The organism is Altererythrobacter sp., assembly GCF_050299635.1.
Classification (GTDB): Bacteria; Pseudomonadota; Alphaproteobacteria; order Sphingomonadales; family Sphingomonadaceae; genus Erythrobacter.
On the sequence record NZ_JBNKWF010000018.1, the window covers coordinates 1 to 55573 of the forward strand.

Below are 55573 nucleotides of genomic sequence, written 5' to 3' on the forward strand. Positions count from 1 at the left end.
CGTCAGCGGGTCTTCGTTGAGCGAACCCAGCGGGAAGCTGGCCGTCGGCGTCGTCGGCGCCAGGATCGCGTCGCACTCACTCCAGGCCAGCTCGAAATCGCGCGCCACCAGCGTGCGGATCTTCTGTGCCTGGTTGTAATAGGCATCGTAGAAGCCGGCCGAGAGCACATAGGTTCCGATCAGGATACGGCGCTTCACCTCGTCGCCGAAACCGGCGGCACGGGTTGCGGCATACATGTCCTGAAGACCGGCGCCATCGGGCAATTCGCGCAGGCCGTAACGCACGCCATCATAGCGGGCGAGATTGCTCGAGGCTTCGGCGGGCGCGATGATGTAATAGGCAGGCAGCGCATATTTGGTGTGCGGCAGGCTGACATCGACGATCTCTGCCCCCGCATCGCGCAGCCATTCCTTGCCCTGTTCCCAGCACTTGAGGATCTGCTCGTCAGTTCCATCCATGCGGTATTCGCGCGGAATGCCTATTCTTTTGCCCTTGAGATCGGCGGAAAGCCCCGCTTCCCATGCGGGCACGTCCATTTGCAGGCTGGTCGAATCCTTGGGGTCGAAACCGGCCATCGCCTCCAGCATGATCGCGCAGTCTTCAACGCTGCGCGCCATCGGCCCAGCCTGGTCGAGCGAGCTGGCGAAGGCGACGATGCCCCAGCGGCTGCAACGGCCATAGGTCGGCTTGATGCCGGTAATGCCGGCGAAAGCCGCAGGCTGGCGGATCGAACCGCCAGTGTCGGTGCCGGTCGCCGCGGGCGCGATCCGCGCGGAAACCGCCGCCGAACTGCCACCCGACGAGCCGCCCGGGCTCATCGCGGCATTGCTGCCCTGTTTGCGCCAGGGCGAGTTGACGTTGCCGAAATAGCTGGTTTCGTTGGAAGAACCCATCGCGAACTGGTCGAGATTGAGCTTGCCCAACATGCCCGCACCCGCATCCCACAGGTTCTGCGAAACGGTGGACTCATACTGCGGGTTGAAGCCTTCGAGGATGTGGCTTGCGGCAGTGGTCTGGACGCCGCGCGTCGCGAACAGGTCCTTCATCCCGATCGGCACGCCGCCCATCTTCCCCAGCGATTCGCCCGCGGCGCGCTTGGCATCGGCCGCATCGGCGGCAGCAAGTGCATGATCGGGCGTGGTGACGATGAAGGCGTTGAGCGCCGCAGCCTCGGCCACGGCAGCATTGAAGGCTTCGGCCACTTCGCGCGCAGTGAATTGACCGCCGGCGACCCCGTCGCGGATATCCTTGACGCCAAGCTGTGTCAGGTCGCTCATTATTCGATCACCTTCGGCACGCCGAAAAATCCATGTTCGGCTGCTGGCGCATTGGCCAGCACATCGTCACGCCGCCCGCCGCCGGTCTTTGGGTCGGCATCGACCACATCGTCGCGAAGGCGCAGGGTGTTCGGGATGACTGCGGTCATCGGCTCGACTTCGGAGGTATCGACCTCGCCCAGCTGCTCGACCCAGTCGAGAATGTTCGAAAGCTCGGGCGCCATGCGCTCAAGCTCCTCGTCGCTCATTTTAATACGTGCCAGCGAGGCGATCTTCGCCACGGTGGCCTTATCGACGGACATAGGAAGTGCCCTTCGTCTGAGAGTTTGTAACAGGCCAGCGCGCTAGCAGTGCGGCCCGCTGGCTTCAAGCGAGTGGTGCGGTGCCTATTGGCCCGGTGCCGGCGGCGGAGCGCCCGCGGCATTGCCTTCCTGTTGCATCATCTGTTGCAGCAGGCCGACGCGGCGCTGGAAATCCTCGCGGCTCATGAAGTCCACCAGCTCAACCTCGAACTCAAGATCGGCGTTGGGCGGGATGGGAGCGCCGGGAGGCGGGTTCGCGCCATAGCCCTTCTCGGAGGGAATATGCAGCGTGTACTTGCCACCCTTCTGCATCTTCAGCGCGCCTTCGCGGAAGCCCGGTACCATCTGGTCGAGCGGCAGCGGATTACCTTCGGGGAAAATGCCGGGAACGGGCAGCGGGATGTCCTGCGACTTGTCGAACTCGGTCCCGTCGGCCAGCTTTCCGGTATATTTCACGAACACCACATCCTCGGGCCCTGGATTGGGACCGGTCCCGGCCGTGATCGTATCCAGTTCGACGCCCTTGGGGATTGCGGCCCAGGCAATGCCCGCTCCGATCAGCAAGGCAATGATTATTCCCAGCCAGAGCTTGGTGAGCGAACCCTTGGCAATGGGCTGGAGCGGTACGCGGGTAACTTCGGCCATATGTGATCCCGAATAGAGTATGTGAGGCAACCGGCGCCCGAAAAGCAAAAGGGCGCGGAATCATGCCGCGCCCTGATGGCTTATCGTGAGTGTGCGTTCAAGCGGAATTACCGCCTGACAGACGGCTTACTTAACGCCGTCGCGCTCCATCCGCTTACGCTCGAGCTTGCGTGCGCGGCGCACGGCTGCGGCCTTTTCACGGGCGCGCTTCTCGCTCGGCTTTTCGTAGTGGCGGCGCAGCTTCATTTCGCGATACACCCCCTCGCGCTGCAGCTTCTTCTTGAGCGCGCGGAGAGCCTGGTCGACATTGTTATCGCGAACGATGATCTGCATAAAATCCAACACCTCACTACAAAGACGTAGAGCCCGCGAACAGCGCGGGTTGCGCCCGTATCTAATCAACGAAAATTGCGCCGAATCCGTTCCGGATCGGCTCGAACTGGGGCGCACATAGTCAAATCGCCCGCCAATGGCAAGGAAAAGCACGGCTTTGGCGCTTTCCACTTTGTCACTGTCGAGCTAAGGCGCGCGCATGTCTGCGCTCTCTCCCTTCAATGCTTCGCTCAATGTCGCCCTCGGGGGCGCGGTTGGCGCAGTGCTCCGTTACCAGCTGGGCCGCGCCATGACCCATTGGCTTGGCCCGAACGTGGTCACCGCATTTCCCTGGGCGACACTGGCAGCAAATGTCATCGGCAGTTTCGCGATGGGCGTGCTGGCGGGCTGGCTTGCGCGCCACGGCAGCGAAGCGAGCGGGCAGATCAGGCTGCTGCTCGGCGTCGGGATGCTGGGCGGATTCACCACATTCTCTTCCTTCAGCCTCGAGATGATGCTCCTGCTCGAACGCGGCCAGACCGGCACGGCCGTGACCTATGGCGCAGTTTCGGTGATCGCGGGGCTGGTCGGGCTTTATCTCGGTCTGATCCTGATGCGGATTTCAGGATGAAACCCGGCCCAGACGACAAGGTCCGGCAATTTACCGTCCAGCCAGACGATGACGGAATCCGGCTGGATCGCTGGTTCAAGCGCAATCTGCCCCAGATCGGCTTCGGAATGGTGTCGAAATGGGCGCGCACAGGGCAGATCCGCGTCGATGGCAAGCGCGTGAAACCTGACGACCGGCTCGCTGCCGGGCAGATCGTGCGAGTTCCGCCCGGCGGGGAGCAGACCGGCCGCAAGCCCAAGCCTCGCCGTGAACTGAGCGAAGCCGAGATTGCGGAAGCGCGGGCGATGGTCATCAAGCAGACCAAATCCGCCATAGTGCTCAACAAGCCGCCCGGACTCGCGACGCAGGGCGGCAGCAAGACACACCACCATGTCGACGGCCTGCTCGATGCCTTTGTCGAAGGCGAGGGAGAGGGCGCCGGGCCACGCCCGCGCCTGGTCCACCGGCTCGACAAGGACACGTCGGGCGTGCTGCTGGTGGCGCGCACGCCGGGCAGCGCGGCAAGCTATTCAAAGCGTTTTTCAGGCCGCAGCGCGCGCAAGATCTACTGGGCGCTGGTGGTGGGCGTGCCGGAAGTCGCCGAAGGCACGATCGACGCTCCGCTGGCCAAGCAGCCGGGTACGGGCGGCGAGAAGATGCATATCGACGAGGAAGGCGGACAGCGCGCCGTCACGCGTTATCGCGTCGTCGACAAGGCAGGCAATCGCGCCGCATGGGTCGAGCTGGAGCCGCTAACCGGGCGCACGCACCAGTTGCGCGTACATTTGGCGGCAATCGGTCATCCAATTGTGGGTGACGGCAAATATGGCGGGAAGGATGCCTTCCTCACCGGCCAGATCAGCCGCAAGATGCATCTCCACGCACGGCGACTGATTATTGCTCAACCAGACGGCGGCAAGCTCGACGTCACCGCCGAACTGCCCGAACATTTCGCTGCGAGCATGGAATCGATCGGCTTCGACGAAGGCCTGAGCGATGCCTCGCCCTTGCGCGGGGACGATGCGCCCGAACGCAGCAAGGCGGAGAAGAAGCAGGCCGCCCGCGCCCATGCCAAGCAGTACCGCAAGGCCCGCCGGGGCGAGCGCAGAACGCGCAGCACTCCCACGAAGAAATCGAAACCGACTGCCAAGCCGGGGAGCAGGAAGCGCTGATGCATCCCAACCCTGTTTTCCGTCACGATGACCCTGCGCTTCACCAGGCGCTGGTCAACCAGATCGGCTTCGGGATGATCTTCTGCCAGACGCCGGGCGGGCCGCGCGTCGCGCATACGCCGCTGCTCCTGGGCGAGGACGGCATGGTCCGGTTCCATCTTTCGGGAGGCAATGCGCTGGCAATGCATCTCGATGGTAGCGAAGCACTGGCGGTTCTGAATGGGCCGGAGGGTTATGTCTCCCCGCGCTGGTACGCCGATCAGGGACAGGTCCCGACCTGGAACTATGTCGCGCTGGAGCTGGAAGGCACGGTGCAACGAATGGACCGGGAAGGACTTGTCGCGCTGCTTGATGCGCTCTCGGCGCGGGAAGAAGCGCGGATTGAAGGCAAGCCCTGGACCCGCGACAAGATGAACCCGGTGAAGTTCGAGAAGATGCTCGGCGCGATCATCGGTTTCGAAATGGACGTGCGCGAGTGGCGACCGACCTTCAAGCTGTCGCAGAACAAGAATGAGGCGGAGCGCGCGCGCGTGATCGAAGGGCTGGAAGCGCGGGGCGCGGGCAAACTGGCTGCAATGATGTGGAGCGCTTCAAGATGACCCGCCTCGCCATCTTCGACTGCGACGGCACGCTGGTGGATGGCCAGGCAGATGTCTGCGACACGATGGAACAGGCCTTCATCCAGGCCGGATTACCCAACCCGAACCGCAATGAAGTACGCCGGACCGTGGGGTTGAGCCTTCCTGTTGCAATCAAGCGGCTCACGCCCGGAATCGGGGATGAACAGGCCGCTGAGGTCGTCGCATGCTACAAGCAGCTCTATTTCGCGCGGCGGAGCGAGGGACTGCTCTACCAGCCACTCTATGACGGGATTCGCGACCTGCTCGAGAATCTGCGCACGGCCGGCTGGCTGCTGGCAGTCGCGACCGGCAAGTCCGACCGCGGGCTCAATGCCTGCCTCGAAGAACACGGCATCAGCGACATGTTCGTCTCGCTTCAGACAGCCGATAGGCACCCATCGAAGCCGCATCCCGCCATGCTGGAGGCCGCTTTGTTCGAAGCCGGAGTTCAGCCCGGCCAGGCGGTGATGATCGGCGACACAAGCTTCGATATCCTGATGGCGCGCGATGCCGCCGTGCGCGCGCTCGGTGTTGCCTGGGGCTATCACACGCCCGAGGAATTGCACGAAGCCGGGGCCGATGCCGTCGCTGAGCACCCCGCCCATCTGGAGGAACTGTTGTGAGCGGGCCGAGTGACGACGCCGAAGCGCTGGCAAGAGGGCGCTACATGATGCTCAACCTCGTCCGCTTCGCATCGCTCGCCGCGGTACTTACGGGTATCGCGATTTCGCAACAGGCGATCGACTTGCCCGTGCCGCTCGGCATTGTTCTGGCCGTGCTTGGCCTGTTGGGGTTCTTCTTCCTGCCCAATCGTATTGCTCGGCGCTGGAGGAGCGACGCGGAGTGAAGCGCTTCTACAAGAACGTCGAAATCGTGGAGTCCGACGGCGGCTGGCAGGTCCAATTGGACGGGCGCGGCGTCAAGACCGTGAAGCACGCGCCGCAAATCGCGCCCACGCGCGCGCTGGCTGACGAATTGGCCGAGGAATGGTCTCGGCAGGGCGAGGAAATCGATCCGGCGAGCTTCCGCTTCCGCGATCCGACCGACTACGCGATCGACATCGTTGCGCCCGATCCCGGCGAAACCATCGCCAAGCTGCTCGGCTTCGCAGAGACCGATACGCTGTGTTATCGCGCCGATCCCGAGGACGCGCTGTTCGTTCGCCAGCAGGAGATTTGGGAGCCACTGGTGCAAGCCGTGGAGGCGCGCGAAAAGATCACGCTCCACCGGATCAGCGGAATCATGCACAAGCCGCAACCCGAAGCGTCACTCGCGCGGCTGAAGGCGCGGCTGGAAGCCTTCGATCCCTTTACGCTTGCAGGCCTGTTCACGCTCGCCTCGCTTTCGGCGTCGCTCTGCATTGCGCTTGAAGCGCTGGAGGATGGCGCCGACCCAATTGCCCTGTGGCGCGCCGCAAGCCTGGAAGAGGAATGGCAGGCCGATTTGTGGGGGCGTGATCATCTGGCGGAGGAACGTCGCGCCAGACGCGGCGACGAGTTCCGCCATGCGCTCGAATGGTTGCGGCTCGTGCGAAGTTGAGACGGGCAAGCGATCTCGAACGCGCCCGCCCCGCCGCGTTCAGGCTCCGCCGATCCAGTCCGCCACTTGCCGCGCGACTTCGTTCGAAGCGCGATTGAGCGCGGCACCAACGGGTGCTGGTTTGGCCAGCACGCCTTCTTCGACCACTTCGAATCGCTGCGTTTCGACTGCGCCAGAAGCGCCCTGGCGGATCGCGTCGAAACGCACGATCACGGCCGAGCGCGAGGCGTCATAGCCGAACTCACGCAGCGTCCCGCGCAGATGCGATTCGGCAAACAGGCTTGGATCGTCGCTGTCGATCACGAGGCGACTGGTGCGCATGCGCAGGGTCTCTGCCAACATGCGACGGAACAGGCGCGCGGGCTTGTCGACCCACACCGCGTCCTTGAGATAGGCCAGTTCGGTATCGCTGACCCGCACAGGCACACGCAGAACGTCGATCTCCGCCGGGACCTGCGGTTCCTCAACTGCCAGTGCATTTTCGCGTGTGCCGCTCGTTTCCGAACCGACCGGCGCGCGCGCCTCGGCCGTCAGATTGAGCAGGCTTGCAGGCGGTTCGGCCCCCAGGCTCAGACATCCGGCAAGCGCCAGCGCAGGAAACAGTGCGGCCAGCCCTCTGGCAATTCTGGCGTTCATCGCGAGCCCTCTCATGGCTTGTAATCCGGCAGCGACTGGCCCTGGATCAGCGGCCCGACGCCCTGGTTCTCGAGTTTCTCAGTGACATTGCGCAAGGCCTTGCTGGTGGCGCGCAAGTCACGCAGCGTAGCCTGCGCAGCCGGCAGCGTATTGTCGCTGAGTTCGCGCGCGGCGGGGCGCGTATCTTCCAGCGTGGAAGAAAGCGATTTGGCCGCCAGATTGGCCGATTTCAGCGTCTCGCGCAGTTCCACGGCAAGCGATTGCCCTTCCTTGTTCATGAGCTGGTCGGTCGAGCCCATGACCTTCTCGAACGAGTCCAACGCTTCTCCCGCCTCCTTCAGCGTGATCTGCAGTTCCGCGAGCGTGCCTTCGATCTGCGGCGAAGCCTTGGCGAGATTTTCCGTCAGCCTGTTGGTATTGCTCAGAATTCCGGCAATCTGTTCCTGATTGTCCTCGGACAGCACCTGGTTGAGATTTTCTGTCAGCGTCGCCAGCCGTTCAAGCAGCAGCGGTGCGTTGGCAAGAATCTCGTTGAAGCCGCCGCGCGCCGGGGGGATCAACGGCCGTCCATCGGGGCATGCGGTCGTTTCGCACGTAATGGCGGGAGCATCCTTGCGCGCACCGTCGAGCATGATGGTGGACACGCCGGTAAAGCTAGCCTGGATCGTCGCAGTGGTGCCTACCAGCACCGGGACATCGTCCTTAACCTTGACCGTGACCCGCACATATTCCGGGTCCTGGCGCCACAATTCGATCTTGCTGACCTGGCCCACCGGCACACCCGCAAAGGATACTTGCGATCCATTGGCAAGGCCGGAGACCGATTGCTGGAACAGGATGTCGTATTCGTTCTGCTGCCCCTGGCCCAGACGCGCCAGCCACACGATGAAGCCTGCCATGAGCGCCAGCAGAGCCAGCGTGACAGCACCCACCCAGATATGATTGGCCCGTGTTTCCATTGCCTTGTCTCGTCGCCTCGCTTGCCTCTATGCCCCGCCCGGCGCGGGATTGTCCAACGCTTTGCTGCGTTGCTGGCTGGCCTGTGCCGCGCGCCCACGCGGCCCGTTGAAATATTCGTGGATCCAGGGATGGTCGGTTTCGAGCAATTCGGGGATTGTTCCCACTGCAATGACCTTCTTGTCCGCGATCACCGCCACACGGTCGCAAATCTCGTAAAGCGTATCGAGGTCATGCGTAATCAGAAAAACCGTAAGGCCAAGAGTTTCCTGAAGATTCTTGGTCAATCGGTCGAATTTGGCTGCACCGATCGGGTCCAGCCCGGCGGTCGGCTCGTCGAGGAACAGCAGCTCCGGATCGAGCGCCAGCGCGCGCGCCAGGCCTGCACGCTTCTTCATGCCCCCTGACAGCTCCGCCGGATATTTGCTCGTCGCATCCTCCGGCAGGCCGGAGAGCATGACCTTGTAGCGGGCAATCTCGTGCCTCAGCTCAGGCTCGATATCGGGATAGAACTGCGTCAGCGGCACTTCGACATTCTCGCCCACAGTCAGCGTCGAAAACAGCGCCCCGCCCTGGAACAGCACGCCCCAGCGGCTACGCACGCCGATATCCTTGTCCGGTTCGGAACCCGTGATCGAACGACCGAAAACCTCGATTTCGCCTGCGGCGGCCTGCTGCAATCCGATGATCGCCCGCATCAGCACCGATTTGCCGGTGCCCGATCCGCCAACCACGCCCAGGATCTCGCCCCGGTTCACCGATAGCGAAAGATCTTCATGCACCACATGTTCGCCGAACTGCGTCTTGAGCCCTTCGACCACGATAGGATGCTCGCCGCGAAAACGGGCGAGATGGCGCGATTCGATGTCGATCTCTTCGCTCATCCCCAACCGATCTCCGTGAAGAACACCGCGAAAAATGCGTCGAGCACGATCACTGCGAAGATCGCGGAGACCACCGCCATGGTCGTCCTGAGGCCAACCTCTTCGGAGTTCCCGCGTACCTTCATCCCGTGATAGCAACCCGCCAGCCCGACGATCAGGCCGAAGACCGGCGCCTTGATCAACCCAACCCACAAATCATAGGTCGGCACCACATCCTTGATCCGTTCGAGGAAGTTCCAGAACGGGATGCCCAACAGCAGGTCCCCCACCACCGCGCCACCGATGATCGCGACGACCGAGGAATAGAAACCCAGCAGGATCATCATGAAAGTGCAGGCGAGAACGCGCGGAATCACCAGCGCTTCCACCGGCGAAATGCCGATCGTGCGCATGGCATCAACCTCTTCGGTCAGCTTCATCGTCCCGATCTGCGCTGCAAAGGCAGAGCCTGAGCGGCCCGCAACCATGATCGCTGTCATCAGCACGCCCAGCTCGCGCAGGGTAATCCTTCCGACGAGGTTCACTGTCAGCGATTCCGCACCGAACTGGGCAAGCTGAACGGCACCCTGTTGCGCGATGACGATGCCGATCAGGAAGCTCATCAAGCCGATGATCGGCAAGGCGTCGACACCCACCAGCTCCGCCTGCCGCACCAGCGCCCGGCCGCGGAACCGCCGCGGGTGCCGTAGCAGGCTGAAGCTGGCAATCAGGATCTGGCCGAGAAATCCGACCACACCGACAAGGCTTTGTGCCCCATCCTGCACCCACAGCCCCATGCGTTCGGATGCACGCTCCCACAAGGGCAATCGCGGCGGCCTGATTTCGGCTTCGCTGCTTGAAGCGCCAACCGCATCTATCAACCTTTGCGCACGCTCGCTCGCACCCACAACCTGCGCCGAGTGTTGCCTCGACAGGCGGCAAATCACCCAGGCGCCAACCGTGTCGATTTCGCTGACCTGCGAAAGGTCGATTGCAGAAATCGAATCCCCGATCGCATCGAGATTCTGGTCAATCTCGCCAATCGTGGAAATGAGATAGGGCCCGGACAGGCGCAGACGCGCGCTTCCCTCCGCTTCGGATTCGAGTGAGAATTCGGCCCCGCCTTCCATGGCTTCAAGCTATGCGGGGAAATGCCGCTCATCACAAGGTGTTGCTTCACGGCTCGTCTTGCCCGTTGCTTCGCAGGCGCAGCACTGGCAAAGGCCGCCCCAAGATGAATAAACAACTCGACACAACTTTCGACCCCGCCCAGATCGAGGCGCGCTGGTACGCGCATTGGGAAGAGAACGGCTGCTTCAGGCCTGACCGCCCCGATGCGGAGCCCTTCACCATCGTGAATCCGCCGCCCAACGTCACGGGTTCGCTCCATATCGGCCATGCGCTCGACAACACGCTGCAAGACATCGTGATCCGTTACGAGCGGCTGCGCGGCAAGGACGCACTGTGGGTGGTCGGCACCGACCATGCGGGCATCGCCACGCAGATGGTTGTCGAACGGCAGCTAGAGGAGCGGCAGGACAAGCGCACCAACTACACCCGCGAGGAATTCGTGCAGAAGGTGTGGGATTGGAAGGAAGAATCGGGCGGCACCATCACCCGCCAGCTGCGCCGTCTGGGCTGTTCGATGGACTGGAGCCGCGAACAGTTCACCATGGACGAGCACTTCACCAAGGCGGTGCTCAAGGTCTTCGTCGATCTCTACAATGACGGATTGATCTATCGCGACAAGCGGCTGGTGAACTGGGACCCCAAGCTGCGCACCGCGATTTCGGACCTGGAGGTCGAGCAGCAGACCATTCCCGGTGGCTTCTGGCACTTCAAATACCCGCTTGCCGATGATGTGACGCTCGATAGCGGACAGGACTACATCGAAGTCGCAACCACGCGGCCCGAGACCATGCTGGCCGATATGGCGGTGGCGGTTCACCCCGATGACGAGCGCTACAAGAGCGTCGTCGGCAAGCATGTCGTGCTGCCGATCACAGGGCGGCGCGTGCCGGTGGTGGCTGACGAACATGCCGATCCAGAGCTTGGTTCGGGCGCGGTGAAAATCACGCCGGGCCATGATTTCAACGACTTCGAAGTGGGCAAGCGCGCCGGGATCACGCCTGGCGAGATGCTCAACATGCTCGATGGCGATGCCAATGTCTGCCAGACGGCGGACGGGTTGGTTCCCGAAGAGTATATCGGCCTGCACCGCTTCAGGCGAGACGGCGTTGACGGCGCGCGCGAACTGGTCGTGCGGCGCTTGAAGGAACAGGGCTTCCTGATCCCGCATGTCACCACGAACAAAGCTGGCGAAGAGATCGAGCACGATGCGGAACCGCGCCAGATCGCGACGCCCTTCGGCGACCGCGGCGGCGTGGTGATCGAGCCCTGGCTAACCGACCAGTGGTATGTGAATGCCGAGGAGCTGGCGAAGAAGCCGATCGAAGCGGTCAAGAGCGGCGCGATCGAAATCGTCCCGAAGTCTTGGGAAAAGACCTTCTTCAACTGGATGGAGAACATCCAGCCCTGGTGTGTTTCACGCCAGCTTTGGTGGGGGCATCGGATTCCGGCGTGGTATAACGAAGAAGGCGACGTCTTCGTCGCCATGACCGAGGAAGAGGCGCAGGCCCAGGCCGGTGGAGGCGTCAGCCTGACCCGCGACTCCGATGTCCTCGACACCTGGTTTTCCTCCGCGCTCTGGCCTTTCGCCACGCTCGGTTGGCCCGCAGATACTTACCAACCCGTTCGCCCTGAGCCTGTCGAAGGGCCGCACTCCACTTCGGATGCGGCGCAGGAAGAAAAGAACGGTGCTTCGACAAGCTCAGCACGAACGGAATTAGGGGCGTGGGGTGAAAATCCAAACCTCCTGTCCAAGCACTATCCCAACGATCTGCTGATCAGCGGCTTCGACATATTGTTCTTCTGGGATGCCCGCATGATGATGGCGGGCTATTACAACACCGGCGAAGCGCCCTGGCCGCGCCTCTACCTGCACGGGCTGGTGCGCGCGGCGGACGGTGCCAAGATGTCCAAGTCCAAGGGCAATGTGGTCGATCCGCTTGGCCTGATCGAGCAATATGGCGCGGACGCACTGCGCTTCTTCATGGCGGCGATGGAAAGCCAGGGTCGCGACATCAAGATGGATGAGAAGCGGGTCGAGGGCTATCGCAATTTCGCGACAAAGCTCTGGAATGCCACGCGTTTCTGCCAGTCCAACGGCATTGGTGCTTCCTCCACGATCAAGGCACCTGAGGCAAAACTCGCCGCCAACCAGTGGATCATCGGCGAAGTCCAGCAGACGCAGGAAGCGCTCGACAAGGCGATGGCCGAGCTGCGCTTCGATGCCGCCGCCAACACGATCTACCACTTCACCTGGAGCCGTTTCTGCGACTGGTATCTCGAGCTGATCAAGCCAGTCTTCGCAGGCGAGGCAGACAGCCCCGCCGCTGTCGAAACCCGTGAAGTCGCCGGATGGGCGCTCGACCAGATCCTGGTCATGCTGCACCCCTTCATGCCTTTCATCACCGAAGAGCTATGGCACTCTCAAGGCGAGCGTGCGTATGAGCTGATCCAGGCCAAATGGCCCAACCCGCGCGCGCATGTTTCGAAAGAGGCGACCGATGCGATCGACTGGGTGATCGAACTGACCACCGTCACCCGCAGCGCAAAGAACGAACTCGGCATTCCGCCGGGCGCCAAGCTGGCCGCCTGGTGCCCTGCCCCGTCCGATTTGGCGCAGCGCGTGGTCGAGCGCAGCAGCGCAGCGATCGAGCGGCTTGCGCGCCTCACGCCTGTGACGCTCGGTGAAGCGCCGTCAGGCCCGGCCATGCAGATAACGGCGGGTGCGGACGTGTTCGTAATTCCGCTTGAAGGCGTGATTGACATCGATGCCGAAAAGGCGCGCCTCGAAAAGGCGCTGGCTGCGTCAGAGAAGGAAGCCAGATCGCTCGAAGGGCGGCTCGGCAATGCCAGTTTCGTCGAGCGCGCCAAGCCCGAAGCGGTCGAAAAGGCACGCGCCGATCACGCGCATCACAGCGCCGAAGTCGAGCGGATCAAGGCGGCACTGACGCGGTTGGGATGATCCTTCCCTATCGGGGGAGGATTTTCCTACACGCGCAAGATGTGACAAATTACCCTTTGTATTCATCATCTTCCCGTTCATTTTCAGGGGAAGGGATTTTGTCGCTATAACCGTGTTCCATGTGTTCCATCCTGTAGGAATTGCTGACACAGACCATGCCGTTAGTCCTTGCAACGCAATCTCCGGGCGAACCGGAGGTTTTCGCCTCTCTGCAAGGCGAAGGGCCGAGCGCGGGCATTCCGGTGGCCTTCCTGCGGCTGAGCCGTTGCAATCTCGCCTGCACATGGTGCGACACCGCCTACACCTGGCATTTTGAAGGCGATAACCGGCCGCACCGCAGCGGCGAGACTTTCGAGCGCAAGGTCAATCAGGTGACGCTGGAAGTCGCCGAAGTGGCCGGGCGGATCCTTGCGCTAGGGCAGAAACGGCTCGTCATTACCGGCGGCGAGCCCTTGCTGCAGGCGGGTGCGCTCGCGGAACTTCTCGAACTGCTGCCCGATCACGAAGTCGAGATCGAAACAAACGGCACGGTTGCGGCACCCGTTCGGCTCGATATCCGGGTCGACCAGTACAATGTCAGCCCCAAGCTGGCACATTCGGGCAATGAAGCAGAACTGGCGCTGATCCCCGAGCGGCTAGACGGTTACGCCACCGATCCGCGCGCCTTCTTCAAATTCGTGATCGCAGAACCGTCCGATGTCGAGGAGGTGCTGGCGCTGCACCGCCGCTATCGTTTCCGCCCCGGCCATGTCTACCTGATGCCCGAAGGCACCGACAGCGCAACCTTGCGCGAACGCGAGGAATGGCTCGCGCCGCTATGCCTCGAACACGGTTTTCGTATGAGCGACCGACTGCATATCCACCTTTACGGGGATACGCGCGGGACCTAGCCCTGGCTTCTCCAGCGGCGCACGACGCGCTCGACCGTATCTTCCTCGCCGCCGCCGTGGCTCCACAGTTCGACGAAGCTCGGATCTTCCGATGCCGGGCGTTTGTTTTCTTCGAGATTGTCGAAAGCCACGCGGATCGGGATCGCGACACCTTCGCCGCAGATGATGCATTCGCGGTTGCGCAATGCCGGGATCGAATCGAGGAAACCGCGCGCACCTTCGGGCATGGCAGCCTTCACGAATGCCTGGTCGCGGTCGTTGTTGAGGCGCATCGAGATGATCGTGCCGCATTGCGACAACACGCCTTCGGCAAGGTCGGATGGGCGCTGCGTGATGAGACCCAGCGAGATGCCGTATTTACGGCCTTCCTTGGCGATGCGGCTGAGGATGCGTCCAACTGAAGATCCGTCTTCATTGGCGCTGTTGGGCACGTAGCGGTGCGCCTCTTCGCAGACGAGCAGGATCGGGCGAGTTTTTTCTTCACGGCCCCAGATCGCGAAGTCGAACACCAGCCGACTGAGCACCGCCACCACGGTCGATGTAATGTCTGACGGCACGCCCGACACGTCGATGATGGAGATTGGCTTGCCTTGGCCCGGCATACGGAACACGCGGCCGATGAACTCGGCCATGGTGTCGCCCACCAGCATTCCCGAGAACATGAACTGATAGCGCGGATCGCCCTTGATCTCTTCGAGCTTGTTCTTGATCCGCATATAGGGCGCTGACGAGGTGGCCTTGTCGAGCTTGCCCATCTCGTCCTGGATCGCGTTCGACAGATCAGACAGGAGGTAGGGGATCGGCGAATCGACCGTGATCTTGCCCATATGCTCTGCCAGGCGGTTCTTCTGGCGCGACCTCAGCAGACATTTGGCGAGAATGTCTGCGTCAACCTGGCGCTCGTTGCCGTCGCTGGTCAGCAGCACTTCGCAATGCTCTTCGAAATTCATCAGCCAGTAGGGCATCTGCAGGTTCGAAACGTCGAGAATCATGCCCGTCTGGCGGAACGCAGCGGAGTATTCACCGTGCGGGTCGATCATGACCACATGGCCTTCCGGCGCGGACTGGCAAATGCGGTGCAGGATCAGTGCGGCGCTGGTCGACTTACCGGTACCTGTTGAACCGAGCAGTGCAAAGTGCTTGCCCAGCATGGCATCGACATAAAGACCTGCCCGGATATCTTTGGTCGGATAGACCGTGCCGATCTCGATATTCGCGCGGCCGTCGCTGGCATAGACTTGCTTGAGGTCGGGCGTGGTCGCCGGATAGATCAGCGCGCCGGGAACCGGATAGCGCGTCACACCACGACGGAAACCGTGCAGTCTGCCGGTGAGTTTCTCCTCGACGCCTTCGCCGAGGAAATCGATATCGGCCAGAATGCCGCCATTCGCGCGGCGATCCTTGCGCTGATTGCGAACGCTGGCGAGCAACCAAGTGTTGCCGACCCGAATCTTGACCTGGCTACCAACCTGACCGGCCAGAGCGATCGAGGGATCGGCGTCCTCCATACATTCGTTGAGACGCTGAAGGTCGAATGCGACCTGCGAGCCCGAACCGGCGACTTCGAGCACGACGCCGATCGGTTGCTGCGCGTTGTCAGCCGGAACCTCGCTGGCCGGCTTGGCTGCGGCCGCCGCGGCAGGCTGCGGGGCAGCTTGCGGCGATGCCTCACCTGCAGGTTGCGCATGTTTGAAGCGATCGAAATCCTGATTGCCCATGTCGGTCATTCTGGCCCTAAACCCCGTTAAATTGACGGTGCGGGCGATAGCCGAAAGGCGGTTAAGATCACGTCAACGAAGGCAATGGGGCTTGCTTTGCCCTGCCTTGGGAAAGAATTCAGCTATTGGCGAAGAAGCGCCCTGCAGCCCAACCCATCCCGACCGACAGGAGTACGGCAAACAGGCCGTAAACCAAGGACCAGGATTGCGAAGCGAGCTCGACAAAACGTTCGAATCCCACCTTTTTCACTTCAACATCGGCAATGGCCGATGCGATCACTCGCCCATTGGTGATGGCGAAGGTTTCCGCAGTGTATTTTCCGGTAACCACGTTGGAAGGGAGCGAAATGCGCGCCTGATAGAGCACCTGTTCGCTGATCCGGACTCCGTCCATGTCTTCTTTATAGAGTCCCAGGCGCCTGCGTTGATCGACCAGTCCGGCGGCAAAGCGCGCCTGTTCCTCCGGTTCGATCTGGCCCGATGGCGAAAGCTGGATGAATTCCGTGCCAAGTTCGTAGATCGCGGCGGTCCGCTCATCGACGATTTCCTTGACCGGTCGCGAGGAAGCCACGGCGAAGAACGACGGCGCTGAACGGAAATCGCTGCTCTCCGCATTCATCCAGATGCCCAGAATGCGTTCCTTTTCGCGCATCCGTATCGGTTCGGTCGGCCCCTTGAGCACTACAACGATATCATATTGCGCCCCACCCCTGCGCCCGGCGGGATCAAGGATTGCACCGTACAACAGCAGCTCAGTCCCGGTGAATCCCTGACGCACTTCGACCTCGCTTTGCGAAACTTCGGGCACCAGGATCGCATCGCGCTGCCCCATCAGCATCAAGGCGACGAAGATGAGAAAACCGAACCGCTTCATAGCGGCGCGACCGTATAGATCTCGTCCGGCCTCACGCCGAGGCCGAACAGCATTCGCAATGCCACTGCCAGCACGATCGCCGCCAGCACCAGCCGGAGGACCTCAGGACGGGCCTTGAGCGCGATCTGCGTCCCGAACTGAGCGCCCAGGACGGAACCCAGCAACAGGAGCCCGGCCAGCACGATATCGACAGCCTTGGTCGTCAGCGAATGCATCATGGTCGCTGACATGGTGACGAACAGAATCTGGAACAGCGAAGTCCCGACCACCACATTGCCGCTCATCCCGAGGATGTAGAGCATCGCCGGAACCAGGATGAAGCCGCCGCCCACACCCATCAGCATGGTGAGTATACCGACGATGACGCCCAGCAAGAGTGGCCCCAAGGGCGAGATGTAGAGTCCCGAACGATAGAACCGCCAGCGCATGGGAAGCGCTGCGATTATGGGATGGTGGCGGCGCTTGCGCACGTTCTGCACCTGCCCTTCGCGCGGGCGAAGCTTTTCCAGCGCTTCGCGCATCATCAGCGAACCGATCGTCCCCAGCATCAGCACATAGAGGATGCTGATGACCACATCGATCTGGCCCAGCGACTGAAGTATGCGGAACAACAGGGCCCCGATCATCGCCCCGAAGATGCCGCCGGCCACCATGACCGACCCCATACGGAAATCGACGCCGCCCCTGCGACTATGCGCCAGCATTCCCGATACGCTGGCCCCGGTCACCTGAGTCGAAGCCGATGCGGCAGCGACCGTCGGGGGAATGCCATAGAACATCAGCAACGGTGTGGTGAGAAAGCCACCGCCCACGCCGAACAGACCCGACAACACGCCTGTGAGCATGCCCAGGGCAACGATCCAGAGGCCGTTGACCGACAAATTCGCGATGGGCAGGTAGACGTCCATTCTCTTCGCCTACTCCACCCGACAAGCGGTTTAAAGACAACGATGAGTTGATTGGGAAATATTGCCTGCGCGGTGCGGCGCGAATGCGTCAATCAGGACCGATTGGCGCTAGAAGCGAGTTGAAAGCGTCACGGAGACACCAGAACGCGGCTCGGCATTGCCCGCCACACGCTCGCGCCAGTCAACCGAAACGCGAGCGGGTGTCTCGCCCAGTTGCACATCGACGCGCATGCTAGGGCCGAGATCGATCCGCCGAGCGCCTTCCTGCGCGCCGCCCCAGGCTCCGCCGCCCACGCTGACCTTGCCCAGATCGAACTGATGCACATCGCGCAGTAGATGGACCTGCCCATCGGCAAACGCCGTGGCCTGCTTTCCGCCGACATAACCGCCTTGCAGATATGCCTCGCCGCGGAAGCCTGCCGGCAAGCGCGCAACCGGCAGTTCACTCGTCGCAAAGACCGCAGGGCGGATTTCGGTCCCGCCGGTGAAGCGGGTTGCACGCATCTCGGCATGAGCGCGCAACGGCAGCTTAGCGAGCGGTCTTGCCGAGAACCCGGCTGCCACTTCGCTCTCACCGCCAGTGATCAGCGCCTTGTAAACCCTGAGATAGGCACGCGGATCGCGCGCATTTTGCGGAGCCAGGCGATAGCGCAACACGGCGCCAAGCTGGCTGGCGCCATAGATTGGCTGGCGTCCCTGCGGGTTCAGGCCATTGGTCGATCCATCGCGCCAGAAAGCCCAGCCATCGAGCGACCAGCGATCCGTATCTGGAGTTTTCGCAGCCAAAGCCTTGCCCGGCCCTGCTGCCGAGGTTGCGCGCTCCCCTATCACGTCGGGCATGGGAAGCTGCGACATCGCGGCCAGCCACATCAGCTGGTGGGCGGCAGCAGTTCGAACAGTGGGCGGCGGCAAAGGCTGGCCAAGCGGCGGCTCGATTGGTCGTTCAAATTCCTGCGGCCAGACCGGCGGTTCGAGCGGAGCTTCGATGCCGTACACGTTATCAGGGGGGAGCACATAGCCTGACGGTTCGTCCGCTTGCCCGGCTCCATGACCGGCACGCTCAGGTTCGGACGCCCCCGGAGAGCTGGCAGCCAGGAGCTGTGGCCCCAGTTCCGCCAGGGAACGCGAAATGGGGAACGGAGATTCCCACAGCATGATGCGCACCGTCACCCACAGGCCGAGCAGCAGGAATAGCACCGCCAATGGCCGGCCGCGCATCCGACTTACGCTTGAAGCACTCATGCAGGAAGCGCCTCTGGCTGTGCCCGGGCCGGATGGATGAAGTGCGGGGTCTTGTCCCACACCGGCGCATGCCCCGCCAGGCTTCGAACATAGGCGAACAGCGCACGGCGCCCCGCCATGATCGCGATGATGTTGGCCACGGGAATCCGCAAGATGGCACGCACACCTTCGAGTATCCCGTATTCGCGCGCGGCAAATCCGAAACGGAACATTGCGCGCCACACGAAGGAGAAGAAATTGGCCGCCAGCAACAGCTTGAGCGCCAGAGTCATCTCCATCGGCTGGCCATAGCCCATCAAGGATGCGGCCCATCCCAGAGCCGACAATGCCAGCAGCATATAGGCCAACAGAAGGACCAGCGCCGTCAACGGGCCGCGCCTGTCGCGCAGCCGCATCCATATTTCGGCCGGTCGTGCTGTCCAGCCCAGCCGGTCCCATCCCTGCAAAGCGATGCCGTGTACCCAGCGCGTTTTCTGCCGCACGACATGATCGAGCCGTGAAGGAAAGAATGCGCGCGTGGCAATGAGCTCTCCATCTTCGCGGCGGGCACGAACGAAGCGGCAACGACCGCCATTGGCGGCAACGGCAAGGCCGAGTTCGTAGTCCTCCGTCAGCGAATCCGAAGCGAACGGCATACGGGATTCATGGGTGGCGGCCAGACGCGCCAGCGCCATCCGGTCGACCGCGCATCCAACACCCGCTGCCGGGATGGCCGCGCCCAGCGCTCCGCGAACCACCAGCGACTTGCCATGCGCCTCGGCAAACTCTTCGCAATAATGGCTGCCGATCCAGCGGCTCTTCGCCTGCGGCAGCGGCAATACGGGAAGCTGGACAAACTCGGCCCGGTCCATGGTCAGGTCGATCAGACCCAGGGCCGCAGGATCGACCATGTCTTCGGCATCGTGGAATACCACCATGCGTGCCTTCGCGCCCACCCGCTGTTCATCGGTGCAAAGCGCGCGGTAGAGCCGGTTGAGGCAGTCTGCCTTGGTGCTCGGACCTTCCCGCTCGTGGATCACCAGCCGCAAGCGCGGATCGCGCGGTGCGGCACGCATCACGGCGGCAACGGTCTCCGGATCGTTGCTGTAGCACCCGACATAGAGGCGCATATTGTTTTGCGGCCAGGCCTTCAGCGCATGGGCAATCGTATCGCCGATGACATCGGCTTCCTGCCATGCGGGGATGAAGACGGCCGCGAGTCCGGCGAGCGGTTTGGTGGCCAAGTGCTGGCCATTGAATTGCGGCGTATTGGCCCGTCCATTGAGACGCAGCCAGATCCACAACAGGTCGATCGAAAAATCGTCAATTGCACCGATCAGGAAAAAGACGCCGGCAAACAGAAGCATCTCGTGCTGAAACAGCACAAACCATTGCCAGAACGTAAGATCCCAGATTGCCAAGGCGACCCACCCCCTTTGCATTTTTTACGTTACCGCCAACATTCCACCCTTGCAACCGATGTAAGTTTTCTAAAGAGCATGCGTCAGACATGAACGACAATCGCAATCCACTCCGCTCCGTCTTTGCTCCCGTTCGCTCGCTCTTTGTAAGCGACGCATCGGCGGGCATCCTTCTCATCCTGGTCGCAGCCGCCGCCATGCTGGCGGCCAATTCGCCGCTCTCGGGCGAATATCGCGAGCTGTTCTACGGAGAGTTGAGCTGGACGCCCATCGCGAAGCTCCATGATCTGCATTTGTGGATCAATGATGCGCTGATGGCGATCTTCTTCTTTGTCGTCGGGCTGGAGGTGAAGCGCGAGATTGTAGCCGGACAATTGTCCGACGCGCGCCAGAGGCGGCTACCCATGTTTGCCGCAGGCGCTGGCATGGCCGTGCCCGCAGCTATCTACATGCTGGTTTCCGGCGGCGGCGAATACAGCAATGGCTGGGCCATCCCCGCCGCGACCGACATTGCCTTTGCCATGGGCGTACTCGGCCTGCTGGGCAGCCGTGTGCCTGCTTCGCTGCGACTGTTCCTGCTGACGGTCGCGATCGTCGACGATATCGGGGCGGTGCTGGTCATTGCGGTGTTCTACACACCAACGATAAAGATGGTGTGGCTCGTTGGATCGATTGTGGTGTTCGGCCTGATGATGGGGCTGAACCGGATGAAGGTGAGCGCCTTCACCCCCTATATCCTGCTGGCCGTGGTGCTTTGGTTCTGTGTCCTCAACACCGGCGTGCATGCAACGATCGCCGGCGTGGTCGCAGCGCTGACAATTCCCATGAAGCGCAGAGACGGCAATTCAATGCTCGAACGGCTCGAGCATGGCCTCGCGCCCTGGAATGCATATCTGGTCGTGCCGGTCTTCGGCTTTGCCAATGCGGGCGTGGCACTCGATGGGCTTGGGGTGGAAGCTTTGCTCGATCCCTTGCCTTATGCCATCGCCACCGGCCTGTTCCTCGGCAAGCAGATCGGAATCTTTCTGACAATCCTCCTGGCCGACAAGACCGGGTTCGCCCCGCGGCCGGAGAACGCCAGCTGGCCGGAGATCTGGGGGGTCTCCATCCTGTGCGGAATCGGTTTCACCATGTCGCTGTTTATTGGCGGGCTGGCTTTTCCGGGCAACGAACTGCTGATCGAGGAAGGCAAGATCGGTATCCTGTCGGGCTCGCTGATATCAGCAGTGGCGGGCTATATCGTCCTGCGCCTCACCACCACACACCCGGAGGAAGAGTGCAACGATCGGGGCAACGAACCAGAGGCGAGCTGACTGTCACAAGGCACGCGGGCACAGCGCGCGCGCCGTTCACCAGCTTCCGGTGTTCTCCATGCTCGCCCAGGGCTCCTGCGGCGGCAGGCTGCCTTCCTGCAGCAGCTCGACCGAAATGCCATCCGGTGACCTGACGAATGCCATGTGGCCGTCACGCGGCGGCCGGTTGATCGTCACCCCGGCATCCATCAGCCGCTGGCAGGTCTCGTAGATGTTCTCCACTCGATAGGCGAGATGGCCGAAGTTGCGGCCGCCCTCATATTGTTCTGGCGCGCTGCCATCTTCCGCCGGCCAGTTGTAGGTCAGTTCAACCTCCGCCACGTCGCCCTGGCCTGGCGCGGCCATGAAGATCAGCGTGAACCGGCCCGCCTCGACATCGAAGCGGCGAGTCTCCTCCAGCCCGATCAGCTTGAAGAAATCCACCGTCGCATCGGGATCTGTGACGCGGATCATGGTGTGGAGATATTTGACCATCGCTTGGCTGCCTCATTCAAAAACGGTTCATCGATGATTTTGCACAACTCATCGCATCAATCGAACTCACTGGAGGATAGGATGAGCACGCAAACGGTGCCAGATACAAATGGCGAAAAGCATGGTTTTCTTGCGGACGGCAATACCTTGCGATGGTTCGGCACAGCCTTGATCGTGGCACTCGGCCTCATTCTGGGCGGCTATCTGCTCGGCGGCGGGCTGTTGCGCGCGAAAGAAGCCGACAGGGCGGTCACGGTTCGCGGGCTGGCGGAACGCGACGTTACTGCCGATCTTGCTACCTGGACGATCTCCTATTCCTCGACCTCGACCGATCTGGCCGCTGCACAGGCCAAGGTTCGTGCCGATACCAAGGCGATCGAGGAATTCTTCAAGGGGTTGGGATTCCCTGAAAGCGCGCTGCAGCCGACCGGCGCGAACGTCTCAAGCTACAATACGCCCAACGGATCGATCCGCTACACAGTGCGGCAGCGCCTTGCCTTGCGCACCAACGATATCAAGCTGGCGCAAAAGGCAGTCGCACAGCAATTCGATCTGGTGAGCCGCGGCGTGTTCCTCGAGGAAGGCTCCGGGATGAGCTACACTTTCACCGGGCTCAACGACATCAAGCCGGAAATGGTGGCGGAGGCGACCCGCGATGCTCGCGCGGCAGCCCAACAGTTTGCCAATGATAGCGGCGCCGAGGTGGGCGCAATCCGCGATGCGACGCAGGGGTACTTCTCGATCGAGGCCCGCGATGGCGATGGCGGCGGCTGGGGCGTCAGCGATACGCCCTACAAGAAGGTCCGCGTAGTCACGACAGTGAACTTCTCACTCGTCTGACAAAGAGGGGGCGCACACGCTTGCCGCGTATGCGCCCCGTTCCTCCTGATTATATCAGTTCAGGATTATAGCTCAGAACGACGCCGAAAGCGTTGCAACCAAGGTATCATCCGTGAAGCCGTCAATCGACGGGCCTTCGACACCGATGTAGGAAACGCTGACCGAAAGCGGGCCGAACAGCGAAGCCGATGCACCGATCGACCAGTCGAGACCGGTATCGTCGAGCGCGCCCGCCAGCAGCGGCGGAGCAAGCACACCGTCGGTATAACCGAGGTGACCGCTCAGCGTCAGCGGAGTGTCGGGAATGCCGAACTCGAGGTCGGTGTAGAGATAGAGGTTATCTTCGTCACCGAGCGACGACTGATCCCACGCATAGGCAACGCCGACCGTGGCCGATGCCGGGCCGATCGAGAAACCGAGCGAAGCATAGGGTTCCCAATAGTTGACGTTGTAGTCGTTCAACACAGCGTCGCCATCGGTCGGATACATGTAATAGAGCAGGCCGATATCGAAGCTGACGCCTTCGGCGAGGTCGCCGCTCCAGCCGCCATAGATATCGAGCTCCATTTCGCCGTATGAGCCGCCGCCTTCGATCGAAGACGCCCAGGTGCCGACATACAGGCCCGAACTATGCGAGATATCGAAGCCGCCCTGGATCGCCATGTCGCCCGCAGAGAGCGAGACACCGCGGAAGCGATAGTCTGTGGTCAAGGCGACATTCGCGCTGGCCGTGAACCCGCTTTCGCCATCCATGTGGCTGGCATCTTCGGCGTTGATGGTTTCGATAGCGCGATCGAGATCGATATCGGCAAGAGCTACCGAGGTATCGACCGAACCTGCTTCTACAGTGAAATCGGAATCGGAAACCGCAACGGTTTCCGCGAAAGCCGGCGCTGCGGAGAGAGCAAGGCCGGTAACAAGAGTCGCAGCGGTAAGGCCGCGGATGGACGTGAGCATGACAATTTCCTTTGTCGTATTGTGCCTCGTCCCACCTGCGAATCCGGTGGTCACCTCTTTTTGACGGGTGATCTCGACCAGATGCGCATTAATCGTGCACAGGTCTGCTGCATTGCACAAGATTAAAATCAAAACTCGGCGCGTTCACGCAAGAGTGTTGAATTATTGCATCACCATGACAGATCGACCCCGCAAGCTGCAGGCTGTTCAGCTTGTGCCCTGACAATGTGGAACAATGTCGATCAGTTGCCGACCGGGCGACAAACGCCTAAGTCGCGGCGCAGACCGGCCAGCATTGAATCATGATTCTTGAATCCATCCGTAAAAAGTTTCGCTCCTCCATTGCGAAACCCGCCAAACCGCGGGTGCCGGATGGTGAACGCTACTATATCGTGGGCGATATCCACGGGCGGTGCGACCTGTTCGAGGCACTGATCAAGGCCATTGAAGCCGACGACCGGAGCGGCGCGCCGGCGGACACCACGATCGTATTGCTGGGTGATCTGGTCGATCGCGGTTCCGACAGCGCCGGCGTCTTGCGACGCGCCCGCCAGTGGCAACAGCAGCGCCGTGTTCGCATCCTGACCGGCAATCACGAAGAAATGTTCACCGAATCACTGGCCGACAAGGAAGTGCTGCGCCACTTCCTGAAACATGGCGGGCGTGAAACGATCCTGAGCTACGGCATTCCATCGCGAGAGTTCAACGAACTGACAATCGACGAATTGTTCGAGCGGCTACCTTCGCTGATCGCCAATGAGGACCTCGATTTTATCGCGACCTTCGAAGAAAGGATCGTCTGCGGCGATTACCTGTTCGTCCACGCGGGAATCGATCCGCTGGTCCCGATCGAGGACCAGAAGCGGCGCGACATGCTGTGGATTCGTGACCGGTTCCTGCGCCACAAGGGGCCGCTGGAGAAGATCGTCGTGCACGGCCACACGATCTATGACGAAGTGGAGGATTGCGGTAACCGGATCGGTATAGATACCGGCGCTTTCCGCACCGGCCTGCTCACTGCGCTCGTCCTCGAAGAGGACCGGCGGCGCACGATCCAGGCAGCCAATGATGGCGAAACAATCGAGATTATTTCCGGAGAACTTGCTTCATGAAGATTGCGATGGTGGGATCGGGCTATGTCGGCTTGGTGTCGGGTGCCTGCTTTGCCGATTTCGGACATGACGTCGTGTGCATCGACAAGGACCAGTCGAAGATCGACCGCCTCCATGAAGGCGTGATGCCGATCTACGAGCCTGGTCTCGATGCTCTGGTCGAAAGCAACGTCAAGGCAGGTCGCCTCAGCTTCACCACGGACCTTGCCGAAGGTATCAAGGATGCGAAGGCGATCTTCATCGCCGTTGGCACGCCCAGCCGTCGTGGCGACGGGCACGCAGACCTTTCCTTTGTCTATGCGGTCGCGCGCGAAGTGGGCGAAAGCCTTACGAATGACGCGGTGATTGTGACCAAATCCACCGTCCCCGTTGGGACGGGCGACGAGGTCGAGCGTATCCTGCAGGCCAGCGGCACCCCGCACAAGGCCTCGGTCGTGTCCAATCCCGAGTTCCTGCGCGAAGGTGCGGCGATCGGCGATTTCAAGCGGCCTGACCGGATCGTGATCGGTGCCGAGGACGATTTCGGGCGCGAGGTCATGCAGGAGGTCTATCGCCCGCTGTTCCTCAACGAATCCCCGATCCTGTTCGTCAATCGCCGCTCGAGCGAACTGATCAAATATGCGGCGAATGCCTTCCTCGCGACGAAGATCACCTTCATCAACGAGATGGCCGATCTGTGCGAAAAGGTCGGAGCCAATGTGCAGGATGTCAGCCGCGGGATCGGCATGGACAACCGTATCGGTGCGAAATTCCTTCACGCAGGGCCGGGCTATGGCGGCTCGTGCTTCCCCAAGGATACGCTGGCACTGCTCAAGACTGCTGAAGATTTCGAGAGCCCGGTGCGGATCGTCGAAGCTGTTGTGAAGGTCAATGACAGCCGCAAGCGAGCGATGGGCCGCAAGGTGATCGACGCGCTGGGCGGGCAGGACGCGGCGCGCGGCAAGAAGGTTGCGCTGCTGGGTCTGACCTTCAAGCCCAATACGGACGACATGCGCGATTCCCCCGCCATCGCCGTTGCGCAGACGCTGGCCGATGCCGGGGTTTCGGTCGCGGCCTATGACCCTGAAGGCATGGAACTGGCGCGCCCGCTGATGCCTGAAGTGACCATGTGCGAAGATCCATATGCAGCGATCGAAGGCGCCGATGCAGTCGCGATCGTAACCGAATGGGACGCCTTCCGCGCACTCGATCTCGAGCGGGTGAAATCCATCGCCAAGGCGCCGGTTCTGGTCGACCTCAGGAACATCTATAATCCGGAGGACGTACGCGAAAAAGGCTTCGAATATGCGAGCGTCGGGCGAGGCTAAGCCCCGCCCGATCTCAAGCTGCCTTCTGGCTGCCAGCCCCAGCTCACCTTGTCAGGATGCGCGCTAGTCGGCGCCTTACTCGGCCGGAGCAGGTTTCACCGTAACTGGATCGCCCGAATCCGGCGTAGCAGTGAATGAACCGTCTTCGGCCGGGGCCGTTTCTGTGAAGCACATGGGCTCCACGCCTTCGGTGGTCGGGGTGAAGCAGGTCTTGCCGTCGGTCACCGCCCAGCTTCCTTCGGCGATCACATTCCCTTCGGCATCCGTATCCGAATAGGTTCCGTCGGCACCGATGACGGTGGTCGTCACTGTGCCATCAGCTGCCGTTGCAAGATAGGTTCCAGGGCCCGAGCCATTTGCGACGGTGGGCGCTTCCATGGCCGGTTCGGCTGCGGCATCATCCGCAGGTGCTTGTTCGGCTGGCTCGCTCGAACAGGCCGCCAGGGCCACAGGAGCAAGGATCAAGGCAATTTTACGCATGGGTATCCCCTTCAGCAGAGGCGACCCGGCGCGCACATACCATGTGGCATGATCCTACAGAAGCGGATTCGCCCAATGGGGCAACCCAATGGCCTAGGGTTCAAAGTGTCAGGAGGCCGATAAGCCGGGTTCTGTCCTGCAACCGGTATCCCTTGGGACCAGCGCCGCAGGGGCAGCCATTCATCTAGGCCATGAGTTGCCTCATGGCTCAAGCAGCCAACCCGGGCCTCTCGGGGCGAAACGCCCCTACCCTTGCCCCGAAAGGCTCAGGCGCGAGGCCCCTATTCGGCCTTGCTCCGGGTGGGGTTTGCCATGCGGAACCCGTTGCCGGATCCCCGGTGCGCTCTTGCCGCACCCTTTCACCCTTGCCTGTGCCCTTTAGGGGCCATCGGCGGTATACTCTCTGTGGCACTTTCCCTCGGCTTCCCTCCGCCTGAGCGGCTGGTCGCCGGGCGGGCGTTACCCGCCACCCTCGTTTCGTGGAGCCCGGACTTTCCTCGAACGCTAATGCGCTCGCGGCTGCCTGGCCTCCTGACAGAGCGCATATAGGGGCGAGACCGGGATTAGGGAAGCCGATCCCGCCCAATATCAGCCGTGTGTCACTCGCCGCCGATATCCTGCAGCGATTCCTCCGGCCCCAGCAGATAGCGCCAGACGAAGGCCCCAAGGCCGGCACCAATCAGCGGAGCGAGCCAGAACAGCCACAGCTGCCCGACCGCCGCCGTGTCCGCATAGAAGGCTACGCCGGTCGAACGCGCCGGGTTGACCGATGTGTTGGTGACCGGGATCGAGATCAGGTGGATCAGGGTCAGCGCCAGGCCGATCGCGATCGGTGCGAAGCCGCCCGGAACCTTGGGCGAAGTCGAGCCCAGGATCACGATCAGGAAACCCGCCGTCAGGACTATTTCAATCAGCAGCGCGGCCTGCATCGAGTATCCTCCGGGCGAGAGATCGCCAAAGCCGTTCGAGGCAAAACCGCCTGGCTCAAAACCGGGCGCACCCGATGCGATCACGAACAGCATGCCGGAAGCGCAGAAAGCGCCAACCAACTGCGCCGCCCAATAGGGGATCAGTTCACCCCATGAAAAGCGATTGGCGAGCGCCAGACCGAAAGACACCGCCGGATTGAAATGGCCACCCGAAATGCCGCCGACGGCATAGGCCATCGTCAAGACTGTCAGGCCGAATGCGAGCGCAACGCCCGCGAAGCCGATCCCCAGTTCCGGATAGCCTGCAGCGAGAACCGCAGAACCGCATCCGCCAAACACAAGCCAGAATGTTCCGAAGAACTCCGCAAAGAGCTTTCTCAACATGACTACAACTCCTCTCCCACTCGCAACATGTGCGAACTGTCGGAAAGGATAGCCGAATTTCCGTTCAATCACCGAATCCGGCTGGGGATATCTCGCCGCGCTTGCGGAGAACGAACGCCGCTCTAGCCCGCCGCCTGATCGCTATATTGGTCGTAGGCCTCCAGTGCCTGCGCCGCGTACATCGCGCTTGGCCCCGCGCCCATGTAGATCGCCAAACCAAGTGTTTCGGCAATCTCCTCACGCGTTGCACCATGCTTGCGTGCGCCCTCGACGTGATAGGTCACGCAAGGGTCGCAGCGCACCGCCACCGAGATGGCGACTGCCAGAAGCTCTTTCGTCTTGGCATCGAGCGCCCCGCCTTCATGCGCGGCGGCACCCATCTCGCGAAAAGCCTTCATCACGCCGGGCGTACCCTTGTGCAGTTCCTTGATCGCGGGAAGCAAATTGGCGGCCATGGCGGGCCAATCCTTGAACTCGGTATGTGCCATTGTGGGGGACTCCTCGTGTTTGTCCAAAGCTGAATGTCGCGCCAATTCAGGCAACGAACATTGATCTATCTCAATTTTTGGGATGTGCCCCTTGGCGTCAGCGCGCCGCGCCCCGATCACGGTCGAGCAGAAGCTGGAACAGGATCGCGCGCACCTGCCCGTCGATCTCGCCATCGATCCTGTGCGGACGCCAGCGGCGCTGAAAGGCTTCGACCGCCTTGTGACCATCGGTGATGTCGTAACCGAACCGTTCCAGTGCGAGATAGAACGCGCCGTCATTGTCGAACGGATCGCCCAGCTCCAGCTTTTCAGGCCGCCTGAGACACAATCCGTATTCGGCCAGCCGCTCCCACGGGAACAGCTCGCCCGGATCGATCTTGCGCGCGGGGGCGACATCGGAATGGCCCACCACATTGGCGCGCGGGATGTCATAGTCCTTCACGATCCGCGCCAGCAGCGGAACCAGGGCCTGGAACTGTGGTTCGGAAAACTCGCGATAGCCCAATTCGTGGCCGGGATGGTCGAGCTCAATCCCGATGCTGGCCGAGTTCACATCCTTGTGACCGCGCCAATAGGAGGCGCCTGCATGCCATGCGCGCATCTCTTCCGGGACAAGCCGGGTAACGATCCCCTCTTCGGAAATCAGGTAGTGTGCGCTGACGCCAGCTTCGGGATCGCACAACCGATCGAGCGCAGTCTCGACCGGTTTCATCTCGGTGTAGTGGAGCACGACCATGCTGATCGGCAGCGTTCGCTCATTGAAATTGGGCGAGAGCCGCTCAGCGTGGACGAGCTCGTCGCTCATGCGATGTTCCGATCCCGCGGCACTTGTCGAAACACCGACATCTTATCCAATCATGCCCGACGGTTGAGGTAGTACCGCACCGAGGACCAGCGCGTTCTCCGTCTTCTTGTACTGCAAGCCCCCACCGGTTTCTTCGGCCAGCAAGGCTATCATATGCGCTGCCGCAGTCCGGCTTGAAAGCTCGGATGCAGGCATGTCGCCTTCCAGCGCGCGCCCGATATTGTCGTCAAATGCAATGCGATCACCCTGTGCCCGCACGACGATCTCGGCCGAGCCGTCACGCAGTTCCGCCCCGATATCGAGCGTGCCGCCCCGAATCAAAGCGTCGAGCGCGATATGTGCGAAATTGAGCATCACCTTGACCGCCGGCTTGGGCAGGTTCGCGCAGTCGATCGACCAATTGACCGTGACACGCTTGGCATCGGACACCAGCGCATCGATAACCGCCTTCGATTCCTCGACCGGCACCGCATCTCCGAAGCCGCCCGCTGCACCAAAGGCCAGCCGGAAGAATTTGAGCTTGTCGGTGCTGATCTTGGCGCTCTGTTCCAGCAGCTCGAAGCAGCGCTTGCGCATCTCGGGATCTTTTTCCTCGGCCAGCAATTCGATCCCGTTGGACAGCGCTCCCACAGGCGAAAGCATGTCATGGCACAGCCGGGAACACAGCAAGGCGGCGAGGTCGGTAGCGGAAGTTTGGGTCATTCTTGGCTGACAATTTCCAACAGGATGGAACACATGGAACACAGTTCATAAGAACAAAAGCCGCCCCCCGCCACCCGCCTTGTCAAAAGCTGTTGGTGAAGATGGGCCAAGCCGGTGCATACATCCGTTCTAGGGATCGACGATCTGGTAGGAAAGCGGGGTGAACCCGCCTTCCTCGCTACGCCAGAACGTCACGCCTCCGTTCGCCGCGATCGCCCACACTGCTCCATCGCCCGCCGCCAGTTCCGCATCGGTTGCGGAAGGTTCAGCCGCGCCGTTGGGGTGCGAATGATAATAGCCCAGCACCTGCGGCCCACCCTCTCGCGCTGCGCGATGCGCTTCGATCAGCGCCTGCGGATCGATCTCGAAATGCGTTTCGGGATCTGGATGGACATTAAGCGCGGGCTGGACCGTGGTGATGCGATAACCCTCGCCCAAAAGGATTCCACAGCATTCGAGCGGATGGGCGGAACGAGCCTCTTCGAACAATTGTGTGTGCAGCGTGCGAGAAACCAAGACTTCCGTTCGCCCTGAGCTTGTCGAAGGGCCGCTTTTGCTTCTGGCAAGGCGCGCAATTGCTTCCCAGTCACCACGTATCAGAGCAAGCTTCTTCTTGCGCGACCAACCCTTGATCTGCCTCTCCGCTTCCAGCGCTTCATCACGTGCCGAGAATTCCTGGGACCAGACAAGTTCGACCGGCAAATATTTCGATGTAAAGCCTGGGACCGAACAGCTCTGATGTTGCGCCACGCGCAATTCCAGATCATCTGTATGGCCGGTATAGAAAACGCCGCCACGGCAATGCAGTATATAGGCCCAGAAGGTCATGCCCAATTGCTAAGTGAAGGGCGACCCTTCGACAAGCTCAGGGCGAACGGGAAGGCATATTGGGCCAAGGAATTACCATCACTGGCGAAGTTACCCAGTCCGCCCGCCTCGACAAGGCTCTGGCGGAAGCGAGCGAGTTTTCGCGCGAGCGGATCAAGGCGCTGATTGCCAAGGGCCATGTCGAGATCGATGGCAAGATCGCCACAAGCCCGAGCGCCAAGGTGCTCGAAGGTGCAAGCTTCCGGATCGCAGTCCCCCCTGCCGCCGAGCCCGAAGCACAGCCACAGGATATTCCGCTCGACGTGGTCTATGAGGACGAACACCTCATCGTGGTCAACAAGCCCGCTGGCATGGTGGTGCACCCAGCGGCAGGCAATCCGGACGGAACGCTGGTCAATGCTCTGCTCCATCACTGCCACGGGCGGCTTTCCGGAATTGGCGGCGTCGCCCGCCCTGGTATCGTGCACCGAATCGACAAGGACACATCCGGCCTGCTGGTAGTGGCCAAGAGCGACAAGGCGCATGAAGGCCTGGCGCGCCAATTCAAGGATCATTCGATCCACCGGCGTTATCTGGCGGTTTGCGCAGGCCATCCAAGCCCGCCCGAAGGCACAATCGAAGGCAGGATCGGTCGCAGCGATTCCAACCGCAAGAAAATGACGTTGCTCGAAAAGAATTCCTCGCGCGGGAAACATGCGATAACGCACTTCAAGACACTGAAAAACTTGGATTCTTCCGCACTTATCGAGTGCAGGCTGGAGACCGGGCGTACCCACCAGGTGCGCGTTCACTGTGCGTCAATCGGACATGCGCTATTGGGGGATCCAACATATGGACGGACACCAGCAAAATTGCGGCCTGTTCTCAAGCACTTGGAGTTCGCAAGACAGGCTCTGCACGCACAAAGTCTGGGATTCGAACACCCTGTGAGCGGCCAATGGATCGAGTTTTCTTCGGAACCTCCCGCCGATATGCGGGAACTGATCGACGAACTTGGTCGTTAAAATCGACGAAAGTCACTGCAAATCGCGGCAAATCCATCTATATGTAACCACGTGGCCCGCACAGACGGATGCCCATCAGGGGTCCGGCGCCGTGAGGTCGACGCAAGAAAGGTTAGGGAAGTAGTGAGCAAATCCAAGAATCTGGCGGTCCCCGCGCTGAGCGGTGAGCAGAGCCTCAACCGCTATCTCTCAGAAATCAAGAAGTACCCTGTACTGACTGCCGAGCAGGAATACATGCTCGCCAAGCGGTATGAGGAGCATGAAGATCCCGAAGCTGCCGCGCAGCTGGTGACGAGCCACCTGCGCCTCGTGGCGAAGATCGCCATGGGCTATCGCGGCTATGGCCTGCCGGTCAGCGACCTCATTTCAGAGGGCAATGTGGGCCTGATGCAGGGCGTGAAGAAGTTCGAGCCCGAACGCGGCTTCCGCCTGGCCACCTACGCCATGTGGTGGATCAAGGCATCGATCCAGGAATATATCCTGCGCAGCTGGTCGCTCGTGAAGATGGGCACGACCGCCGCGCAGAAGAAGCTGTTCTTCAACCTTCGCCGGATGAAGAAGAACCTCGACGCCTATGAAGACACCGACCTGCACCCCGATGACGTGACGAAGATCGCCACCGATCTGGGCGTGCCGGAACAGGAAGTCGTCAACATGAACAGGCGCATGATGATGGGCGGCGACGGCTCGCTCAATGTGCCGATGCGCGGCGGCGAGGAAGGGTCCGGCGAATGGCAGGACTGGCTGACCGACGATCGCCCGCTGCAGGACGAGACAGTCGCCGACGCCGAAGAGGCGCAGGTTCGCCACGAGATGCTTGAGGAAGCGATGGACGCGCTTAACGAGCGCGAAAAGCACATCCTTACCGAACGGCGCCTGACGGATAATCCGCAGACGCTGGAGGAGCTTTCGCAGGTTTACGACGTCAGTCGCGAACGTATCCGCCAGATCGAAGTGCGTGCCTTCGAAAAGCTGCAGAAAGCGATGCAGCGGATCGCCGGCGAAAGGCTTCTGCCCGGCGCGGCTTGACTGGTTTTGCCTTAGTCGCCGGCGGGGCCATCCGGCCCCTTAGGCTTTCGCGCCAGTAGGCGTGGCGGGCGGTCGCCCTTTGGCTGCCGCGACCAAGATCACCACGACCCTCTTCGCTGCAAGGTGGAGAGGGTCTTTCGTACCTGCCATCCTACTCCGCCGTGGTCGGGTCGATCGTCGCGCGAATCTGTGAAACTGAATTCGCCGGAAAGCCCGCGGTCTCGGCATGTGTGCGGATCAGCCGGTCGTCTGGCGCGCGATAGATGCAATAGATCTTGTTATCGGTGACGTATGAATGGACCCATTGGATCTCGGGCCCAAGATCGCGCAGCACCTTGCAGGATTGCAGCGATGCTTCCTTCAGTTCCTGCGGCGACAGCGAGCCGGCGCCCGGCATTTCCCGTTCGATTACGAATTGCGGCATGGCATGTTCTCCCCGCGACCCGGCGGACTGCATAGCCGATCCAGCCAAAGAGCGATTGTATTTCTGCGACTGCGCGCTAACCGAAACATATGGTCCGTGCAGTCGTCCGTTTCATTGCCAAGGCCGTCCTGTGGTTCATCGGCATCAGCCTGGCGCTGGTGCTGCTGTTCAAATGGGTGCCGGTGCCGATCACCGCGACCATGATGATAGACGGAAACGGCATCACCAAGGATTGGGAATCGCTCTCCAATATCGACCGCAACATGGTGCGCGCCGTAATTGCGGGGGAGGACAGCAAGTTCTGCACGCACAACGGCTTCGACGCGGAAGCGATCGCCAAGGCAGCGGCGCGCAATGCGCAGGGCGGGCGCATCCGCGGCGGCTCAACCATTACGCAACAGACCGCCAAGAACGTGTTCCTGTGGCAAGGCGGCGGCTATTTCCGCAAGGGGCTTGAGGCCTGGTTCGCATTCCTGATCGAGAAGGTCTGGGGCAAGCGCCGGATCATGGAAGTCTATCTCAACGTCGCGGAGACGGGGATTGGCACCTATGGCGCGGAGGCAGGGGCCCAGCGCTATTTCCAGCACTCGGCCGCGCGGCTGACACCGAGCGAGGCGGCGCGCATGGCGGCCGCCCTGCCCCTTCCCAAAAAGCGCGCGGTTGTGAGCCCTTCGGGCTGGCTTGCGCGGCATGGCAATACGATCCGCCGCCGGATGGGCGTGGTGCAGAGGGAAGGCCTCGACGCCTGCGTTTACGAATAGGGCCAGGCAGGTTTGCGCCGTCGCATGATGCTCGCGCTGCGCCGCAGCACAGGCGACCCGCCCGGCAATCCCGCAAGATTTGCCGCGGATAATCAAGGCCTTGAATCATGCCCAGATTAATGTAATGTTATCTCATAATATTTTGTGATACGCTATATCATACTGATTTTGCGGTATTTTTCTTGCCAAGCCCAGGATTGAACGCAATATCGAGCGAGATTCCGGCTCAACTCACGGGCCAAGCGGGGACAACAGCGAGCGGGGTAGGGATTGGGCCACGCACACAATCACAACCACGGCCATTCCCACGGCAATGGGCATGGCCACTGCCACGCACCGGCCGATTTCGGGCGCGCCTTTGCAATCGGGGTGGTCCTCAACACCTTCTTCGTAGTGGTCGAGGCCGTGTTCGGATATATTTCCGGCTCGATGGCGCTGGTCGCCGATGCCGGACACAATCTGTCCGACGTGCTCAGCCTGATGATCGCCTGGGGCGCTTCGGTCGCGGCCAAGAGACCCCCGACTTCACGCTTCACCTATGGCCTCAAGAGCTCGACCATCCTGGCGGCGCTGGCCAATGCCATGCTGCTGCTGATCGCCATCGGTGCGATCCTGTTCGAAACGATCCAGCGGCTGATCGAACCCGCTCCGGTTGCGGGATGGACCATGGTCGTGGTCGCCGGGGTCGGCATCGTCATCAACACATTGACCGCCCTGCTCTTCATCAGTGGGCGCAAGCAGGATCTCAACATTCGCGGCGCCTTCCTGCACATGGTGGCCGATGCGCTGGTATCGGTCGGCGTGGTCGTGGCGGGTGTTGTCATTCTCATGACCGGGCAGGTCTGGATCGATCCCGTCACGAGTCTGTTGATCGTGGCGGTGATCGCCTGGGGAACCTGGGGCCTGGCCAAGGATAGCGTCAAGATGGGCCTGCACGCGGTTCCCGACGGGATCGACGAGAACGCAGTCCGCAGCTTTCTGTCGGGCCTCGACAATGTCTCTGCGGTGCACGATCTGCACATCTGGCCCATGAGCACGACGGAGACCGCCCTCACCGCGCATCTGGTCATGCCAACAGGCCATCCCGGCGATGCCTTCCTGCAAGAGGTTGCCCACCGTCTTGAGCACGACCATGGGATCGGCCATACGACGCTGCAGATTGAAACGGCGCGGGAAAGCTGCGGACTTGGCCACGCTGCGCATGATTGAAAGGGAACGGGCACTATGAGCACGATCGTGCGCGAAGGCGGCTGCGGTTGCGGCCATGTGCGGTACCGCGTCACCGGCGAGCCGATCTTCGTCAACAATTGCCATTGCACCCAGTGTCAGCACCAGACCGGGTCGACCAGCGTGGTCAACGCCTTCTTCGAGACCGAGAATATTGCCGTGCTCGAGGGGGAACTGTCTGAGAGCACCGTCACTGCAGGCAGCGGCGGGCCGCACATCATCATGCGTTGCAGCCAATGCGGCACCGCGCTGTGGAGCCACTATCCGCGCCTTGGGCGCCTTGGCGCGGGGTTGCGCGTGGGTACGCTGGACGAGCCCGGATCGACGACGCCCGACGCCGTGATCTTCACGTCCGAGAAGATGCCCTGGGTCGCGCTACCCGAAGGCATCCCCGCGTTCGAGACCTATTACGATATTCGCGAAGTCGTCCCGCCAGAGCGCGTGGCTCGGGTCGATAGCCTGCTTGAACGCAGGAAGGCCGGGGAAGGTTAGAAGTCTTCGCGATAGAGCGCTTCGGCGCGAATGCCCTTGCCATCTGGACCCAGCTCGATCCGCTCGACCACGATCTTGCCCCGCCCGATACTGCGGTAGCAGATGGCAATGGCGCCGATGCCGCAATGAACCCCAATCAACTCAAACTGGATTGGTGGCGTTGCGGCGAGCCCGGCTGCCCAATAGGGGCGGATAGCATCCTTGCCCCGCAGGCAACCGTCTGACGAGCAGCCCCGTTCCGCAATAAGCGGAGAGCGCATTTCAAAGTCGTCGCAATAATGCGAAAGGATGCGCTCAAGATCGCCCGAATTCCAGGCTTCGACCCATTCTCGCGCGAATTCTTCGGCGAATTCAGGTGAAATCGCGAGACTCACCCCAACGAGCTAGGCCGCTTCTTCCTTCGCCGCATCGTCGTCATTGGCGAGCACGCGGATTGGTTCCTTGCGGCCCTCCACCACGTCCTTGTCGATCACGATTTCGGTCACGCCCTCCATATCGGGCAGGTCGAACATCGTATCGAGCAGAATGCCTTCGACGATCGAACGCAGGCCGCGAGCGCCGGTCTTGCGCTTGATGGCGCGTTCGGCAATCGCCTGCAGAGCGTCATCCTGGAATGTCAGTTCGACATCCTCAAGCTCGAACAGCTTGTGATACTGCTTCACCAGTGCGTTCTTCGGTTCCTGCAGGATCGTGACCAGCGCATCGACATCGAGGTCATGCAGCGTCGCGATCACCGGCAGACGGCCGACGAACTCAGGGATCAGTCCGAATTTGAGCAGATCCTCAGGCTCGCCCTTCTCAAGCAGTTCGCCAATGCGGCGCTTGTCAGGATCGGCCACATGCGCGCCGAAGCCGATCGAACGCTTCTGCAAGCGGTCGGCAATGATCTTGTCCAGACCGGCAAAAGCGCCGCCGCAGATGAACAGGATATTGGTGGTGTCAACCTGCAGGAACTCCTGCTGCGGATGCTTGCGGCCACCCTGCGGCGGAACGGAGGCGGTGGTGCCTTCCATCAACTTGAGCAGGGCCTGCTGCACGCCCTCGCCCGACACGTCGCGTGTGATCGAGGGGTTTTCCGCCTTGCGAGTGATCTTGTCGATCTCGTCGATATAGACGATGCCGTGCTGTGCCTTTTCGACATTGTAGTCGCTGGCCTGCAGCAGCTTGAGGATGATGTTCTCCACATCCTCACCCACATAGCCCGCTTCAGTCAGCGTGGTGGCGTCAGCCATGGTGAAGGGCACGTCGAAAGTGCGCGCCAGCGTCTGCGCCAGCAAGGTCTTGCCCGAACCGGTCGGCCCAACCAGCAGGATGTTGGACTTTGCCAGCTCAACATCATTGCCCTTGGCCGAATGCTTCAGGCGCTTGTAGTGGTTGTGCACCGCGACCGAGAGCACGCGCTTGGCGCGGTCCTGCCCGATCACATAATCGTTGAGCGTCTGGAAGATGTCATGCGGCGTGGGGACTTCGCCTTCCTTGCGGCCAGCGATCCCTGCCTTGGTTTCTTCACGGATGATATCATTGCACAGCTCCACGCATTCATCGCAGATGAACACGGTGGGTCCGGCAATAAGCTTGCGCACCTCATGCTGCGATTTGCCGCAGAAGCTACAATAGAGAGTGCTCTTGCTGTCAGTTCCGCTCAATTTGGTCATATCCTAACGCTTCCATCACCCGCCAACCGAAATCCACGGGATTCGACCGACTCTATCTTGGGAAGTTTATGAATCAATATATTGGTGCAGCTTTTCCAGCGCGTTGCAGGAAAAGAATCGGCCAAGCCCTTCATTGACAAGGTAAATGTCTCACAAGGGGTCGAAAATTCCTTCGATCCTTACTCGGGTGCACCGCCCGATCCTTCTTCCTCATCGCTCGAATCGCCTTCCGGACGCGTCTCGAACACCTTGTCGACCAGGCCGAACTTCATGGCTTCTTCGGCCTCGAGGAAAGTATCGCGATCCATCGCCTTCTCGATATCGGTCAGGCTCTGGCCGGTATATTTGACGTAGAGATCGTTCATCCGTGTGCGGATCCGCAGGATTTCGCGCGCCTGGATCTCGATATCCGATGCCATGCCGCGTGCCCCGCCCGAAGGCTGGTGGACCATGATCCGTGCATTGGGCAACGCGATACGCATACCCGGCTCGCCCGCCGCCAGCAGGAAGCTGCCCATGCTGGCCGCCTGGCCCACGCAAACGGTCGAAACGCGCGGCTTGATGTATTGCATCGTGTCGTGGATCGCCATGCCGGCCGTCACCACGCCGCCCGGCGAGTTGATGTACATGCTGATCGGCTTCGAGGGGTTTTCGCTTTCGAGGAACAGCAGCTGGGCCACGATCAGCGAAGCCATATTGTCTTCAACCTGGCCGGTCACGAACACGATGCGTTCGCGCAGCAGGCGGCTGAAAATGTCAAAGCTGCGTTCGCCCCGGCTCGTCTGCTCGACCACCACAGGCACAAGAGCGCCAGTCAATGGATCGCGGGTGAACTGTCCCTGAGAGCCATAGGTTTCGCCGGAATTGCCGAGCAGATCGATCATTGATGCGTCCTTGTTGAATTGCGTGACGGCCTATGTCGGCCCGGCACACGCGATGTTCAAGGGCATTAACCCTTTCGCTGCAATCGATGAGGACAGATTGTTTCGGCTGACCGGTCAGGCGGCGCGCACATGGTCCAGGAATTCGCCCACTTGAGTGCGCAGATCATCGGCCTGCTGGCCCAACCGCTTGCAGGAATCGAGCACCTGTGTCGCGGCCGTACCCGTTGCCATCGCCATATCGCTCACCTGCACCATATCGGCCGATACGGATTCGGCATGGCGCGCTGCGATGTCGATGCTGCGGGCCAGGTCCTGCCCCGCCACCGACTGCTGATCGACCGCAGCGGCAATCGACATTGAGGTGGTCTGCAGTTCGCCCACTTCCTCTGCAATCCTGCTCAAGGCGCCGGCGCTTGCCGAGGAATTGTTCTGGATCGCGCGGATCTGCTCCTCCACTTCGTCCGTAGCGCGAGCGGTCTGCATGGCCAGTTCCTTGACCTCTGACGCCACGACGGCAAATCCACGTCCCGCCTCGCCGCCGCGCGCCGCTTCGATCGAGGCATTGAGCGCCAGCAGATTGGTGCGTTGTGCGATGCGCGAGATCAGTTCGACCACGGCGCTGACCTTCCCCGCCATCGAGTCGAGATCGGTCACCGCACGATCGGCCTCCTGAGCCACATTGCCGGCTTCCTGGGCGCGTTCCGCCGAGGTTGCGGCCTGGCGGCTGATTTCGCTGATCGACATGACGAACTCGTCGCTCGCCGCCGCCGCGCCGGTGACGCCTTGCGATGTCTGGGTCAACAGGCGGGTTGCATTGACGATTCGTTCCGACGAATTCTCGGCATTCTCGTTCATGAGCCTCGCCGCTTCCTCGAGCTGAACGCTGGTCGCCGCCACTTCATTGGCAACCTGAGCGACCATGGTTTCGAAGCGGTCTGCAAGAGACTGGATCATGGCGACGCGCTCGTCGCGCTCTCTTTGCGCATCGATCCGTTCTTCCTGGGCGTCGATCTTCTCTGCCTGGGCGTCGATCTGTTCATTGGCCTTGGCGACGAGTTCTTCGGCAATCGTCTGCATGACGGCGAGCGACCGCGACATAGAGCCGATTTCATCATCGCGATCGAATTGCGGGATTGCCAGATTGGCCTCGCCATCGACAAGCCGCTGGCTCACGGCACTGATCTCCGTAACCGGGCTGACGATGCGCCGGGCCACGAAGCGCTGCCCCCAAAGGACAAGGAAAAGCACAAGGCCGGCAAAGAACACCATCGAGACAATGGCCACGCGCATTTCCCAGATGCCTTCGTTCGAAACGTCCTCAACGCGCGTTGCCGCATCGTCCTTAAGCGCCACGACCTTGTTGTTGGTCCGGTCGATGAAGTCGTAGCGCGGACCGAGGAAGCTTTCCTCCTCGACGATCGAACGCGGCGCATCGCGCACTTCAGCCAGCCTCTGCTCGACGCCAACCAGATCGCTCTGAAGCTCCTCCACTATGGGCAGCCAGGCTGAATCGATTTCGCCTGCTGCGACTTTCAGCTTGCCCGCAAGTTCCTGCCCGTTCTTCGCAGAGCGAATCGAGTTGGCGATGAGTTCTGGTTCGTAATTGCGAGCGCGATAGGCACCCATCTCATCCTTGGACACGACAATCGAACGGCTGATCGAAGAGGTGAGAAACGCGACGTCAGTTAGCTGCGCCAACTTGTTAGCGCGCTGCTCGATCCGCATGAATCCGAGTAGAGCCGCCAGGCCGAGCAACAGCACAAGCACGGCAATCGAGCGAAAAATCAGCTTCGACTGCCGCATGATCGAGCCTCTGTAGACGAAATCAGTCACGCGCTCGGACAAAGTGTTAGAATTGCGACCCACAGCAAACCCTTCCCATCCGGTTTCTTAACTCCCGGCCCAGAAATGGTAGCGCTATCATACCTTGGCGTGCGGCTACACATTTCCAGACATTGCTTGCTGGTTAGTTCGATCTGGTAAACGGACCGCTAACGATGAAGCGAAAGTATAGGTCTGATCCGCAAGGTGCCTCAGCCGCCTTTCAGCCCTCGGCGGTTACAGGATCGAGCCGTTTGTCCGCCTGATATGTCGTTTGTCGAACGGCTTTGCCGTTCATCCGATAGCCGCCGTCCCTTGTCTATCCGGCCCTGCCCTGCTGCATGATCGAATTATGCCTGAGGCATGAAATTACATGCCAATGCCATTGCGCCGCGCTCGACAATCGCCGCCTTGCTCGCCTCGATCACATTGCCTCTGACTTCGCCTGCGCTTGCGAATGAAGATTCCGGCAATGCCGATCAACTGGCGCAGACCCCCACCTCCGCAATTGCGGGTCAGAGCTATGATGCCGCGTTCTTCGATCGATTTGCGCCTCGCACCGCGCTCGAAATGCTGCGGCAAGTGCCCGGCTTCACTATCAAGGAACAGGAAGAGGAGCGCGGGCTTGGCCAGACGCGCGAGAACGTCCTCCTGGACGGTGAACGGCTGGCCAGCAAGTCCTCAGGCACGATCGCCCGCCTCAGCCGCATATCCGCCGATCGCGTGGTCCGCATAGAGATTGTCGACGGCGCAGCGCTGGGCATCCCCGGCCTCTCAGGCCAGGTCGCAAACGTCATCACGAGCGGCGGCGCAGTATCCGGCCGCTTCGAATATCAAGCCCGTGTGCGGCCGAAATATGCGAAGCCGAGCTGGATTGGCGGAGAGATTTCGGCAAGCGGATCAAGCGGCGCGTTCGATTGGACCGCGGCGATCGGCAACCAGCCGAGCAGAGGCGGCGCGGGCGGTGGCCGGGGTGTGCTGATCTTTGACGGCGCCGGAGAGCTGGTCGAACGGCGGACCGGGCTGATCAGATATGTTGCGGAGCAGCCCAGCCTTTCCGGATCGGTCAAATGGACTTCTCCCGGCGGGGTCGTCGCCAATCTGAGCGGCAATCTCGAACTGCGCGACACGCGCTTCACCAATGACGAGAGCCGCGATTCAATTTCCGGGGTCGACAGTTTCCGCGATTTCACCAATCTCGACGACGGCCATTCCTATGAAATCAGTGGCGATATCGACTTTCCGCTCGGCCCGGGCCGCCTGAAACTGATTGGTATCGAGCGTTTCGAACATGGAGCCGGGCCGGCCACATCGATCACCACATATGCCGACGGCTCCCCCGATACGGGATTCATTTTCGACCAGTCGCGCGATAGTGGCGAACGGATCGGCAGGGCGGAATATCGTTGGAACATGGCAGGCGGCGATTGGCAGCTGGATGCAGAAGCCGCCTTCAATCGCCTGGACCAGGCCGCGACCCTGGCCGAGCTGGACGCTTCCGGGGCGTGGGTAGAGATCGACTTTCCCGAAGGAACCGGCGGCGTTTCCGAGGATCGCTATGAAGCGATTCTCACTCACACGCGTTCCCTTGGTGCCGGGCTTACCTTGTCGATTGGAGCGGGCGGAGAATATTCCAAGCTGGCGCAAACCGGACCGGGAGGCCTGACCCGTACATTCCAGCGGCCCAAGGGGTCGCTCAGCCTGGCCTGGACGGCCAGCGACGATCTCGATCTGTCGTTCAAGCTTGCGCGCACGGTCGGCCAGCTTTCCTTCAGCGATTTCCTGGCAGGGGTAAATCTCGAACTCAACAATCAGAATGCCGGCAATGTCCGCCTCGTTCCGCAGCAGGCCTGGGAAGCAGATCTGGAGATCAAACACGGGCTGGGTCCGTGGGGTTCGGCGAGCCTTAATGCCTATGCCCATTTCATCGAGGACTACATCGACTTCATTCCGGTCGGCGGCGGGGAATCGCGCGGCAATGTCGATCATGCCCGCCTGCTGGGCGTGAAGGGCAATGCAACGATCAATTTCGACCCGGTTGGCTGGAAAGGCGCCAAGCTGGATATCGAGCTGATCGCCGAAAATTCGCGCCTTGACGATCCGTTGACCGGTGAGCCGCGTTTCGTCAGCAATCACGATAACCTGCGCGCGAATGGAGAGTTGCGCTGGGATATCCCCGATTCAAGCTGGGCTGTGGGCGCGGGATTCGACTGGCGCCACAAGAAACAGACGGTCCGCCTGTTCGAGACAGGCAAGAATTACGAAGGGCCGCTCTACACAAGCGCTTTCATCGAGAACAAGGACGTCTTCGGGCTGACCGTTGCACTTAACGTCTTCAACCTGACTGCCGGCGAAGCGATCTTCAATCGAACGGTCTATGACGGCTTGCGCGACCGCTCGCCCATTCTGTTCCGCGAAGACCGTCGCTACGACGTTTCGACCATCTACAGTCTTTCGATCAGCGGAAATTTTTGACGCTGGGCATTCGGGCAAAGCGGTGGCAGTCTGCCGCGCATGAAAAAGCTCGCATTGCTGTCCGCCCTCGCCTTGCTCGGCACACCGCTTGCCGCGCGCGAGCCAAACTCGTCCCCCAATGCAGCTGAGGCGGCAGCACATCACCAGTTGTCGCTGATCGCGCAGCTCGATGATTCCGGCCCCATGCTGAATGCCGTCATCGTCACCAACCCAAATGCACCGGGCGAGGCCCGCGACGCATCGAATGGAGGGCTGCCCTTAGGAGGGCGCACCATTCTGGTGAAGGACAATATCGAGACTCGCGAGTGGCCGACGACGGCGGGATCGCTCGCCCTGAAAGACAATGCCACCGGGCGTGACGCACCGCTGATAACGCGGCTGCGTGCTGCTGGTGGAGTCGTGCTGGGCAAGACCAATCTCTCTGAATGGGCCAATATTCGCGACAATAATTCCACCAGCGGGTGGAGCGCCGTGGGCGGTTTGACTCGCAACCCCCATGCGACCGACCGCAGCGCCTGCGGTTCGTCAGCCGGAAGCGGGGCGGCTGTCGCGGCCGGCCTGGCCTGGGCGGCGATCGGGACAGAAACAAATGGCTCGATCACTTGCCCCGCCAGCATCAACGGGATCGTCGGATTCAAGCCCACCGTGGGCATGGTCAGCCGCACGCATGTGGTGCCGATCAGCGCATCGCAGGACACTGCCGGTCCGATGGCGAACAGCGTCCATGACGCAGCGCTGCTGCTCAGTGCCATAGCAGGCGGCGATCCGCTCGACCCGGCAACGGCAGAAGCCGGCAAATATGCGACCGACTTCACTCAGGGCCTCGCCGAATATTCTCTCAGAGGCGTGCGCATCGGCGTGATGGTGAAACAGGCTGGATCGCGGTCAAAGGTCGATGCCCTCTTCGACCGCGCGATGGAGGACCTGGAGCGCGCGGGCGCTGTGCTGGTGCCGATCGACTATGACTGGCCTGACGAGTTCTGGCCCAACTCACTTACCGTACTGCTGTTCGAATTGCGGCGCGATATGAACGCCTATCTCGCCACGCTGCCCGATCCCGCCATGCCTGACACGCTCACCGATCTGGTCGCATTCAACTACGCACATGGCGATAGGGAACTGCGCTGGTTCGGTCAGGACCTGTTCGAAAAGGCGCTCCAGACTACGGATGAGGAAGCCTATCGCAAGGCGCTGGCCATGGTTCAGCATGCAACACGCGAGGACGGCATCGACCGGATCATGGCAGAATATGATGTCTCCTTCCTGATTGCCCCCACTGTTGGCCCTGCCTGGACAATGGATCTGGTCAATGGCGACAATTTTGGCGGTGACATCGGGGCGGGCTCATTGCCCGCCATCGCCGGCTATCCTCACCTGACTGTACCGATGGGCGCGGTCGAGGGGCTACCCGTAGGGCTCAGCTTCATGGGTGCAAAGTGGCAGGACCACGAAGTGTTGAAGGCGGGCGCTGCTTATGAACGTGCCCGCACTGCGAAGCTCCCTGCGCCCTCGTTCAAGCCGTGGCAGCCCGCCGAGTGATCCGCGTCAGCCGCCGGAAAACAGGATCTTGTTGTCGCCAGACGATTTGGTCGAACTGAGGATGCTGTAGAGACGCGCATCATCGAGACCGTCGCGCACGATGTGGCAGGTAAGGCTGTCGAGCGTTGCCCCTTCCTCGGTGTGCAACCACCCCTGGTTCATGAAGCGAACGAATGCCTCGGGCGAGAGTTTGTCGCAATTGGGCGAAATCTTGAGCCAGCCGCCGCGTGACGACCGTTTCAACAAGCCGAGAAAGCGTTCCCTTTCCGACGCGCTGACGGTTTGCACGAGATATGTATCAGCCGGAACGCCAGCCCCCCGCAGAGCGCGCAACTTGTATTCGCTGCTTGTCGTGCCGCTCTCGCCGCTTTGCTCACCATCCTCATCCGTGGTGATCTCCTGGTACACGGTGATGCTGTAGCCGCCTTCGGCCAGCCTTTCGAAGCTGGCGCGCTGGCATGACAGCTCGCCGTCGTCCTGTTCCTCGCATTCGCGGCCGTCACCGAACTTCAGCGGATAAGCCAGAGCATCGTCGGGAATGATCGGGTTGGCATTATCGTCCTCGGCAAGGAAACAGCCACCCAGCAAGGCAATCGCGGCCATCAGGCCACCAGAGCGCAAGGACCGAATTGCCACGGATCGCTTATTCATCGGATACCCCCTTCGAAAGACAGGCAGGGGTGATGCAGCATCAGGCCCATTGGCTCAAGCCCGGTTTCAAGCGCCCAGACGCAAAACCGCCGCGCCCGGCAATCCCGAACGCGGCGGCTTTGAAACAGCAATGCGCGGATATCAGTCCTTCGCTGCGGCCTTCTTTGCCGGTGCCTTCTTTGCAGCAGGCTTCTTGGCAGCAGGCTTTTTCGCGGGCGCCTTCTTGGCCGGGGCCTTCTTCTCTGCCGTGGGCTTGTCAGCCGCCTTCTTGGCGGGAGCTTTCTTGGCCGCGGGCTTCTTTTCCGCTGCTTTCTTGGCGGGAGCTTTCTTGTCCTCGGCCTTCTTGGCCGGAGCCTTCTTCTTCGCCGGCGCCTTCTTCTTGGCGGGCTTGGCTTCCTCGGCCTCGTCCGCTTCGATCGCCGCTTCCAGCTCTTCCTGCGTCACTTCGCGTTCGGTGATCTCCGCCTTGTCGAACAGGAAGTCGACCACCTTGTCTTCATAGAGCGGTGCGCGCAGCTGTGCAGCAGCCATCGGCTCCTGCTGAACATACTGGATGAAGCGTTCGCGATCTTCCGGGCGGTACTGTTGCGCCGCCTGCTGGATCAGCATGGACATTTCCTGCTGGGTCACTTCCACGCCATTGGCCTGGCCGATCTCGCTGAGCAGCAGGCCCAGACGCACGCGGCGTTCGGCGATCGAACGGTAATCGTCCTTCTCGGCTTCGATTTCCTTCAGCGCCTCTTCGGGATTCTCTTCCTTGGCGGCTTCCTGCTGGAGCTGCGCCCAGATCTGTTCGAATTCCGCGTTCACCATGCCTTCGGGCACTTCGAAATCGTGACCGGCGGCCAGAGTATCGAGAAGCTGGCGCTTCATCTGCGTGCGGGTGAGCCCGGCGGTCTGCTGTTCGAGCTGGCCGCGGATCAATTCCTTGAGCTTGTCGAGCCCTTCGAGGCCAAGCGATTTGGCGAAATCGTCATCGGCCTTGGTTTCGGTTTCGACCTTCACCTGCTTCACGGTGATGTCGAACTCGGCTTCCTTGCCCTTGAGGTTCTCGGCCGGATAATCCTCGGGGAAGGTGACGGTGATGGTCTTGGCATCGCCGGTCTTCACGCCGGTAAGCTGCTCCTCGAAGCCGGGAATGAACTGGCCCGAACCGAGCACCAGCGGAGCATCTTCGGCCTTGCCACCTTCGAATTCCTCGCCGTCGACGCGGCCAGTGAAATCGATGATGATCTGGTCGCCGTCAGCTGCCTTCTTCGTCTTGGCGGCATCCTTGTAACTCTTGTTCTGGCCTGCGATCCCTTCGATCGCTTCGTCCACTGCCTCGTCGGAAACGGGGACCACCAGCCTTTCGAGCTTCAACCCATCGGTCGAAGGCGCTTGCACCTCAGGCAGAATCTCCAGCTCGACTGAAAGCTCGGCATCCTTGCCTTCTTCATAACCACCAGCGAGATCGATCTTGGGCTGCATCGCGGGACGCAGTTCCTTGTCTTTCATCAGCTGGTCGACCGATTCGCGGATCACGTCGTTCACGGTCTGCGAATGCAGCTGCTCGCCATGCATTTTCTTGACGAGATTCGCCGGCACCTTGCCCGGACGGAAGCCGGGCATGCGCACCTGCGGCGCAATCTTCTTGACCTCAGCCTCGATCCGGTCGGCGATATCCTTCGCCGTGATCGTGAGCTGGTAGGCGCGCTTGAGGCCCTTATTGGCTGTTTCCTTGATCTGCATGGGATTAAAACTGAAGCCTTTTCAACAATTTCGTCATAATCGAGCTACGTCCGAGCGGATTTGGTGCGGGCGAAGGGACTCGAACCCCCACATCTTTCGATACTGGTACCTAAAACCAGCGCGTCTACCAGTTCCGCCACGCCCGCAACCCGAACGAAGCCGCGCGTGAGGCGCGACCGCACGCGTGTAGGGGAGCGCCATTAGTAGGCGCTGAGCAAAAGGGCAAGCGCTGCGATGCAAAGAAGGAACACGACGCCCCGCTCAATCGTTGATGGATCGGCTGACATTGGAGGCAGACATGGCCACGCAACCTGATCCAGAAATCCATCCCGGCGCACCGCCAGAGAGCCCACCTCCCTCTCCTTCGCCGGAAACGCCGGAAGTGAGCCCGCCCGAATTCGAACCAGCGCAGCCCGATTTCGACGATCCTGATCGCGGCCCACCTGAAACACCGTCTCTGCCCGATTGATGTTGCCGATTGGCGCGCGTGGAAGTAACGGGCGAGCCATGAGCGAAGACAAGACAAACGACACCCCGCCCGACCACCTCTCGGTCAATCCGCGCAGCCCGCATTTTGACGGCGAAAAGCTGCAACGCGGCGTCGGCATCCGATTCAAGGACCGGGTGCGTACCGATATCGAGGAATATTGCATTTCCGAAGGCTGGGTGCGCGTGCAGGCGGGCAAGACCATGGACCGCAAGGGCCAACCCCTGACGATCAAACTTTCCGGCCCGGTAGAGGCCTGGTACGAAGACCTGGGCGACGATCCGCCAGTTGCAAAGAAGGGCTGACGGCATAGCTGTGCTTGCCATTCCTTGCCGTAAGGGCCAACTGGCAACCGCACTATGAAACCAACCGTCATCATCATCGGCCGGCCCAATGTCGGCAAGTCCACCCTGTTCAATCGGCTGGTGGGCAAGAAACTCGCGCTGGTCGACGATCAGCCGGGGGTAACGCGCGATCGCCGCATGGGCGATGCCGATGTGGCAGGTCTCGCCTTTACGATCGTCGATACGGCGGGATGGGAGGATGACGATCCCGAAACCCTGCCCGGGCGGATGCGCAAACAGACCGAGGTCAGTCTGGAAGGTGCCGACGCCGCGTTGTTCGTCATTGATGCACGCGCGGGACTGACGCCGCTCGACGAAGAGATCGGACGCTGGCTGCGCGGGCAGGATGTGCCGGTGGTACTGGTCGCCAACAAGGCTGAAGGTGCCGCTGGCGAAAGCGGCGTGCTGGAAAGCTACTCGCTTGGGCTGGGTGAGCCGGTGCCGCTGTCAGCAGAGCATGGCGAAGGCGTGGCCGATCTGTTCAGCGCGCTATGGCCGATCGTAGGAGCGAAAGCGGAAGCGGCCGAGGCCGCTGCCGAATTCGCCGCGAGCGAGGATGAGGAAAAGCCGCTCGGCCCGCTCAAGCTCGCGATTGTCGGGCGGCCCAACGCGGGCAAGTCCACGCTGATCAACCGCATGTTGGGCGAAGACCGCCTGTTGACTGGCCCCGAAGCAGGGATCACGCGCGATTCGATCGCGGTCGATTGGAAGTGGACCGATCCGAAAAGCGGTGAGACGCGCGACATCCGCCTGATCGACACGGCGGGAATGCGCAAGAAGCGCAATGTGACCGAGAAGCTGGAGAAGCTTTCGGTCGCCGACGCGCGCCGCGCGATCGACTTTGCCGAAGTGGTCGTGCTGCTGCTCGATGCCACCCAGGGCCTGGAGCATCAGGATCTCAAGATCGCCGACATGGTCCTTCAGGAAGGCCGCGCGCTCATGATCGCGATCAATAAATGGGACATCGCGGAAGACGCGAGCGCCCTGTTCAACGGCGTCCGCGCGGCGTTGGACGATGGGCTGGCGCAGGTGCGCGGATTGCCCTTGTTCTCCGTCAGCGCGAAGACCGGCAAGGGTCTCGACACGATGCTGGGCGCTGCATTCGATATCCGCGAGAGCTGGTCCAAACGCGTGCCCACAGCCGCGCTCAACCGCTGGTTCGACGACGCGCTCGAGGCCAATCCGCCGCCCGCGCCCAAGGGCAAGCGGATCAAGCTGCGCTATATCACTCAGGTCGGCACCCGCCCGCCGCGCTTCGTGGTGTTCGGCACAAGGCTAGACATGCTTCCCAAGAGCTATGAGCGCTATCTGGTCAACGGCATTCGTTCCAAACTGGGCTTTGATGCCGTCCCGGTGCGCGTGACGCTCAAGAGCCCCAAAAATCCGTTCAAGAGCGATTGATCCAGGGAACCGCCATGCTGGACCTGCTAGCCGCCGCCGATACCAATCTCGCCATCGACCTGCTCGAACGGACCGCCAGCACTGCGCGCGTCCAGCATATCGTCCAGATCAGCCTCGCCCCCGCGTTCCTGCTGGCGGGTATCGGGGCAATCATGAATGTCATGACCAACCGCCTGATCTGGGTCGCCAACCGGATCGAGCGTATCCACGAGATGGAAGAAGAAGGCCGTGCAGGCCCGGCCCTGGACGATCTCCCGGCCCTTGAGAAGCGGCGATCCTACGCCCAGGCGGCGGTGATGTTCAGCACGGCGGCCGCACTAACAATCAGCGTGGTCATCGCGCTGCTGTTCGTCAGCGCCTTCATCCGCCCGCAGATCGGCACACTCACCGCTTTCGCCTGGATCCTGACGATGGGATTCCTCAGCATGGGGCTGTCATTGTTCCTGCTGGAAACGCGCACTGCTGCCCTGCATAATCGCAACCGGCAGCGCAAGCGGCGCGAACGCGGCGAGGAATAGGATGAATGGAAAAGGGCGGAGCGTCTGCCCCGCCCCAAGTTCCGAGCACTCTGTGCGCTAGTCGTTCATCTTGATCTCGCGCAGCATGTAGGTGCCCTTGATCTTGCGGATCTTGTTGTAGAGCTCGATCACGGTCTTGTTCGCCTTGTCACTATTTTCCTTGCCCCAGGCGGCCATGAGCTTGTCGTATTGCGCCTTATCAGCTTCGAGCGCAGCCATGTTGGGATAGGTGATCCTGAGGATCAGATTCACCTCATTGTCGCCATAAGGCACGACATAGATCCCATAGGATGAGACCTGCCCCAGCTCCTTGCTGATCTCATTGGCCTTGACCCAGGTATCCTTGAGCCCGGCGAGGTAGGTGTCGAGCTGCCCTTCATCGACCTTCACCGTGGTCAGTTCGGTGACTTCCTTTTGTGGCGTATAGTCTTCCCAAACCTGCAACTGCGCCGAGGCTGGCGCAGCAAGTGACAGGGCTGTGCTGGCCACAATGGCCAGGCCGAAAGCTTTCAGACGATTCGTCATGTAGGATTCCCTTCTTCATCGGTTGCAAAACGACCCATGAATGGGAAGGCGAACGACCCGGTCTCTCTCCCAGTCTCCCCAGGGCGCGGAAGCTGCTCCCGAACCGGACGGGAGTCAAATGGTTACCGCTGAGAAGAATGGGCCGCTAAACGCCGCCAGAAGAAAGCTGCCGAATCCGCCTCAGTCGCCTTCGCCCGCCGGTTTGCTTTGCAGCTGGACGTAGTTCTGCAGACCCATGCGCTCGATCATGTCGAACTGCGTCTCGAGGAAGTCGACATGCTCCTCCTCGCTTTCGAGGATGCGTTCGAAGATTTCGCGGCTGGTGTAGTCCCGCACTGTCTCGCAATGCTCGATCGCATCCCTGAGCAGCGGGATCGCCTCCATCTCCACGGCGAGATCGGCCTTGAGGATCTCCTCCACCGTCTCACCCACCTTCAGCTTGTGGATCGCCTGGAAGTTGGGGAGCCCTTCAAGGAACAGGATACGCTCCGCCAGCACATCGGCATGCTTCATCTCGTCGATCGATTCGTGGCGCTCATACTCGGCGAGTTTGCACACGCCCCAATCGTCAAGCACCCGATAGTGCAGCCAGTACTGGTTGATCGCGGTTAGTTCGTTGGTGAGCGCCTTGTTGAGAAATTCGATGACCTTTTCGTCGCCCTTCATGCCGCATCTCCAGATTGCCTGACTGGCGCAAGTTTATGCGGCGAGAGCATGGCGATAACAAGGCCCGAACGAACGAAAAACGGCGGAATTCCGCCAATTGCAAGCGATTCTCAAATGCATGTTCGCCGTCAGGCGGCAAGTGGCTTGCGCGCCGCCTCGCGTTCTTCAATCACGATCATGTCGGCTTCGTCGAGGCACTGGCGGCAGTCGGGCCGCTTGCCCAGCGCGGCGTAGCAAGCCTCTGCATCGCCAGTGGTATAGCGCGCAACACGCCGCAGCTCGCTTTCGCGGATGGCATTGCAGACACAGATATACATGGCGGCCGACTTCTCCTGCGACTGATTCGCAAGTGGCAAAATATGCGAATCACTCGCAATAGCAAGTGCAAATTGAATTCACCGGTTCACAAGTGGTCGAGTTCGCCAATCTATCGCCTGATCGAGAACAGCTTCCAGTAAGTGAGGCAACGCCAAAGCCACTCAAGCGGGCCGAAGCGGAAACGTTCGAGCCAGGGCTTTGACCAGACGAGCATGACGACCCATGCGAGCAGGACAATCCCGAACAGTTCGATCCGGTGGAGCTTGCCATAGAGGCCCAGCGCCCAGCCAGAGAAGACGAACAGCATGACGATCGATGTGCCGAGATAATTCGAGAAGGCCATCCGGCCCACTGCGACCACCCTTTGACCCAGCCAGCCCTGCGTAGCTCGTGGCGCCCATAGCACCAGCAACGTCAGAAGCCCCATCACAAAGGCGAGGCGAGGAATCATCATGAGGCCCTGGAACACGAAGAACGTCAGGAAGAACGGAAAATCTGCCAGATAGGGCCACAAGCCCAGACCAGCCGAAGCGATCGCGCCGCCCACCAGCCCGGTCCAGCCCCAGAACCGCATGACTTCCGGCTCGAACCCGCCGCTGAACAGGCCGAATCGATAGAGCGCCATGCCCATGAGAATCATGCCGAGCGTCTCGAACAATCCGAAAGCCTGGCCGCCGATGTTCTTCTTCGTCTCGTCGATTATCTGGTGACGGACAAAATCCGGGTAACTGCCCCGCTGGTAAAGCGCGAGATCCTCCTCAATCCCTTTGCGAGCCTTGTCTTCCGCCTGGGCGATTTCGGTCCGTGTCTCTTCGGAGACATTTGCCGCAACGGCAGGATTGGTCGCGATGAAATATTGCCCACCCAGCATCGCCGCCATCGCAATGGTGCCCAGGCCATAGAGGGCGAGCCCGGTCAGCAATTGGGTCTTCGCCTTCCACTTCATCATCGGCAGCGCGATAATGCCCCACACTGCGTAAAGTTGCAGGATGTCCCCGAACCAGATGAAATAGAAATGGATGAGCCCGAACATGAGGAGCCACAACAGGCGGCGGAACTGAAGCCAGCGACCGGATCCCCGGCCCCAGGCTTTCTCCACAAACAGCATCATCCCCGCGCCGAACAGCAGCGTGAAGAGCCCGCGCATCTTGTGGTCGATGAAGACATATTGGATCAGCCAGACGATCTTGTCGCCTTCGGTCGGGCCGCCCGGCATCGCCGGAGGCCAGAGATAGACCATGAAGGAATGCCCGAACGCGGTAATATTGGCGAAGAGGATTCCCATCACAGCAATCCCGCGGATGAAATCGAGTGAACCGATTCTTCCGGAAATGCCTGAAGGGGTTACTTCCTCCTGGTCAGGTGTTGCCGCAGCAACGCCAGCACCTGTGAGATTTTCGCCTGTCACCGCCTTACCCTCCCCCATAGAATCCGGAGCTTAGCAGCGGATTTGGGCAAGGGAAGTCTCAACAATAAGCAGGATCAGCCGCCAACAACGATACAGGCCTGCCCTTGCGACTTGAGTCTTGTGCAAACTGCCTGCGCATCGGCCCTTTTTGCCCAGCCGCCTGCCTGCAGCTTGGTCAACCGACCAGCCGGGGAGAGAATCTGGCGCTTGCCGGCAAGTTCCGCACGGCTTGAGAGCTTGTTCCACAACCGCTCCGCATTGCCCTTCACTCCGAAGGCCCCAAGCTGGATGCGCCATGGACCACTTGCGGCAATCTCTGCTGGCGCGGGGCGAGCAGGCGCGGTGACTGCCGGCGCAGGCGTGGAAGCGACGGTAGCCGGCGCTGGCCTGGGCGCAATCGATCCGGCGACAAGCACTGCTCCCTTGGGTCGTGCATAATCCGCCCCGGCAGTGGCTGGATTCGATGCCGGGATTGACGCAGCGGCGCTCGACGGAGGAACCGGGAGCTGGGCGACAGGGCGCGGAACGCGGGTCGGAGCTGAAGCAGTAACCTGCGCCGCCGGGCCATCGCCAAGATCAGCCGAAGCGAATTGAGCTGCCCGCTGCGCATCGCTTTGCCGCTTGATGTCGGCGGCCAGCAATTGCGCACGCTGGCGGTCTTCCAGCGCGATATAGGAATCCATCTGTTGAAGTGCGCCCGTCGCCTGCGGAAGGCCTGACGCCTGCGCCAGTGAGACCAGCGCATATGCGCGAACCCAGTTCTTTTCGGCTAATTCACCGTTGAAGTGCGAAAGACCCAGAACATATTGCGCGCGCGGATCGCCCCGCCCGGCGGCGGCTTCAATATAGGGCATCGCGCGCTGGCGCTGCCCTTCCTGAAACAGCATCAGCCCGTAATTGTCCGCTGCCTTGATATGCCCCTGCACTGCGGCCCGTTCATAGAGTTCGCGCGCTTTGGCCATATCGGGTTCGACACCGTGACCGAGGCGATAGGCCTGCGCCAGATTGAACTGTGCATCGGCATCGCCCTTGGATGCCGGGCCCTTCCACTCGGCCACTGCCGCCACATAATCGCCGCGCGACCAGGCATCGACGCCGTCCTTTACATTGGCCAGCGCTGGCACGGCAGCGCCTATTGCCAGCGCTCCGGCTGCGGCAAACAATATTCGTCTTGCGCAATCGACTTGCACTCTCATTCCCCTTCGTCCGCCCATCCCGCGGGCACTCGCCGGCGCCTATAGTGAATCAGCCGTTAGGAAATGGTTGCTACCCGCAAGCACCGGAAAAGCCACTCGTTAACCCTATATTAGGGGTATCCTGCGATCCCGTTCTCCAGAGCCGCAATTTCGCGGATGGATGTTGGCCTAACCAGGGGGACCAAGGCGTTGCGTGTACTAGCATTGGCATCGCAAAAAGGCGGATCGGGCAAGACTACCTTGTCAGGGCATCTCGCCGTCCAGGCTCAGCGCGCTGGCGCAGGCCCGGTTGTACTTATCGACATTGACCCGCAGGGTTCGCTGGCAGACTGGTGGAACGAGCGTGAAGCGGAATATCCCGCCTTCGCCCAGACCACTGTTGCCCGCCTTGCGAACGATCTTCAGGTCCTGCGTCAGCAGGGCTTCAAGCTTGCGGTTATCGACACGCCTCCGGCAATCACCATGGCTATCCAGTCGGTGATCTCGGTTGCCGAGTTGATCGTCGTCCCGACGCGTCCCAGCCCGCACGATCTGCGCGCAGTGGGTGCTACGGTCGATCTTTGCGAACGAGCTGGCAAGCCGCTGGTCTTCGTGGTGAACGCCGCGACGCCCAAAGCCAAGATCACATCCGAAGCTGCCGTCGCGCTTTCTCAGCACGGCACGGTTGCTCCGATCACGCTCCACCACCGGACCGATTTTGCCGCCTCGATGATCGACGGCCGCACCGTGATGGAAGTGGATCCGGAAGGCCGCAGCGCCGCCGAAATGACAGCGCTTTGGAATTACATCTCCGACCGGCTCGAGAAGAACTTCCGCCGCACAGTGTTTGCGGCGCCGAATTCGCAAGCTCAGCTTCCCGGAGCAGCGAATCGCCCGGGTGGTGGCTTTGGCCGCCGCGTTGCCCAATAAGGAGCTCGTCCGGTCATGTCAGAAGCCAGCTTTGCCTCACTGAGTCCAACCCTGCTGGCGCGCAAGGGTGGAGCCAAACCGGCCATGCGCCCGCAATTGGCCCCAATTCCCGACGCTTCGCCTGCACATCTTGAAGATCTGGGCTGGAACGACATGGGACACGATGACGTACCTGCCACAACGGGTGCCGACGTCGTTCGGCTGAAACCAGCCGATTTCAAGATTGCGGAACCGGTGGTGCGCAAGCAGCACAAGGTTCTTGTCGAACAGTTCGAACAGGACAACAGCCCAGAGCCCAGACCGGCCAAGCGCCGCAGCGCCCTGGGACGTGGAAAGCGCGCCGCATTCACGCTGCGTCTCGACGCCGAGCGTCACCTGAAACTGCGCCTTGCTTCCACCATCAAGGGATGCAGCGCACAGCAGCTCGTAACCGACGCGCTCGACGGGTTGCTTTCCGAAATTGAAGATCTCGATTCGCTCGCCGCAAAGATGAAGCGGACGTGACGGATCGCTCGCTGAACGAATTCGCTGATTGAGGGGGACAGACAATGAGTCGCACCGCAAGCAAAAAGAACCGGATCGGGCCAAAGGTATCTTTGGTCGTCACCACCGCGCTGGCCAGCATTGCGCTGACGGGCTGCACCACCAATGCCGCTCCGCGCGCGGAAACCTCGATCAGCAAGGCGCAGGTCGCGCTTACAAATGGCAAGGCCGACAAGGCCGTCACCCATGCGGAATCCGCCGTCCTGGCAGAGCCGCGCAACGCGGGATATCGCGCGCTGCTGGGTGCAGCCTATCTTGAAGCCGGTCGTTTCCAGTCGGCTGCAACTGCCTTCAGTGACGCGCTGGAACTGGGCGATAGCGACCCGCGCACTGTGCTGAGCTATGCGCTGGCAGAAGCCGCATTGGGCAACAATGCCAATGCCGTTTCGGTGCTCGAGCAGTGGGAAGGCAATATCGATCCGGCCGATTACGGCCTGGCAATCGCACTGGCAGGTCAGCCTGACCGGGGCGTGCATGTCCTTTCCAATGCGCTACGCGCCGGTGAGAACACCCCCAAGGTGCGCCAGAACCTGGCCTATGCCTATGCCCTGCAGGGCAATTGGCGTGCGGCCCGCGTAATGGCGGCCGAGGACGTACCTGCCGATCAGGTCAACGATCGCATCGGCGAATGGGCCGAATTGTCGCGTCCGGAATATTTCCAGTATCGTGTCGCCGCCCTGCTGCAGGTCGATGCGGCCCAGGATTCGGGACAACCGGCGCAGCTCGCGCTTTCGAACTTCCCGTCGCAGGAAACGATGGTGGCCGAAGCCGCCGCGCAGGTTCCAGCCGATCAGTCCAGTGAAGGCGACGATCCGCAATTCGCGCTTGTCCAGCCGGTCGAAGACAATTCGGGCGAGGTGCCCTTCGCACCCGCCCCCGATAGCTTCGAC

General features: G+C 61.3%; 59 protein-coding genes, 1 tRNA gene and 1 other RNA gene (1 of these 61 cut by a window edge). 26 read left to right on the top strand and 35 right to left on the bottom strand.

Going from position 1 to position 55573, the window contains the following annotated elements; genetic code table 11:
* From ACQY6C_RS10390 to rpsU, 4 genes are all read right to left on the bottom strand, one after another.
* Positions 1-1278 (bottom strand): amidase family protein (locus tag ACQY6C_RS10390; RefSeq protein ID WP_427968459.1); only part of this gene is annotated, 1278 nt, incomplete at its 3' end.
* Complete coding sequence (gene gatC, locus ACQY6C_RS10395) at positions 1278-1580, bottom strand: Asp-tRNA(Asn)/Glu-tRNA(Gln) amidotransferase subunit GatC (RefSeq protein ID WP_427968461.1); 303 nt, start codon at positions 1578-1580, stop codon at positions 1278-1280. The genes ACQY6C_RS10390 and gatC, both read right to left, overlap by 1 nt.
* Before the next feature lie 84 nt (positions 1581-1664).
* Entirely contained in the window at positions 1665-2225 is a 561-nt protein-coding gene (locus ACQY6C_RS10400; protein ID WP_427968463.1) for an FKBP-type peptidyl-prolyl cis-trans isomerase, read from the bottom strand.
* A gap of 126 nt (positions 2226-2351) precedes the next feature.
* Positions 2352-2558, bottom strand: coding sequence for a 30S ribosomal protein S21 (gene rpsU / locus ACQY6C_RS10405; protein WP_066772550.1), 207 nt, complete (start codon positions 2556-2558; stop codon positions 2352-2354).
* Between the two features lie 199 nt (positions 2559-2757).
* Between rpsU and crcB the strand changes: the two genes are divergently transcribed.
* The 6 genes from crcB to ACQY6C_RS10435 are packed head-to-tail and all read left to right on the top strand — an operon-like array spanning position 2758 to position 6478.
* On the top strand, positions 2758-3168 hold the full coding sequence (crcB, locus tag ACQY6C_RS10410) for a fluoride efflux transporter CrcB (protein WP_427968465.1): 411 nt from the start codon (positions 2758-2760) through the stop codon (positions 3166-3168).
* The gene (locus ACQY6C_RS10415) at positions 3165-4319 is read left to right on the top strand and encodes an RluA family pseudouridine synthase (protein ID WP_427968467.1); all 1155 of its coding nucleotides are present in this window, start codon (positions 3165-3167) and stop codon (positions 4317-4319) included. Before crcB ends, ACQY6C_RS10415 begins: the two co-directional genes overlap by 4 nt.
* Positions 4319-4918 (top strand): FMN-binding negative transcriptional regulator, encoded by a 600-nt coding sequence (locus ACQY6C_RS10420; RefSeq protein WP_427968469.1) that lies wholly within the window; start codon positions 4319-4321, stop codon positions 4916-4918. The genes ACQY6C_RS10415 and ACQY6C_RS10420 overlap by 1 nt, the downstream gene beginning before the upstream one ends.
* Positions 4915-5562, top strand: a complete 648-nt coding sequence (locus ACQY6C_RS10425; RefSeq protein ID WP_427968470.1) for an HAD-IA family hydrolase — start codon at positions 4915-4917, stop codon at positions 5560-5562. The genes ACQY6C_RS10420 and ACQY6C_RS10425 overlap by 4 nt, the downstream gene beginning before the upstream one ends.
* Positions 5559-5786, top strand: a complete 228-nt coding sequence (locus ACQY6C_RS10430; RefSeq protein ID WP_427968472.1) for a hypothetical protein — start codon at positions 5559-5561, stop codon at positions 5784-5786. The genes ACQY6C_RS10425 and ACQY6C_RS10430 overlap by 4 nt, the downstream gene beginning before the upstream one ends.
* Complete coding sequence (locus ACQY6C_RS10435) at positions 5783-6478, top strand: ATP12 family chaperone protein (RefSeq protein ID WP_427968474.1); 696 nt, start codon at positions 5783-5785, stop codon at positions 6476-6478. Before ACQY6C_RS10430 ends, ACQY6C_RS10435 begins: the two co-directional genes overlap by 4 nt.
* A gap of 39 nt (positions 6479-6517) precedes the next feature.
* Here ACQY6C_RS10435 and ACQY6C_RS10440 read toward each other — a convergent pair whose 3' ends face one another.
* Genes ACQY6C_RS10440 through ACQY6C_RS10455 form a run of 4 tightly spaced genes read right to left on the bottom strand, consistent with a single transcriptional unit; the run spans position 6518 to position 10064 of the window.
* Positions 6518-7129, bottom strand: a complete 612-nt coding sequence (locus tag ACQY6C_RS10440; RefSeq protein ID WP_427968476.1) for an ABC-type transport auxiliary lipoprotein family protein — start codon at positions 7127-7129, stop codon at positions 6518-6520.
* A complete protein-coding gene (locus ACQY6C_RS10445; protein WP_427968477.1) occupies positions 7126-8073 on the bottom strand; it encodes an MlaD family protein in 948 nt (315 codons plus the stop codon). The genes ACQY6C_RS10440 and ACQY6C_RS10445 overlap by 4 nt, the downstream gene beginning before the upstream one ends.
* Positions 8074-8100: 27 nt before the next feature.
* Positions 8101-8955, bottom strand: coding sequence for an ABC transporter ATP-binding protein (locus ACQY6C_RS10450; RefSeq protein ID WP_427968479.1), 855 nt, complete (start codon positions 8953-8955; stop codon positions 8101-8103).
* Positions 8952-10064: an MlaE family lipid ABC transporter permease subunit gene (locus tag ACQY6C_RS10455; protein WP_427968481.1), complete on the bottom strand. Its 1113-nt coding sequence runs from the start codon at positions 10062-10064 to the stop codon at positions 8952-8954. Before ACQY6C_RS10455 ends, ACQY6C_RS10450 begins: the two co-directional genes overlap by 4 nt.
* Positions 10065-10168: 104 nt before the next feature.
* Here ACQY6C_RS10455 and ACQY6C_RS10460 point away from each other — a divergent pair, with 104 nt between their 5' ends.
* Together ACQY6C_RS10460 and ACQY6C_RS10465 are read left to right on the top strand one after the other, a co-directional pair.
* Positions 10169-13024, top strand: coding sequence for a valine--tRNA ligase (locus tag ACQY6C_RS10460; protein WP_427968483.1), 2856 nt, complete (start codon positions 10169-10171; stop codon positions 13022-13024).
* A 155-nt stretch (positions 13025-13179) separates the two neighbouring features.
* The gene (locus ACQY6C_RS10465; RefSeq protein ID WP_427968485.1) at positions 13180-13914 is read left to right on the top strand and encodes a 7-carboxy-7-deazaguanine synthase QueE; all 735 of its coding nucleotides are present in this window, start codon (positions 13180-13182) and stop codon (positions 13912-13914) included.
* Here ACQY6C_RS10465 and ACQY6C_RS10470 read toward each other — a convergent pair.
* From ACQY6C_RS10470 to ACQY6C_RS10490, 5 genes are all read right to left on the bottom strand, one after another.
* On the bottom strand, positions 13911-15641 hold the full coding sequence (locus ACQY6C_RS10470) for an ATP-binding protein (RefSeq protein ID WP_427968487.1): 1731 nt from the start codon (positions 15639-15641) through the stop codon (positions 13911-13913). The genes ACQY6C_RS10465 and ACQY6C_RS10470 overlap by 4 nt on opposite strands.
* A gap of 109 nt (positions 15642-15750) precedes the next feature.
* Entirely contained in the window at positions 15751-16506 is a 756-nt protein-coding gene (locus tag ACQY6C_RS10475) for a TIGR02186 family protein (protein WP_427968489.1), read from the bottom strand.
* Complete coding sequence (locus tag ACQY6C_RS10480; RefSeq protein WP_427968491.1) at positions 16503-17414, bottom strand: sulfite exporter TauE/SafE family protein; 912 nt, start codon at positions 17412-17414, stop codon at positions 16503-16505. Before ACQY6C_RS10480 ends, ACQY6C_RS10475 begins: the two co-directional genes overlap by 4 nt.
* Before the next feature lie 108 nt (positions 17415-17522).
* A complete protein-coding gene (locus ACQY6C_RS10485; protein ID WP_427968493.1) occupies positions 17523-18656 on the bottom strand; it encodes a hypothetical protein in 1134 nt (377 codons plus the stop codon).
* Positions 18653-20056, bottom strand: a complete 1404-nt coding sequence (locus ACQY6C_RS10490; RefSeq protein ID WP_427968495.1) for a glycosyl transferase family protein — start codon at positions 20054-20056, stop codon at positions 18653-18655. Before ACQY6C_RS10490 ends, ACQY6C_RS10485 begins: the two co-directional genes overlap by 4 nt.
* Before the next feature lie 89 nt (positions 20057-20145).
* On the opposite strand from ACQY6C_RS10490, the gene nhaA reads away from it, so the two are divergent.
* On the top strand, positions 20146-21369 hold the full coding sequence (gene nhaA / locus ACQY6C_RS10495) for a Na+/H+ antiporter NhaA (RefSeq protein ID WP_427968497.1): 1224 nt from the start codon (positions 20146-20148) through the stop codon (positions 21367-21369).
* A gap of 36 nt (positions 21370-21405) precedes the next feature.
* Here nhaA and ACQY6C_RS10500 read toward each other — a convergent pair whose 3' ends face one another.
* Positions 21406-21843: a VOC family protein gene (locus tag ACQY6C_RS10500; RefSeq protein ID WP_427968499.1), complete on the bottom strand. Its 438-nt coding sequence runs from the start codon at positions 21841-21843 to the stop codon at positions 21406-21408.
* An 81-nt stretch (positions 21844-21924) separates the two neighbouring features.
* Here ACQY6C_RS10500 and ACQY6C_RS10505 point away from each other — a divergent pair, with 81 nt between their 5' ends.
* On the top strand, positions 21925-22683 hold the full coding sequence (locus ACQY6C_RS10505; protein WP_427968501.1) for an SIMPL domain-containing protein: 759 nt from the start codon (positions 21925-21927) through the stop codon (positions 22681-22683).
* A gap of 72 nt (positions 22684-22755) precedes the next feature.
* On the opposite strand, the gene ACQY6C_RS10510 is transcribed toward ACQY6C_RS10505, so the two are convergent.
* On the bottom strand, positions 22756-23640 hold the full coding sequence (locus tag ACQY6C_RS10510) for a TorF family putative porin (RefSeq protein ID WP_427968502.1): 885 nt from the start codon (positions 23638-23640) through the stop codon (positions 22756-22758).
* A 365-nt stretch (positions 23641-24005) separates the two neighbouring features.
* Here ACQY6C_RS10510 and ACQY6C_RS10515 point away from each other — a divergent pair, with 365 nt between their 5' ends.
* Positions 24006-24752: a metallophosphoesterase family protein gene (locus ACQY6C_RS10515; RefSeq protein WP_427968504.1), complete on the top strand. Its 747-nt coding sequence runs from the start codon at positions 24006-24008 to the stop codon at positions 24750-24752.
* Positions 24749-26059 carry a UDP-glucose dehydrogenase family protein gene (locus ACQY6C_RS10520; protein WP_427968506.1) on the top strand — a complete coding sequence of 437 codons (1311 nt, stop codon included), beginning with the start codon at positions 24749-24751 and terminating at the stop codon, positions 26057-26059. Before ACQY6C_RS10515 ends, ACQY6C_RS10520 begins: the two co-directional genes overlap by 4 nt.
* A 75-nt stretch (positions 26060-26134) precedes the next feature.
* Here the strand turns inward: ACQY6C_RS10520 and ACQY6C_RS10525 are convergent, their stop codons facing one another.
* The 7 genes from ACQY6C_RS10525 to ACQY6C_RS10555 all read right to left on the bottom strand — a co-directional run bounded on the left by ACQY6C_RS10525 (position 26135) and on the right by ACQY6C_RS10555 (position 30675).
* Positions 26135-26539 (bottom strand): hypothetical protein, encoded by a 405-nt coding sequence (locus ACQY6C_RS10525; RefSeq protein WP_427968508.1) that lies wholly within the window; start codon positions 26537-26539, stop codon positions 26135-26137.
* Positions 26540-26643: 104 nt separating this feature from the next.
* Positions 26644-27074, bottom strand: an RNA gene (gene rnpB / locus ACQY6C_RS10530) — RNase P RNA component class A.
* Positions 27075-27138: 64 nt separating this feature from the next.
* Positions 27139-27852 carry an aquaporin Z gene (gene aqpZ, locus ACQY6C_RS10535; protein ID WP_427968510.1) on the bottom strand — a complete coding sequence of 238 codons (714 nt, stop codon included), beginning with the start codon at positions 27850-27852 and terminating at the stop codon, positions 27139-27141.
* A gap of 122 nt (positions 27853-27974) precedes the next feature.
* Complete coding sequence (locus ACQY6C_RS10540; protein WP_427968511.1) at positions 27975-28340, bottom strand: carboxymuconolactone decarboxylase family protein; 366 nt, start codon at positions 28338-28340, stop codon at positions 27975-27977.
* Between the two features lie 97 nt (positions 28341-28437).
* Positions 28438-29145, bottom strand: a complete 708-nt coding sequence (locus ACQY6C_RS10545; RefSeq protein ID WP_427968513.1) for an N-acetylmuramoyl-L-alanine amidase — start codon at positions 29143-29145, stop codon at positions 28438-28440.
* Between the two features lie 42 nt (positions 29146-29187).
* Entirely contained in the window at positions 29188-29847 is a 660-nt protein-coding gene (locus tag ACQY6C_RS10550) for a histidine phosphotransferase family protein (RefSeq protein WP_427968515.1), read from the bottom strand.
* Positions 29848-29976: 129 nt separating this feature from the next.
* Positions 29977-30675, bottom strand: coding sequence for a Mov34/MPN/PAD-1 family protein (locus ACQY6C_RS10555; RefSeq protein WP_427968517.1), 699 nt, complete (start codon positions 30673-30675; stop codon positions 29977-29979).
* 59 nt (positions 30676-30734) lie between these two features.
* Here ACQY6C_RS10555 and ACQY6C_RS10560 point away from each other — a divergent pair, with 59 nt between their 5' ends.
* Together ACQY6C_RS10560 and rpoH are read left to right on the top strand one after the other, a co-directional pair.
* Positions 30735-31679: an RluA family pseudouridine synthase gene (locus ACQY6C_RS10560; RefSeq protein WP_427968519.1), complete on the top strand. Its 945-nt coding sequence runs from the start codon at positions 30735-30737 to the stop codon at positions 31677-31679.
* 123 nt (positions 31680-31802) lie between these two features.
* Positions 31803-32708, top strand: coding sequence for an RNA polymerase sigma factor RpoH (gene rpoH / locus ACQY6C_RS10565; RefSeq protein WP_427968521.1), 906 nt, complete (start codon positions 31803-31805; stop codon positions 32706-32708).
* 151 nt (positions 32709-32859) lie between these two features.
* Here the strand turns inward: rpoH and ACQY6C_RS10570 are convergent, their stop codons facing one another.
* Positions 32860-33132, bottom strand: coding sequence for a DUF4242 domain-containing protein (locus tag ACQY6C_RS10570; RefSeq protein WP_427968523.1), 273 nt, complete (start codon positions 33130-33132; stop codon positions 32860-32862).
* 89 nt (positions 33133-33221) lie between these two features.
* Here ACQY6C_RS10570 and mtgA point away from each other — a divergent pair, with 89 nt between their 5' ends.
* The 3 genes from mtgA (at position 33222) to ACQY6C_RS10585 (ending at position 35612) form a co-directional block, all read left to right on the top strand.
* A complete protein-coding gene (mtgA, locus tag ACQY6C_RS10575) occupies positions 33222-33893 on the top strand; it encodes a monofunctional biosynthetic peptidoglycan transglycosylase (RefSeq protein ID WP_427968525.1) in 672 nt (223 codons plus the stop codon).
* A gap of 270 nt (positions 33894-34163) precedes the next feature.
* Positions 34164-35102, top strand: coding sequence for a cation diffusion facilitator family transporter (locus tag ACQY6C_RS10580; protein WP_427968527.1), 939 nt, complete (start codon positions 34164-34166; stop codon positions 35100-35102).
* Positions 35103-35117: 15 nt separating this feature from the next.
* Complete coding sequence (locus ACQY6C_RS10585; RefSeq protein WP_427968528.1) at positions 35118-35612, top strand: GFA family protein; 495 nt, start codon at positions 35118-35120, stop codon at positions 35610-35612.
* Here the strand turns inward: ACQY6C_RS10585 and ACQY6C_RS10590 are convergent.
* The 4 genes from ACQY6C_RS10590 to ACQY6C_RS10605 form a co-directional block, all read right to left on the bottom strand.
* A complete protein-coding gene (locus tag ACQY6C_RS10590; RefSeq protein WP_427968530.1) occupies positions 35609-35986 on the bottom strand; it encodes a YybH family protein in 378 nt (125 codons plus the stop codon). The two genes, ACQY6C_RS10585 and ACQY6C_RS10590, sit on opposite strands and share 4 nt — an antisense overlap.
* Positions 35987-35995: 9 nt before the next feature.
* Positions 35996-37267, bottom strand: coding sequence for an ATP-dependent Clp protease ATP-binding subunit ClpX (gene clpX / locus ACQY6C_RS10595; RefSeq protein ID WP_427968532.1), 1272 nt, complete (start codon positions 37265-37267; stop codon positions 35996-35998).
* A 179-nt stretch (positions 37268-37446) separates the two neighbouring features.
* A complete protein-coding gene (locus tag ACQY6C_RS10600; protein ID WP_427968534.1) occupies positions 37447-38151 on the bottom strand; it encodes an ATP-dependent Clp protease proteolytic subunit in 705 nt (234 codons plus the stop codon).
* Between the two features lie 114 nt (positions 38152-38265).
* Positions 38266-39984: a methyl-accepting chemotaxis protein gene (locus ACQY6C_RS10605; RefSeq protein WP_427968536.1), complete on the bottom strand. Its 1719-nt coding sequence runs from the start codon at positions 39982-39984 to the stop codon at positions 38266-38268.
* A gap of 351 nt (positions 39985-40335) precedes the next feature.
* On the opposite strand from ACQY6C_RS10605, the gene ACQY6C_RS10610 reads away from it, so the two are divergent.
* Together ACQY6C_RS10610 and ACQY6C_RS10615 are read left to right on the top strand one after the other, a co-directional pair.
* Positions 40336-42447 carry a TonB-dependent receptor plug domain-containing protein gene (locus tag ACQY6C_RS10610; RefSeq protein WP_427968538.1) on the top strand — a complete coding sequence of 704 codons (2112 nt, stop codon included), beginning with the start codon at positions 40336-40338 and terminating at the stop codon, positions 42445-42447.
* A 39-nt stretch (positions 42448-42486) separates the two neighbouring features.
* Entirely contained in the window at positions 42487-43986 is a 1500-nt protein-coding gene (locus ACQY6C_RS10615; protein ID WP_427968540.1) for an amidase, read from the top strand.
* Positions 43987-43992: 6 nt separating this feature from the next.
* Here the strand turns inward: ACQY6C_RS10615 and ACQY6C_RS10620 are convergent, their stop codons facing one another.
* The 3 genes from ACQY6C_RS10620 to ACQY6C_RS10630 form a co-directional block, all read right to left on the bottom strand.
* Positions 43993-44637, bottom strand: coding sequence for a hypothetical protein (locus ACQY6C_RS10620; RefSeq protein ID WP_427968542.1), 645 nt, complete (start codon positions 44635-44637; stop codon positions 43993-43995).
* A 141-nt stretch (positions 44638-44778) separates the two neighbouring features.
* Positions 44779-46368 (bottom strand): trigger factor, encoded by a 1590-nt coding sequence (gene tig / locus ACQY6C_RS10625; protein WP_427968543.1) that lies wholly within the window; start codon positions 46366-46368, stop codon positions 44779-44781.
* Positions 46369-46429: 61 nt separating this feature from the next.
* Positions 46430-46514, bottom strand: a tRNA-Leu gene (locus tag ACQY6C_RS10630).
* Between the two features lie 152 nt (positions 46515-46666).
* On the opposite strand from ACQY6C_RS10630, the gene ACQY6C_RS10635 reads away from it, so the two are divergent.
* From ACQY6C_RS10635 to ACQY6C_RS10650, 4 genes are read left to right on the top strand one after another with little or no spacing between them, the layout of a single operon-like run.
* Entirely contained in the window at positions 46667-46837 is a 171-nt protein-coding gene (locus tag ACQY6C_RS10635; protein WP_427968545.1) for a hypothetical protein, read from the top strand.
* Between the two features lie 38 nt (positions 46838-46875).
* Entirely contained in the window at positions 46876-47160 is a 285-nt protein-coding gene (locus ACQY6C_RS10640; protein WP_427968546.1) for a DUF3297 family protein, read from the top strand.
* A gap of 54 nt (positions 47161-47214) precedes the next feature.
* Positions 47215-48600 carry a ribosome biogenesis GTPase Der gene (gene der, locus ACQY6C_RS10645; RefSeq protein WP_427968548.1) on the top strand — a complete coding sequence of 462 codons (1386 nt, stop codon included), beginning with the start codon at positions 47215-47217 and terminating at the stop codon, positions 48598-48600.
* Between the two features lie 14 nt (positions 48601-48614).
* Positions 48615-49118, top strand: a complete 504-nt coding sequence (locus tag ACQY6C_RS10650) for a DUF2721 domain-containing protein (protein ID WP_427968549.1) — start codon at positions 48615-48617, stop codon at positions 49116-49118.
* A gap of 57 nt (positions 49119-49175) precedes the next feature.
* On the opposite strand, the gene ACQY6C_RS10655 is transcribed toward ACQY6C_RS10650, so the two are convergent.
* The 5 genes from ACQY6C_RS10655 to ACQY6C_RS10675 form a co-directional block, all read right to left on the bottom strand.
* The gene (locus ACQY6C_RS10655) at positions 49176-49643 is read right to left on the bottom strand and encodes a hypothetical protein (protein WP_427968551.1); all 468 of its coding nucleotides are present in this window, start codon (positions 49641-49643) and stop codon (positions 49176-49178) included.
* 180 nt (positions 49644-49823) lie between these two features.
* Positions 49824-50309 (bottom strand): bacterioferritin, encoded by a 486-nt coding sequence (gene bfr / locus ACQY6C_RS10660; RefSeq protein WP_427968553.1) that lies wholly within the window; start codon positions 50307-50309, stop codon positions 49824-49826.
* Between the two features lie 128 nt (positions 50310-50437).
* Positions 50438-50626, bottom strand: coding sequence for a (2Fe-2S)-binding protein (locus tag ACQY6C_RS10665; RefSeq protein WP_427968555.1), 189 nt, complete (start codon positions 50624-50626; stop codon positions 50438-50440).
* Positions 50627-50736: 110 nt separating this feature from the next.
* A complete protein-coding gene (locus tag ACQY6C_RS10670) occupies positions 50737-52053 on the bottom strand; it encodes a DUF418 domain-containing protein (RefSeq protein ID WP_427968557.1) in 1317 nt (438 codons plus the stop codon).
* 56 nt (positions 52054-52109) lie between these two features.
* Entirely contained in the window at positions 52110-53198 is a 1089-nt protein-coding gene (locus ACQY6C_RS10675; protein ID WP_427968558.1) for an SPOR domain-containing protein, read from the bottom strand.
* A gap of 222 nt (positions 53199-53420) precedes the next feature.
* Between ACQY6C_RS10675 and ACQY6C_RS10680 the strand changes: the two genes are divergently transcribed.
* The 3 genes in view from ACQY6C_RS10680 to ACQY6C_RS10690 are tightly spaced (at most 44 nt apart) and all read left to right on the top strand, a layout consistent with a single transcriptional unit that may run on beyond the window.
* Positions 53421-54140 carry an AAA family ATPase gene (locus tag ACQY6C_RS10680; RefSeq protein WP_427968560.1) on the top strand — a complete coding sequence of 240 codons (720 nt, stop codon included), beginning with the start codon at positions 53421-53423 and terminating at the stop codon, positions 54138-54140.
* Between the two features lie 15 nt (positions 54141-54155).
* Positions 54156-54644, top strand: coding sequence for a hypothetical protein (locus tag ACQY6C_RS10685; protein WP_427968562.1), 489 nt, complete (start codon positions 54156-54158; stop codon positions 54642-54644).
* Between the two features lie 44 nt (positions 54645-54688).
* A protein-coding gene (locus ACQY6C_RS10690; RefSeq protein ID WP_427968563.1) for a tetratricopeptide repeat protein crosses the window boundary here: on the top strand, positions 54689-55573 show its 5' portion. Its footprint extends 462 nt past the window's final position; the window shows 885 of its 1347 coding nt (coding positions 1-885); its start codon is at positions 54689-54691; its stop codon lies beyond the right edge, outside the window.

Excerpts from the sequence above, each read along its gene's own strand:
- mtgA (WP_427968525.1), top strand. The coding sequence starts at position 33,222 with ATGGTCCGTGCAGTCGTCCGTTTCATTGCCAAGGCCGTCCTGTGGTTC.
- ACQY6C_RS10620 (WP_427968542.1), bottom strand. The coding sequence starts at position 44,637 with ATGAATAAGCGATCCGTGGCAATTCGGTCCTTGCGCTCTGGTGGCCTG.
- ACQY6C_RS10600 (WP_427968534.1), bottom strand. The coding sequence starts at position 38,151 with ATGATCGATCTGCTCGGCAATTCCGGCGAAACCTATGGCTCTCAGGGA.
- ACQY6C_RS10570 (WP_427968523.1), bottom strand. The coding sequence starts at position 33,132 with ATGCCGCAATTCGTAATCGAACGGGAAATGCCGGGCGCCGGCTCGCTG.
- ACQY6C_RS10520 (WP_427968506.1), top strand. The coding sequence starts at position 24,749 with ATGAAGATTGCGATGGTGGGATCGGGCTATGTCGGCTTGGTGTCGGGT.
- ACQY6C_RS10470 (WP_427968487.1), bottom strand. The coding sequence starts at position 15,641 with ATGACCGACATGGGCAATCAGGATTTCGATCGCTTCAAACATGCGCAA.
- ACQY6C_RS10510 (WP_427968502.1), bottom strand. The coding sequence starts at position 23,640 with ATGCTCACGTCCATCCGCGGCCTTACCGCTGCGACTCTTGTTACCGGC.
- ACQY6C_RS10550 (WP_427968515.1), bottom strand. The coding sequence starts at position 29,847 with ATGACCCAAACTTCCGCTACCGACCTCGCCGCCTTGCTGTGTTCCCGG.
- ACQY6C_RS10505 (WP_427968501.1), top strand. The coding sequence starts at position 21,925 with ATGAGCACGCAAACGGTGCCAGATACAAATGGCGAAAAGCATGGTTTT.
- der (WP_427968548.1), top strand. The coding sequence starts at position 47,215 with ATGAAACCAACCGTCATCATCATCGGCCGGCCCAATGTCGGCAAGTCC.
- crcB (WP_427968465.1), top strand. The coding sequence starts at position 2,758 with ATGTCTGCGCTCTCTCCCTTCAATGCTTCGCTCAATGTCGCCCTCGGG.
- ACQY6C_RS10685 (WP_427968562.1), top strand. The coding sequence starts at position 54,156 with ATGTCAGAAGCCAGCTTTGCCTCACTGAGTCCAACCCTGCTGGCGCGC.
- ACQY6C_RS10445 (WP_427968477.1), bottom strand. The coding sequence starts at position 8,073 with ATGGAAACACGGGCCAATCATATCTGGGTGGGTGCTGTCACGCTGGCT.
- ACQY6C_RS10415 (WP_427968467.1), top strand. The coding sequence starts at position 3,165 with ATGAAACCCGGCCCAGACGACAAGGTCCGGCAATTTACCGTCCAGCCA.
- ACQY6C_RS10555 (WP_427968517.1), bottom strand. The coding sequence starts at position 30,675 with ATGACCTTCTGGGCCTATATACTGCATTGCCGTGGCGGCGTTTTCTAT.
- ACQY6C_RS10650 (WP_427968549.1), top strand. The coding sequence starts at position 48,615 with ATGCTGGACCTGCTAGCCGCCGCCGATACCAATCTCGCCATCGACCTG.
- ACQY6C_RS10400 (WP_427968463.1), bottom strand. The coding sequence starts at position 2,225 with ATGGCCGAAGTTACCCGCGTACCGCTCCAGCCCATTGCCAAGGGTTCG.
- tig (WP_427968543.1), bottom strand. The coding sequence starts at position 46,368 with ATGCAGATCAAGGAAACAGCCAATAAGGGCCTCAAGCGCGCCTACCAG.
- ACQY6C_RS10585 (WP_427968528.1), top strand. The coding sequence starts at position 35,118 with ATGAGCACGATCGTGCGCGAAGGCGGCTGCGGTTGCGGCCATGTGCGG.
- rpsU (WP_066772550.1), bottom strand. The coding sequence starts at position 2,558 with ATGCAGATCATCGTTCGCGATAACAATGTCGACCAGGCTCTCCGCGCG.
- ACQY6C_RS10615 (WP_427968540.1), top strand. The coding sequence starts at position 42,487 with ATGAAAAAGCTCGCATTGCTGTCCGCCCTCGCCTTGCTCGGCACACCG.
- ACQY6C_RS10455 (WP_427968481.1), bottom strand. The coding sequence starts at position 10,064 with ATGGAAGGCGGGGCCGAATTCTCACTCGAATCCGAAGCGGAGGGAAGC.
- ACQY6C_RS10480 (WP_427968491.1), bottom strand. The coding sequence starts at position 17,414 with ATGGACGTCTACCTGCCCATCGCGAATTTGTCGGTCAACGGCCTCTGG.
- ACQY6C_RS10670 (WP_427968557.1), bottom strand. The coding sequence starts at position 52,053 with ATGGGGGAGGGTAAGGCGGTGACAGGCGAAAATCTCACAGGTGCTGGC.
- ACQY6C_RS10500 (WP_427968499.1), bottom strand. The coding sequence starts at position 21,843 with ATGGTCAAATATCTCCACACCATGATCCGCGTCACAGATCCCGATGCG.
- gatC (WP_427968461.1), bottom strand. The coding sequence starts at position 1,580 with ATGTCCGTCGATAAGGCCACCGTGGCGAAGATCGCCTCGCTGGCACGT.
- ACQY6C_RS10425 (WP_427968470.1), top strand. The coding sequence starts at position 4,915 with ATGACCCGCCTCGCCATCTTCGACTGCGACGGCACGCTGGTGGATGGC.
- ACQY6C_RS10610 (WP_427968538.1), top strand. The coding sequence starts at position 40,336 with ATGAAATTACATGCCAATGCCATTGCGCCGCGCTCGACAATCGCCGCC.
- ACQY6C_RS10460 (WP_427968483.1), top strand. The coding sequence starts at position 10,169 with ATGAATAAACAACTCGACACAACTTTCGACCCCGCCCAGATCGAGGCG.
- aqpZ (WP_427968510.1), bottom strand. The coding sequence starts at position 27,852 with ATGTTGAGAAAGCTCTTTGCGGAGTTCTTCGGAACATTCTGGCTTGTG.
- clpX (WP_427968532.1), bottom strand. The coding sequence starts at position 37,267 with ATGACCAAATTGAGCGGAACTGACAGCAAGAGCACTCTCTATTGTAGC.
- ACQY6C_RS10525 (WP_427968508.1), bottom strand. The coding sequence starts at position 26,539 with ATGCGTAAAATTGCCTTGATCCTTGCTCCTGTGGCCCTGGCGGCCTGT.
- ACQY6C_RS10465 (WP_427968485.1), top strand. The coding sequence starts at position 13,180 with ATGCCGTTAGTCCTTGCAACGCAATCTCCGGGCGAACCGGAGGTTTTC.
- ACQY6C_RS10545 (WP_427968513.1), bottom strand. The coding sequence starts at position 29,145 with ATGAGCGACGAGCTCGTCCACGCTGAGCGGCTCTCGCCCAATTTCAAT.
- ACQY6C_RS10475 (WP_427968489.1), bottom strand. The coding sequence starts at position 16,506 with ATGAAGCGGTTCGGTTTTCTCATCTTCGTCGCCTTGATGCTGATGGGG.
- ACQY6C_RS10450 (WP_427968479.1), bottom strand. The coding sequence starts at position 8,955 with ATGAGCGAAGAGATCGACATCGAATCGCGCCATCTCGCCCGTTTTCGC.
- ACQY6C_RS10655 (WP_427968551.1), bottom strand. The coding sequence starts at position 49,643 with ATGACGAATCGTCTGAAAGCTTTCGGCCTGGCCATTGTGGCCAGCACA.
- bfr (WP_427968553.1), bottom strand. The coding sequence starts at position 50,309 with ATGAAGGGCGACGAAAAGGTCATCGAATTTCTCAACAAGGCGCTCACC.
- ACQY6C_RS10665 (WP_427968555.1), bottom strand. The coding sequence starts at position 50,626 with ATGTATATCTGTGTCTGCAATGCCATCCGCGAAAGCGAGCTGCGGCGT.
- ACQY6C_RS10420 (WP_427968469.1), top strand. The coding sequence starts at position 4,319 with ATGCATCCCAACCCTGTTTTCCGTCACGATGACCCTGCGCTTCACCAG.
- ACQY6C_RS10540 (WP_427968511.1), bottom strand. The coding sequence starts at position 28,340 with ATGGCACATACCGAGTTCAAGGATTGGCCCGCCATGGCCGCCAATTTG.
- nhaA (WP_427968497.1), top strand. The coding sequence starts at position 20,146 with ATGAACGACAATCGCAATCCACTCCGCTCCGTCTTTGCTCCCGTTCGC.
- ACQY6C_RS10440 (WP_427968476.1), bottom strand. The coding sequence starts at position 7,129 with ATGAGAGGGCTCGCGATGAACGCCAGAATTGCCAGAGGGCTGGCCGCA.
- ACQY6C_RS10635 (WP_427968545.1), top strand. The coding sequence starts at position 46,667 with ATGGCCACGCAACCTGATCCAGAAATCCATCCCGGCGCACCGCCAGAG.
- ACQY6C_RS10640 (WP_427968546.1), top strand. The coding sequence starts at position 46,876 with ATGAGCGAAGACAAGACAAACGACACCCCGCCCGACCACCTCTCGGTC.
- ACQY6C_RS10485 (WP_427968493.1), bottom strand. The coding sequence starts at position 18,656 with ATGAGTGCTTCAAGCGTAAGTCGGATGCGCGGCCGGCCATTGGCGGTG.